This is a genomic window from Myxococcus sp. CA023, from assembly GCF_010998615.1.
Taxonomy (GTDB): domain Bacteria; phylum Myxococcota; class Myxococcia; order Myxococcales; family Myxococcaceae; genus Myxococcus.
In genome coordinates, this window is record NZ_JAAEAH010000006.1 from 113,758 (window position 1) to 168,497 (window position 54,740).

Sequence of the window (54,740 nt, forward strand, 5' to 3'; positions counted from 1 at the left end):
CAGCGCGCGTGCGGTGATGATGGGCCGGGACGCCGCGGCACAGCAGTCGGTGAAAACCCAGGCCAAGGCAGCGGAGCGCAAGTCCGAATACGACGAGTTCCTCCGCGCGGCGGAGCAGGGCGGGGCGCGGCTGGAGCAGCGGGAAGCCCAATCCACCGCTGTGGCTGGAGACGCGCTCACTGCCGCGGCCGTCTCGGCGACGGTTGCTTCTGCGCCGGCTCAGGCGCCAGCCAGCGACGCGAACGCTCCTGCATCGCAGGCGCAGGCCTCCGGTGGCGCGGAGCCCATCGCGGCGGAAGAGGCAGGGGCATCACCCGCCACCGACACCCAGGTAGGCAAGGCCCCCGAGGCCTGAGCCCGCACGAGCGGGGGCCTTCACGCTACTCGCCGGGCTTGGCCTCGCGGACGACGAGCACGTCGCACTTCGCCTCACGGATGAGATCCGTCGCGACGCTGCCGAGCAACGCGAACGCCACACCGGAGCGCGCCCGGGTGCCCAGCGCCAACAGGTCCGCGCCCTGGTCGTCCACGAACTCGAGGACGATGGAGCGTGAGCCGCCGTTCTCCATCACCAGGTGGTACGGGATGTCGACCGCATCGAGCTCCCGCTGCAACGCCTTGAGCTTGCGCTCCGCGGTCGCCTTGAACGTCTGCCGGTAGTGCTTGTACTCCTTCGCCGTCAGCCCGGGGAACACCGCGTACTCCAGCGGCACGTCATACGCGTGCACCAGCGTCAGCTCGGAGCCGGGCGTCATCAGCGTGGGAACGAAGCTCGCCGCGCGCTTGGACGCTTCGTCCGCGTCCACGGCCACGACGGGCCGTAGGTAGGGCCCAGGAGCCCGCCGGTTGGCGATGAGCACGGGCAGGTCTCCGCCGCGGATGACGTTCTCCGCCGTGGAGCCCAGGAACATGTTGCGCAGCGGCTTGTCGCCATGCCGGCCCAGGATGATGAGCTCCGCGCCAAAGGCCCGGGCCCGGCGCAGGAGGGCCTCGACGGGCTTGCCGCGAGCGATGTGCGTGTCGACGGTGGCGGAGCTGCCCTCGGCACGCAGCATCTTGCGCAGCCGGTCGGCGACCCGCTCCAACTCGCGCGCGGTGGCCTGGAGCGCTCGGGTGCCCACCTCCGCGGGCATGCGGCTGGGGAGGACGTGTGTCACCAGCACCTTCGCGCCGTCCGCGAGTGGCAGGTGTCCAGCCCTGCCCACCGCGTGGGTGCTCGCCTCCGAGAAATCAGTGGCGACGAGCACTCTGCGAAGTCGCCTCGGGAACGCCTGCTTTCGTGGTTTCACACACGAGAGTCTAGGAGGCCCAGACGCAGCAGGCACGGCAAACCCGCCTGAATGTCATCAGGCGGATGTGCCGTGCCCGGATGAATCAGGCGCTCGCGGCGCCGGCCACGGCCGGAGTCTCACCCTCTGGCGGCACGTGGTTCTCCGCGGCGTCCGCGGCGGCGATGCGCTCATCCAGATCCGCCGTCAGCCGTGCGAAGGCCTCCTTGCCAATGGTGGCGGACTGGTAGGCCTTGAGCAGCGCCGCCTTCTCCACGATGAGCACGCGGCGGACCGCTTCCTGGTGCTCCTCCTCGTGGAAGCGCATCGACTGCTGCTTCAGCGCCGTCAGCTCCTTCTCCGCGACGACTTCCTTCTCCTGGTAGTCCTTCTCCAACTGCGTCACCACATCCCCCGGAATCTCCCGGGCGCGGCGCATGCCCTCCAGCGCGGCCTGCGCCGCGTGGATGGCGCCCAGGCGGCCGCGGGCCAGCTCGTACTGCTCCTGGAACGCGTCCTTGAGGCCGGTGATGCGCAGCTTGCGCAGCAGCGGCGCCATGGTGAGGCCCTGGAAGATGATGGAGAGGACCACCACGCCGAACGTCATGTTCACCAGCAGCTCGCGGTGCGGGAAGTCCGTGGGAAGACCGAGCACCAGCACCATGGAGATGGCGCCACGCAGGCCGCTCCAGGTGAGCACCGCGCTCCAGGTCCACGGCATCTTCTCCTTGGTGAAGCGGAGCAGCGCGGACACGCCGTAGACGACCACGGCGCGGGCCACCATCACCGCCACATAGGCGGCGAGGATGGGCTTCCACGAGGCCAGCAGCGAGGAGAGCTGCACCTCCAGGCCGATGAGGAGGAACACCACGGAATTGAGCGCGAACGCCAGGTACTCCCAGAAGCTCTCCACTGCGATGCGGGTGGCGGGGCTCATGCCCTCGTGCGTGGCCCAGTTGCCGCACAGCATGCCGGCCACCACCGACGCGATGACGCCCGAGTAGTGGAAGTGCTCGGCGAGCACGAACGAGCCGTACGCCGCGATGACCGTGAGGGTGATTTCCACCATGGCGTCGTCCACGCGCTTGATGACCTGCGCGACGGCGAAGCCCACCGCGCTGCCCATCAGCACGCCCATGCCGAAGACCTTGATGAAGTCGAACATGGCGCCGCCCACCGTGAACTGGCCACCCGTGGCGACCGCGACGATGAGCGTGAAGAGCACGACGGCGGAACCGTCGTTCAGCAGGCTCTCTCCCTCCACCAGGATGAGCAGCCGCTTGGGCGCGCCCAACGACTTGAAGAGCGCCACCACGGCGATGGGGTCCGTGGACACGATGACGGACGCGAACACCAGCGCGGACAGCATCCCGAAGCCATGGACGAAGTCCAACCCATCCACCACGCGCGTGAGGATGAAGGCTGTGAGCCCCGCGGAGGCCAGGAGCCCTGGAATGGCCAGGGCGTGGATGGCCATCTTGTTCTTCCAGAACTTGCGGAACTCGACGTGGAAGGCCGCTTCGAAGAGCAGACCTGGAAGGATGATGGCGAAGAGCAGCTCCTTCGTGAGGTGCGGCGGCTCGAACGCCTTGAACGTACCCAACAGCAGGCCCGCGACGACCAGGGCAACCGTATAGGGGATTTTGAAGTACCGCGCGGCGATGGCCACAGCGGTCGCGATGGCGAAAATCAGTACGAAGGCCAACTCGAAATGCATTCGTCCTTACCTGTTTTGGCTCAAAGCGCGGGACCATAGCGCAGTTGAGTTGGACAGAGACGCACTCGATGTTGCTCTCGCTTGTACGGAGGGCATCGCAAATTGCCAGGGCAAGGCGGAATGCAAGGTGTCATCTCTCGCCTGGCTGCTCTTGCCTTCCCGGGTGAGGCTTCCCAGCTTTGAGCCATGTCCAAGCACCCTCGCTCCAAGGGAGGACGGCTGAGCGCGGGCCTCAAGCTCATCGGACCGCTCTGCATCTCCGTCGGTTTGCTCGTGGGGCTGCGGCTGCTGGGGCCGCAATACCTGGATCAGCAGACGCTGTCAGGCTGGCTGCGGCCCCTGGGCGCGCTGGCGCCCTTGGCCTTCATCCTGCTCCTCGCGGTGCGCCCGGTGACGCTGCTGCCCGGGCAGCTCTTCACGGCGGTGGGCGGCATCCTCTTCGGCATGGCCGCGGGCACGGCCTACGCGCTCGTCGGGACGCTGCTGGCCGCGGGCCTCATCCACTTCCTGGCGCGCAGGCTGGGCCGCAAGCCCATGCGGCGGCTGGCCGGGGACAAGCACCCGGTGTTCGAGCGCGCGGCGCGCGAGCATGGCTTCCAGCTCGGCTTCCTGGCCTGCATCAATTCAGTGATTCCGGCGGATGTGATGCTGGCGACGGCGTCCGCGTCAGGCGCCCGCTACGTCCCGCTGGCGCTGGGCGCCGTGGTGGGCACCCTCCCCGGGACGCTGCTGACGGCGCTCTTCGGCAGCTCGCTGGGGCAGGGGAAGACGTGGATGACAGCCGTGTCCGCCACCGGCATGGCGGTGAGCCTGCTGCTGGGGCTCGTCCTGGGACGCAAGCTGATGCGGGAGTTGCTCGCGAAGGAGGCGGCCGTTGAGAGCGGCGGGCCTGGACGCGTGCGCCCAGGCCCCGGGGACGTGCGGCCTACGGGTAGCAGGCGGCCTGGCGCAGCGCCGTGTCTTCCGGCAGCCCCAGTGCGACGTTGAAGTTCTGCACCGCCTGGCCGGCCATGCCCTTCACCAGGTTGTCGAGCGCCGCCATGACGGCCACCGAGCGGCCCTTGGTGGCCACAGCGATGTCGCAGAAGTTGCTGCCGGCCACCGCGGCGATGCGCGGCGTGCCCTCGACGATGCGCACGAACTTCGAGCCCTCGTAGTAGCGGCGGTACCGCTCCATCAGCGACGCCGTCACCACTGCGCCGCCGTGCTCCGGCCACTCGAACTGCACGGTGGCGAAGATGCCGCGCACCATGGGCGCCGAGTGCGGGACGAAGGCCAGCCGGTGCCGCTGCGCGCCGTGGGCCACCAGCATGACCTCCACCTCGGCCTCGTGCTGGTGCTCCAGCGGCTTGTACGCGCGGAAGTCCTGCGCGCGCGTCGGGTGGTGCGTGCCCTCACCGGGCAGCGAGCCGGAGCCGGACGAGCCCGTGACGCCGGACACCGCGAGCAGCCCCAAGCCCGGCGTGGAGGCGATGGGCAGGAGCGCCAGCTGCACCGCCGTGGCGAAGCAGCCCGGGTTGGCGATGCGCTTCGCCGTCTTCACCGCGTCGCGCTTCCACTCGGTGAGGCCGTAGGTGAAGGTGCCCAGCAGCTCCGGGGACGGGTGGGGCCGGCCGTACGCGCCCGCGTAGCGGCCCGGGTGGTCCAGCCGGAAGTCGGAGGACAGGTCCACCAGCAGCAGGCGCTCGGCGATGCCGACCTCCGCCCACTGCTTCTCCAGGCCCGCGAACTGCTTGGCCAGGTCGCCGTGGCCCAACGCGCTGAAGACGACGGGCTGCTGGCAGTCCGCCAGCCACTTCCAGTCGGGCTCGCCCTCGAAGCGGCCTTCCACCAGTCCGCGCAGGTGCGGGTGCACCTTGTGGATGGGCTCGCCGGCGTGGTGCCGCGACACCGCGCGGATGCTGCCCACCGCGGGGTGGCCGGAGAGGATGCGCAAGAGTTCGCCGCCGCCGAAGCCGGAGGCACCCAGGATGTAGATGTTGACCTGCGTCATGACTTCCTCCCCGCGCCCAGCTTGGGGGCGAGCTTTTCCAGGATGAGTCCGCCCAGCGCCGCCGCGTCCGCGCGGGCGTTGCGAGCGGGGATGCCCACCACCTGCTCCACGAAGCGCACGCCCACGGCGTTGTCCGTGGCCGGTCCGGCCACCACGTCCACTTCGATGCCGTACGCCTCGCGCAGGTGGCGCACGCCGCCGGACGCGCCCACCGGGTCATTGGCGCACAGCACCCACGCCCCCGCCAGGCTCTTGAGCTCCGGGTCCGCGAGGATGCCCTGCACGCCGTACTCGCCCATGATGCCGTCGCCCGTCTCCGCGACGATGACGTCCACGTTCTCCGCCGCCAGCTCGGAGAAGAGCACCCGCGCCACGCGCGCGCCCGTGCGAGGCCCCGTGCAGACGATGCCCGCGTCCGTGAAGTCCATCACCACGTCCGCGCCGGAGTCCTGCATGCTCAGCGTGTCGCGCATCAGCGACACACCCGTCAGCTTGGCGCCGCCCACGCGGAAGCCCGCCTGCGCCAGCTTGCGCACCATGGCCGCCGCGGCGAACGTCTTGCCCGCGTTCATGCAGGTGCCCACCACGTAGACGACGGGGCACTTCACCGGCGACGACGTGCCCTTCAGCGCGCCGGAGGACACGTGCGCCGGCTGCCCGGTGCGCGACATCAGCTCCGGGAACTCCAGCACCTGGCCCAGCACCTCCGCTTCGAAGGGCAGGCCCACGCCGTGGTTGTGCGACGTGCACTTGCCGATGACGCCGCCCATGTTGAGCACGTGCAGCCGCTCGCCCACGGTGACGGACGCCGGCACTACTCCCTCATAGCCGTGCAGCGCGTTGCGGTGACCCAGCGCGCCCACGACGATGTCACCGGCGTGCAGCGTCACCAGTCGCCCGTGCACGTCCTCGAGCTGGTTGTACGTGCTCTTCTCTCCGTGGATGCGCACGGCCACCACCGCGCCCTCCTCGGCCTTCACCTCGGACGCGAGGTGGACGGTACGGCCCAGGCCGAGGTTGCGGGTGACACTGCCTACCTTGTCGACGAAAACCTTCATGGCACCCTCACTTCGCGCGATGCGAGAGCATCTGCGCGACGCCGTACAGCTTGGCGAAGCCCGCGGCTTCCGAGCCGTTCCACAACACGTTGGCCTCTCCGTACGTCGCCACCTTCGCGTCCATCAGCGAGTGCGGCGAACGCACGCCTTCCACCACCTGCGTGCGCGGGTGCAGCACCAGCCGCACGTCACCCGTCACGCGCTCCTGCGACGAGGTGAGGAACGCCTCCAGGTCCTTCACCAGCGGGTCGAAGAAGTGCCCCTCGTGCAGCAGCGAGCCGTAGAGGTTGCCCATCGACTCCTTCCAGAAGAGCTGCTTGCCGGAGAGCACCAGCTTCTCCAGCTCGCGGTGCGCGGTGACGAGCAGGTGCGCCGCCGGCGCCTCGAAGCCCACGCGGCCCTTGATGCCCAGAATCGTGTCACCCAGGTGCACGCCCCGGCCGATGCCGTAGGTGCGCCCCAGCGCGTTGAGCGCCTCCACCAGCTTCACGGGGCCCAGCTTCTCGCCGTCCAGCGCCACCGGGACGCCCTTCTCGAAGGACACCGTGAGGGGACGGGGCTTGAGGTCCTGCGACAGCTCGCCGCCGGGGAAGGCCGCCTCGGGCAGCGCCTTCCAGGAGTCCAGCGTCTCGGCCCCGCCCACGGAGGTGCCCCACATGCCCTCGTTGACGGAGTAGGAGCCCAGCTTCGGCGGCATGTGCACGCCGCGCTCGGCCAGGTAGGACAGCTCCTGCTGCCGGCTCAGGGACAGCGTGCGGATGGGCGTGAGCAGCTCCAGCTCCGGCGCCAGCGAGCGGAAGGCCACGTCGAAGCGCACCTGGTCATTGCCCGCGCCCGTGCTGCCGTGCGCCAGCGCCTGGGTGCCCTTCTCGCGCGCCACGCGGACGACCTCTGCCGCCTGGCAGGCCCGCTCCGCGGACACGCTCAGGGGGTAGACCTGGCCGCGCAGCACGTTGCCGGCGATGAGGTAGCGCAGGTAGCCCTGGAAGAGCGTCTCGCGCGCGTCCACCGTCACGTGCTCCACCGCGCCCAACTGCTTGGACAACGCGGCGATGCGCTCCAACTGCTCGGGCGGGAAGCCGCCGGTGTCCACCGTGACGGTGGTGACGTCGTAGCCCTGCTCGCGCAGGTAGACGGCGCAGAAAGCGGTATCGAGTCCGCCGGAGAAGGCCAGCACCACGTTCTTCTTGTTGCTCATGATTCGCTCCTCGCGGGGATGCGGTTCAAACCGTCCAGACGCGCCCGGCGGCATCGGCCACCAGGCGGTGCGTCTCATCGAGCCAGGCGCGCGAAGCGGCCAGCTCTTCCCGGGCCTGGGGCAGGCCCAGGTTGCCGGCGCCACCCAGGTGGGTGGCCGTCAGGGCGCCGCGGTCTGGACGGAACGTTCCGTCCACCAGCTCGCGGCCCACCTGCTTGTAGGCGTCACGGAAGGCCTGTCCCTGGGCCACCAGCGCATAGGCGTGGTGCGCCGCGTACAGCGTGTCGTCGCTGGCACGCGCCGCCGCGTCCGCCTTCACCTGGAGCGCGGGCACCAGCCGGGTGAGCACGTCCAGCAGCTCCCGCGTGGAGCCCAGCGCCGTCAGGGTGGGGGACTTCAGCAACTGGAAGTCGCGGTGGTAGCTGGAGGGCAGTCCGCCCGCGATGGCCTCCACCTGATGCGCCAGCCCGCGCAGCTCGCGGCAGCGGCCCCGGGCCAGCTCCACGACGTCCGGGTTCTTCTTCTGCGGCATGATGGACGAGCCCGTGGTGTACGCGTCCGGCAGCCCGAGGAAGCCGAACTCGTCCATGCTGTAGAGCTGCACGTCCCACAGCCACTTCTCCAGCGTGCCCGCCACCGAGCAGGCCCAGCCCAGCACCGCGGACTCGTGACGGCCGCGTCCGTTCTGCACGTCAATGGGGCTGCGCTGCACGCGCGAGAAACCCAGCAGCGCCGCCACGTACTCCCGGTCGATGGGCAGCGGCACGCCGAAGCCCGCCGCCGCGCCCAGCGGGCAGCGGTCCAGCCGAGCCCACACGCCGCGCAGCGCCTCGAGCTCCTCCAGCAGCCCTTCCGCGAACGCCATGCCCCATAGACCGAAGGTGGAAGGCATGGCCCGGCGCAGGTGCGTGTAGCCCGGCAGCGCCACGTCCTTGTTCGCCTGCGCGAAGTCCAGGAAGGCCCCCGCCAGCTCCGCCGCCCGCGCGCCTAGCGTGAGCACTTCTTCACGCAGCAGCAGGCGCAGGGCCAGCTGCACCTGGTCGTTGCGAGAACGCCCCAGGTGGATGCGCTTGCCCGGCTCGCCCACGCGCTCCACCAGCGCCGCCTCCAGGGCGGTGTGGCCGTCCTCCTGCTCAGGACGGATGACGAACGTACCCGCGCGGGCCTCGTCGTGCAGCGCCTTGAGCGCCGTCACCAGGGCCTTGGCCTCCGAGTCCTTCAGCAGGCCCACGCGCGCCAGCATCCTCGCGTGCGCGGCCGAGCCGAGCGCGTCATGCGGCGCCAGCGCCAAGTCTACCACCGGGTCGTTGCCCACCGTGAAGCGGTGGATGGCCGCGTCCAGGGGAAGGCCCTTGCCCCACAGCGTGTCAGCCACGAGCCACCTCCTCGAAGTAACCCCGAACCAGTTGCGTGTAGAAGGCGGCGCCGGCTTCCAGCTCCGCCCGGGTGATGAATTCGTCCGCCAGGTGGCTGCGCAGCGTGTCGCCCGGGCCCACCTTCACCGCGGGGATGTCCCCCAGGAAGGCCCAGTCCGACGCCGTGCTGGAGCCCACCGGCTGCGCGCCCGACGCGGCCACCGCCGCACGGACGATGGGCTGATCCGCCGACGTCGCCTTCGGCAGGTAGCGCTCCGAATGGACCTTCACTTCGCTCTTCAACGCGCCCGCCACCTGCCGGGCCACCATCGCGTGCTCCATGCCCGGCGTGGTGCGCAGGTCCACGAAGAACTCGCACCGGTCCGGCACCTGGTTGCGCGCCAGGCCACCCGACACCTGCGTCACCTGCGCCCGGGCCTCGCCCAGGAGCGGGTGGGACGGAAAGCGCAGCTCGGCCAGCACCGCGATGTCCGTCGCGGCCAGGTGGATGGCGTTGACGGCCTCCGTGGCGTGCGCGTGCGCGACGTGCGCGCTCTTGCCGTGCGCGGTGCAGCGAAGCAGCAGCATGCCGCGCTGGGCGGTGCAGGGCTTGAGGCTGGTGGGCTCGCCGACGATGGCGGCGTCCAGCGAGCCCAGCGCTGGCAACAGCGTTCCCAGCCCCTGGCCTCCCGTCTCTTCCTCCGCGGTGAACGCGAACACGACTTCAGCGCCCGTGGGCGCGCCTTCGGCCAGCAGGGTCCGCGCGGCGAGCAGCATGCCCGCCACGCACCCCTTGGCGTCATTGCTGCCCAGGCCGTACAGGCGGTCCTCGCGCCACACGGGCGCGTGGGGCTCGTACGTCCACCCGGCGCACGGCTTCACCGTGTCCAGGTGCGAGTTGACGAGCAGCCGGCGCGGCCCGCTCCCCACGGAGAACCACACGTTGTGGCCCTGCCGTTGGACGCGCGCGCCCCAGCCTTCCGCCCACCCGGACACGGTGTCCGCGATGCGGCCCTCGTCACCTGACACGCTGGGGATGGCCACCAGCGCCTGGAGCAGCTCCGCCGCCGTCATCCCACCGCCCCCGCGGGCTTCTGCGCGTTCTCCCGCACGACCATGGTCCCGCTGCCCTCGTTGGTGAAGACCTCCTCCAGGAGCGCGTTGGGCTGCACGCCGCTGACCAGGTGCACGCTGCCCACGCCGCCCACGAGCGCGTGGCGGATGGCGTGCGCCTTGGGCTTCATGCCGCCCGCGATGGCGCCGGTGCTCTCCATGGTGGCCAGGTCCGTGAGGTTGGCCAGCGTGACGAGCGACGACGGGTCGCTCACGTTCTTCAGCAGGCCCGGAACCTGGACCAGGAAGAAGAGCTTCTCGGCGGACAGCGCCACCGCCAGCGCCGCGGCCACGGTGTCCGCGTTGGTGTTGTACACGGCGCCGTCCGTGCCACCCGACAGGGGGGCGATGACGGGCACGTAGTCGGCCGAGCGCAGGTGCTCCACCACGCGGGTGTCCACCTGCTCGATGTCGCCCACCAGGCCGTAGTCCACCAGCTTGCCCTCGGTGGCACCGGCTTCCGTCACCATGACGGGCGGGCGCTTGCGCGCCTTGATGAGGCCGGCGTCCACGCCGCTCAGGCCCACCGCGGGCACGCCCGCCGCCTGGAGGTCCGCCAGCAGGTCCGTGTGCAGCTTGCCCGCGAGCACCATCTTCGCGGCGTCCAGCACGGGCGCGGAGGTGACGCGGCGGCCGGCCACCTTCTCCACCGGCAGGTGGAGGGCGTCACACAGCGTGTCCAGCTCCGGGCCGCCGCCGTGTACCACGACGGGGCGGATGGAGAAGGTCCACAGCAGGGCAATCTGCTCGCAGGCGGCGCGGCGCAGACGCGGGTCGCTCAGCATGGCGCCGCCGAGCTTCACGACGAACGTCTTGCGGCGGAACTGCTGCACGTACTTCGCCGCGTGGCGAAGCGCGGAGTAGGGGTCGGGCGAAAGGGGCACGTGAGACCTCGAAGTCAGGAAAGGAAGAATGCGGAGGGGCCGCTCAGCGCGAACGCATCCAGTGCAGCAGCGCCCGCTGGACGTGGTAGCGATTGCCGGCCTCGTCTACGACGCGGCTGCTCGGGTGGTCCAGAACCTCATCGGCCACCTCCACGTTGCGGCGCACGGGCAGGCAGTGGAGGAAGGCCGCGTCCTTCTGCGCGCGCGACATCGTCAGGCGGGTGGGCATCCAACCGGAATAGGACGCGAGCAGCGCGGAGACGTCATTGGGCGAAAACGCCGCAGCGGCCGTGGGGCCCCACGACTTGGCGTAGACGGCGCGGCTGCCGGCCAGGGCCTCGTCCTGGTCATGCGTATAGGTGACGCTGCCGCCCGTGGCCTTGGCGTACGCCTCCGCCTCGGCGCGGACGGCTGGGTGCAGGTCGAACCCGGGAGGGTGGGCCACGCGAATCTCGCAGCCCGCCGCCGCCGCGCTCAGCAGGAAGGAGTTGGGCACGGCCTTGGGCAGCGGCTTGATGTGCGGCGCCCACGTCAGCGTCACCGGCAGCTTCTTCGTGCTGCCGAACGTCTCGCGCAGCGTCAGCATGTCCGCCAGACCCTGGCAGGGGTGCTCGCGCGCGGACTCCATGCTCACCACCGGCACGGTGGACCACTTGCGGAACGCGTTGATGACGGGGTCGAGTTCGTCCTCCTCGTCACCGCCGCCCTGCGAGAAGGTGCGCACGCCGAGCATGTCCACGAAGCGCGACAGGACGGGCGCGGCCTCCTTGAGGTGCTCGGCCCGGTCCGCGTTCATCACCGCGCCCTCGCGGTGCTCCAGCTTCCAGACGCCAGCGCCCACGTCCAGGATGATGGCGTTGCCACCGCCGCGCAGCATGACGGCCTCGAACGAGGTGCGCGTGCGCAGCGACGGGTTGAAGAACACCATCCCCAGCAGCGTGTTGGCGAAGAGCGCGTGCTCCGGGCCCTTCTGCTTCCACGCGGCCGCCTGCGCGAGCACCGCCTCCACGCCCTCGGGTCCCAGATCCTTGATGTGCGTGACGTGCTTCATGGGCCTGTCCTCCCCGGCAGCGGCTGGCTGCATATTCGTGATGAATATGCGTGAAAATGCGTGCATTGCCGCGAAAAGGCGGCGGATATTATGCAGAAAGACGCGTCGCGCAAGCGGATTATTCGCAACGAACGCATGCATGTTCTTGCATGAATATTCACGGGGATGCATGTTGGTGGGAATGAACCTGGACGAGGCCATCCTGCGGCTCATCGCAGAGCGGGAGATCGGCGATCAGACCGTGCTGCAGCAGATCCTGGAGGCGGAAGGCCAGGCGCCGAGCCAGTCGACGCTGTCGCGGCGCCTGAAGAAGCTGGGCATCGTGAAGGTGGGTGGGCGCTATCAGCGTGCGCCGGCCACGCCCGCGGTGATGCCGGAGCGGCCCCGCGTCACCATCCTGGAAGCGCCGCCGAACCTGCTGGTGATTCGAACGGCGCCGGGGTTCGCGCCGGTGCTCGCGCTGGCGTTGGACAAGGAGCGGGAGCTGCCGGGGCTCGCGGGGACGGTGGCGGGGGATGACACCATCTTCGTCGCGGTGACGGACCCGGCGCTGCTGCGCGACGTGCGCGCGGCGGTGGAGCGGCTCCTGTCGCTGGGGGCGTGAGAGGCGCCCCCAGTCAGGGGACTCTCGTCATGGGGTTGCGTCCCTGGCGTACGCAATGGTGACGCTTGGCGCGCAATCCTGTTCTTGATGGTCGTGGCCTTGTCCTTGCGAAGCGCGGCGGCTCACTGGATGGCGAAGACGTAGTTCTGCCCGTGGCGCGAGTCCCACTGCTGGCAGCCCTTGCGGTCCTGGGTGGAGAACCACAGTTCCAGCGTCGCGGGGCCGGGCGGCAGCGGAATGAAGGCGGGGATCTGCCTCCAGAACTGGGCGTCCCACTCGCCCCAGCTCGCCGTCAGGCTGAGCATCGTTACCGGGCCGCCGTTGATGCGGTAGTACGCCGTGGTGCCCCAGGCCTTGTAATTCAGGTACATCGCCCGGCACTGCGCGATGCGGCCGATGTCGTAGTCCACCATCAGCGTGGTGCCGCCCTGGAGCGTGCCGTGGACCGTGTACGTCCAGGCCGGGGCGGGGTGGAACGAAATCATCGGGTGCTGCACCACCCAGGTGTGGAAGTTGTACTGGAGGTTGGAGTCCCAGGTGGAGCAACCGGAGGAGTCGGTGCCCTGGAACCACAGCTCCAGCGTGCCTCCCTGCGCCAGGGCCAGTTGCGTCTGCGCGATGGCGCCCACCGTGGTGGCATCCGCCACGGGGAAGCTCTGCACCGGGCCCCGGTTCGACATGGCGAAGCCGGTGATGGTCCACCCGGTGCCCCGGCACAGCGGTAGGCGCGAGGTGTCATAGACGATGTCCAGCGCGCCTCCCGCCTCCGGCTGGCCGCTGAGGGTGACGCTCCAGTCCGCGGCGAAGGTCAGCGTGGGCGGTCCGGACAGGAAGGCCAGGTCGGACTGCACGGCGACGGGCGCTTGTGGCGCGGCGGAGGCGACGGAGGCAAGACACAGCAACGGCAGCAGGGCGGACAGCAGCGGCTTCATGGCGACTCCCGGGCACGGAGGGTGGTTGCGCCCGGACGGAGGGTGTGGCCCGCCGGACGCGAGCGGCTCGCTAGCACGACCCAGGGAAATACCGGAATACCATGCTTCCGCCGTGCCTGCGGGCGCGCCTCGGCCTGACGTCAGGGGGGAACGCCTCCCGCTGTAGGACACTGTCGTTTCCCAGCCCCTCCGGTCAGGGAAATCGTTGCACAGTGGAGGGGAACCGCCCCAGTTTTCCAAGATTTCTCGTTGAGGGCGTAGTTTCTGTGGGGACAGCGAACCCGTCTGGCCTGGAGGTGAATGTGGGCATGTCGGAGCTGACAGAGCTACTGGACCACGCGCGCAAGGGCGAGCAGGGCGCGCGGGATGCATTGATGGCGGCGGCCTACCAGGAGCTGCGGGACATGGCGCAGCGGGCCATGGCCGATGCGGCGACAACGCCGTCGCTGCAACCCGCGGTGTTGGTGAAGGAGGCCTGGCTGCGTCTGTTCAGCGCGGGGGCCCCGGTGGAGGCGCGGCGTCACTTCTTCAGCGCTGCGGCGCAGGCCATGCGGCGGGTGATGGTGGACCGGGCGCGGCTGCGCAGGGCGCAGGTCCGCGAGGCCCGGCTGGAGCGGGTGAGCCTGGGGGACGTGGAAGCGGATGTCCCGGCGGGTTTGAGCATGGAGGTGCTGGAGCTGGACCGAGCGCTCTCGGAGCTGGACACGTTCCAGCCGCGGCTCGCGCGCATGCTGGAGCTGCGCTACTTCGTGGGCCTGGACCTGCTGGACACCGCCGCCGTGCTGGGCGTGTCGCCCGTCACCGTGAAGCGCGACTGGGCCTACGTCCGGGAGTGGCTGCTGACGCGGCTGGGCAACTGACGGCCCGTGCGTCCACGCGGGCCGGGTTGGAATGAATCAGGGGCGTCGGGCTCAGCGCTTGACGGCCGCCGCTACCGCGTCCGCGAGCGGCGTCGTGGGCCGCCCGATGAGCCGACGCAAGTCGCCTGAGCTGTCGTTCATCTCACCGCGCGCCACGCCCGCATCGGAGTCCGCCAGCACCTCGGCGAAGGGGGCGGGGACGCCCACGCCAATGAGCGCGCCGGCATGGTCGGCCTGTGACAGGTCCTTGTAGACGACCGTCGTGCCCGCCTGGCGGGACACCTCGGCGGCCAACTCGGCGGCGGTGAAGGCGGTGTCGCCGGCCAGTTCGTAGATCTTGTTCTCATGGCCCGTGCCGGTGAGCACGGCCACCGCGGCGGCGGCGTAGTCCGCCCGGGTGGCGGCGGCTGAACGGCCCTGACCTGAGCTGCCGATGAGTGCGCCGTGTGCCAGCGCGGGGGCCAGGTTCTCCGTGTAGTTCTCCGTGTACCAGCCGTTGCGCAGGAAGACGAAGGGGATGCCGGACGCGCGAATCGCCTCCTCGGTCGCCTTGTGCTCGCCCGCGAGCACAAGGCCCGAGCTATCCGCGTGCAGGATGCTGGTGTACGCAAGCAGCTGGACGCCTGCCTTCTTCGCGGCGTCCACCACGGCCCGGTGCTGCACCGTGCGCTGGCCGACCTCGCTGGACGAAATCAGGAGCACCTTGTCCGCTCCGGCCAACGCGGGTCCGAGCGTCTCCGGCTTGCTGTAGTCCGCCTGACGGACCTGGACACCCTTGGCCGCCAGGTCGGAGGCCTTGCTCGGGTCGCGCACGGCGATGGCGATGTCCTTGGCAGGGACCTTTTCGAGCAGGCCCGCGACGACCAGACGGCCCAGCTTACCCGTTGCTGCAGTCACAAGAATCATGGGGTTCACATCTCCTGTCGTGGAGGGTTTTCCAGACGCGAGAGGAACCTAACGGCGTAACTAACTTCTAGTAAGTACCCACTTTTTGGTAAGCTACTAACATGAGCGCGAACAAGCGTCCGGGGCCGCTGGCGCGGAAGATGGCGAAGCTGGCGGTGGAGCGGGGCAACCTGTACGTGCCCTCATGTCCTTCCCGAGGCGTGCTGGACCACGTGACGAGCCGTTGGGGCGTCCTGGTCTTGATTGCGCTGCTGGAAGGCACGCGTCGCTTCAGCGAGCTGCGCCGGAGGGTGGCGGGCGTGAGCGAGAAGATGCTGTCGCAGACGCTCCAGGCCCTGGAGCAGGACGGCTTCGTGCTCCGTGAAGTCCACCCGGTGATTCCGCCGCACGTGGACTACAGCCTCACGCCGCTGGGGGAGGAAGTCGCCACGCGCGTAGAGGCGCTCGCGGATTGGATTGAGGACAGCATGCCCCGCATCGCCGCGGCGCGGGCCGTGTACATCCCGAAGAAGGGATAGGGCCTTCTTGGCCTGACGCCCTCTCATGGATGGAGAGGACGTCAGGGCATCGCGGGGTCAGCGCTTGCGGCGGGCTCGGCCCAACAGTGCCAGCGCCGCCAGCCCCAGTGCCTGGACGCCCGCGCCGCCGCCGCTGCAACCACAGCCGCTGGGCGCGTCGCCCTTGTCGTCAATCGGAGGAGGCGTGGGCGCGATCTGCAGCGACACGCTCCGCGCCGCCGTCTGGTTCGCCGAATCCGTCACCCGCACCGTCAGCGGGAAGGTGCCACTGGCGGTCGGAATCCCGCTCAGCACGTAAGCACCGTCGCGCTGCTGAATCGTCAATCCTCCGGGCACGGTGCCGCCGTCCAGGCTCCACGTATACGGCGCCCGGCCGCCCTGGACGGTGAAGCGCGCCTCGTACGCGGTGCCCTGGGTCGCGGACGCAATCGCGCCGCTGGAGATGCTCAGGGTGCCCACCACGTCCACGCTGTATGTGCGCGCCGCCACACCGCCGCGCGCGTCGCGAACCCGGACGGTGACGGCGGTGCTACCGGACTGCGCGGGCGTGCCGGTGAAGGTACCCGTCGTGGGGGCGAACGTCAGGCCCGAGGGCAGCGTGCCCTCCAGCTCGAACGTCAGGGTGCCCGAGCCGCGCGTGCTCAGTTCCACGTTGGCGGCCGTGCCCAGCCGGAACGGGGGCAGCGTCTCTGTGAGGAGCTCCGGCAGCGGCCAGGGGCGGCGCGCGGCCACCAGCAGACGCCGCTGGCTCACCGCGACCACGGAGGTGTCGCCCGTGGCGAAGGCCATGGACGCATAGTTGCCGCCCGCGCCCGTCGGGTGCGCCGTCCATTCCTTGCCATCCGCCGACACCTGCAGCTCGAACGAGGGCAGCACTTCCACGGCTTGCGGGTCGACGGCCGTCCAGCTGACGACGAAGCTCTGGTCCACGAACGTCATGAGCGGGGTGGATAGCGGAGCGTCGGCGGGAAGCCGGAGGCTCTCCACGCGCGTCCAGGTGCCGCCGAGGTCCTCGGAGAGGAAGAATCCGCTCGTCGGTTCCACCGCCTGGGGCGCCAGAGGGGGCAGTTGGTTGGGCCGGGCGAAGGCGAGGAAGCGACCATTTCCGGCGGTGAGCCGGGCGATGGTGAGCCCGGACAGCGTGGCGGGCTGGAACACCTCCCAGGCGGCGCCAGCGCCCTGGGGCCGCACGAGGACAGGATGCTGGGAGGGCGCGCCCGCCATCGGGTTGGCCACGGCGAGGAAGCTGCTCTGACCGGGCACCAGCGTCACGACGTCATAGGCGCCGTTGATGCTCTCATCGGTCCAGCGCTGGCCATCCGTGGAGCTGGCGATGAGGCCCGCGGTGCCCACCGCGACCATCCGGTTTCCGCTGAGCGCGAGCTCCAGGAAGCGCCGGCCCCCGGGCGCCGGGTCCTGGAAGGCGAGGGCCCAGGTATGCGCGTTGTCGGACGAGACGACGATGCGCCCGTTCGACAGGCCGAACCACTTGCGCTGGGAGTAGACCAGCCGCTCCAGCGGGAGGGGCGACGTGGTCCCCTCCGACACCGGAACGAAGCCCGTCCACTGGCGCCCGTCCGAGGAGCGCAGCAGCTCCGTGTTGCCCGTGGCCGCCGCAAGGAACGTCCCGTTGCCATGCCAGGCGCGCGTCACGGACGGCGTCACCAAGATGCCGGTGGCGACGCCCGCTTGCCAGTCGTCGAAGGTGGTCGCGGGGGCCACGTTGACGTGGAGCAGGCGCTCCAGGCGTCCCGAGAAGTCCGTGGGCTGGTAGGCCGGAGCCTGCCCCCCTCCGACCGGAGGCGTCACCTCGCGGAACCCGCTCTGGTACCGCACCCGGTAGGCCCCCTGGGCCACCGCGGGCACGGGGAGCGTGAGCTGCGCGGTCGATTGGACCTCCTGGTTCGTCGTGGTCACGTTTTCCGACACCAGGCAGTGCCAGGTGGAGCCGTCGACTGGCCAGGCGGACTGGGCCTCGACGGAGAGCTCCGAGGCGCCCGGCTGCGCGGCGGTGGCCGCCGAGCCGGCATGAGTGTAGCTGCCGCCCGGCGCTTGCCAGCCCACGGGCAGGGCGATGCAGGCCACCAGCTGACCGGTGCGCGTGGAGGTCTGGCCGGGCCCGGAGGAGACCTGGAGGCTCAGCGGGACGGAGGTGCCACTGCGGACCGTGCCTTCGTGACTGACGATGGCCTCGGACTGGAAGCCAGAGGCGACCCACCACAGCGAAGCCCCCAGCAGGGCTCGCAGGGAATGATTGCGATTGAGCAAGGGGGACAATCCTGTCGCGATGCGAGAGGAGCCCTGTCTACGGTTTCGCATTCCCCCGAGTCAAATCAGCGTGAAGGCGCTGCGCACTTCCCGGCCATCACGGCTTGTCGAACAGCTCCAGGGCGGCGGTGGTCAGCGTGGTGACGCCCGTGCGCAGCGTGCGCTCGCGGTCCGGCGCGAAGAGGGGCGAGTGCATCGAGGGCAACGCTGTCCCCGCGGCCTTCGCCTGGGCGTATTGCCGCGGCTCGGTGGAGCCGAGCCAGAGCATCACGGCGGGAACGCCCGCTCGTCCGTACTCGGAGAAATCCTCGCCGCCCATGACGGGAGGCGCCTCCTGGAGGTTCTTCTCGCCCAGGACGCGGGACACCGCGCCCACCAGCCGCCGGGTGAGTGCGGGGTCGTTGAAGGTGGAGGGCGTGCCCTCGGTGATGGCGATGTCGGGTGGACGGGGCGCGCCGGAGGCCATGGCCTCCGCCTTGGCGATGCGCTCGATGCCGTCCAGCAGGGCCTTGCGGACCTCGGGCTTGTACGAGCGCACGGTGAGGTGGAGCTTCACGTCATCGGGGATGATGTTGTGCTTGGTGCCGCCATGAATGGAGCCGACCGTCACCACCGCGGGCTCCAGCGGGTTCTTCTCGCGGCTGACGAGCGTCTGGAGCGACAGCACGACGCGCGCCGCCATCACCACCGGGTCCACGGTGGTGTGGGGGTAGGCGCCATGTCCCCCCTTGCCATGCAGGGTGATTTCAACGCCGTCCACGCTCGCCATCGCATAGCCGGGGGTGAACTCCACCGTGCCCGCCGCGGCGGTGTTGACGTGGAGCGCCACCGCGAAGTCCGGCTTGGGGAAGCGCTTGAAGAGGCCGTCCTGGAGCATCTGCCGGGCGCCCGCGCCCACCTCTTCCGCCGGCTGGCCCACCAGCAGCAGTGTGCCTCGCCACCGGTCCTTCGAACGGGCCAGCAGCGTGGCCGTCCCCAACAACGACGTCATGTGCACGTCATGGCCACACGCGTGCATGACCGAGGTGCTCGCACCTGCGGCGTCCTTCGCCTTCTGCTTGCTCGCATAGGGCAGGCCCGTCTTCTCCTCCACGGGCAGCGCGTCCATGTCCGCGCGCAGCATCACCGTGGGGCCCTGGCCGTTGCGGAGCAGGGCCACGACGCCGTGCCCGCCCACCTTGGACGTCACCTCGAAGCCGAGCTTGCGCAGCCGGTCGGCCAGCTTCGCCGCCGTCTTGGCTTCCTGGTTGGACAGCTCCGGCGTCTGGTGCAGGTCGCGGTAGAGCGCGTCGAGCTCGGGGTAGAGCGCATCGAGCCCACCCAGGACGGGTGGCGTCTCCCCGGCGAGCGCGAGGCCGCCGGGCGCGGCCAGGGAGATGAGCAGCAGGGAAAGCAGGGGGGAAATCTTCACGGGGCGGACTCCTGTCCGTCGGGGAGCGGGGTGCCACTACAGCACACCCGCCGTGCCAGGAGGGGCAAGCCCGTATGTCCAGCCACCCTCGAAGGTGCGGGATTGACCGCCAGGAGGCAGAACGCATCTGCTTCACGCATGTCCAAATCTGGTTCTCCCGTGGCGGACGACCTGCCCGTGGCGCGTCCGGTGGATGCCTCCGAGCGAGTCGTCTTGCTGGACGCCCTCCGCGGCTTCGCGCTCTGGGGCGTCTTCGTGTCCAACAGCCTCATGTGGCTGAGTGGACGGGCCTTCATGCCCCGTGAGGCTGCGTCCTCGCTGGAGGCCTCCCTGCTGGAGCAGGTGATCGGCTCCATCTATCAGCTCTTCGTGACGCAGAAGTTCATCTCCATCTTCTCGTTCCTCTTCGGCCTGGGCTTCGCCCTCCAGTTCTCGCGGGCCGAGGCACGTGGCGTCTCCGCCGTGCCGCTCTACCGCCGGCGGCTGCTGATGCTCTTCGGCATCGGCCTGGCGCACGCCCTGCTGTTGTGGACGGGCGATATCCTCCACACCTACGCGATGGTGGGTTTCCTGCTGATGGCCTTCCGGGCCCGCTCCAACCGCACGGTGCTGTTCTGGGCGCTGGGGCTCGTCACCGTGATGCCGTTCCTCGTGCCCGCCGCCATTCGCTACACGCCCATCCTGCTGCACGGCGCGGAGGCCGCGGCCGAGGCCGCGAAGGCCAGTCAGGCCAGGGATATGGCCTTGAAAGCCGACACCCTGGTGGCGTTGTCGAGCGAGTCGTTCTGGACGGCGCAGGTGGGCAACGCACGCTTCTTCCTGGAGAACCTCGGCGGCGGCTTCCGGCGCGTGCTCTGGATGAGCCTCATCCTGGGGCGCTTCCTGCTGGGGTTGCTGGCGGGGCGTCTGCTCCTGTTGCAGGACGTGGAGCGTCACCGGGCGTTGCTGCGCCGGATTCTCGGCTGGGGGCTGAGCATGGGCCTCGTCCTCAATGGCGGTGGGTTGCTGCTGTCCCGCTTGCGCAAAGCCGGCGTGCTGGAGTGGGACCCGAAGGGGCCCTGGATGATGATAGTCAACGGCTTGCAGGAGCCCGGCTACATCGCCATGGGCGCGGCATATGTGGCGGCCTTCGCGCTGCTCTTCCAGCGGGAGCGCTGGAGCCGCTGGCTGGGCGTGCTGACGCCCGTGGGTCGCATGGCCCTGACGAACTACCTGATGCAGTCCGCGGTGAGCATCTGGATTTATTGCGGTTGGGGCCTGGGCTTCATCGGCAAGTTGCCGCCGTCGCGCATCGTCGTCATCTGCTGCGTCATCTTCGCGGCGCAGGTGGTGCTCAGCCGTCTGTGGTTGGCGCGCTTCCGCTTCGGTCCCGCGGAGTGGCTGTGGCGCTCGCTCACGTATGGAAGGGTCCAGCCCATGCGACGGCTCGCTGGCGACGGAGGTGTCCCCGGCGTCAGCGCTTCTTGAGTGAGGGAGGGCTCAGAGTGAGTTGAGGAACGCGAGCAGCGCCTGCCGATCCACGAGCGGCAGGCGCGTGTAGCGCTCCTGGGCCGGCGCGGCCTCGCCGCCATGCCACAGCACGGCCTCTTCCAGGTCGCGAGCCCGCCCGTCATGCAGGAAGCGGGTGTGGCCGTTCACCGCTTTCACGAGGCCCACGCCCCACAGCGGCGGGGTGCGCCACTCGGTGCCGGTGGCGAGCCCGTCCGGGCGGTCATCCGCGAGCCCTTCGCCCATGTCGTGGAGCAGCAGGTCCGTGTAGGGGCGGATGCGCTGGCCGGACAGTTCGGGGAAGCCGGGCACGCCTTCCGTCTCGAAGACTGTGGCCACGTGGCACCCCGCGCAGCCGATGGCGCCGAACACCGCCTTGCCGCGCAGGACGTCGGCGGCTTCCCAGTCCCGGCGCTTGGGCACGGCGACCAATCGCGCGTAGATGAGCAGCGCGTCCAGTTCCTGGGGGCTGACCTCGGGTGGGGCGGCATCGCCGGCCTCGCGTCCCTGCTCGCGGGGATACAACTCCGTCGTCAGTCCCATGTCGGTGACGAGCGCGTGTGCCACTTGCTGGTGCAGCGTGGGTTGATTGGCCTTCCAGCCGAAGCGCCCCAGCCGCGTCTGTCCCGTCGCCGCGTCCCGTACACGGTTGGCCCGGCCGGAGATGCCATTCTGGTCACGGTCCTCCGAATCCTCGTGGGCCAGTACCGCCGCCTCGGGGATGGCCTCGAGCAGGCCGAGGCCGAAGTTCGCGGGCGCGACACGAGGGGAGAAGCGGGTCTCCTCTCCGAGGGGCCCCTTCGACAGTTGGGTGAATCGGTAGCGGGGCCGGTGGAGGACGTAGGTCTCGCCCGAGGCGAACCGGCCGGTGACTTCTTCGTAGGTCACCTCGACGTTGCCTTCCGCGCCGGTTCCGTCGACGTGGCGAACGTCGAGCTGCGCGCCATACACCGGATGAGGCCCACGGCCGTCCGGTCCGCTCAGCTGGAACGCGAGGGAGACGGGCGTCTCGCTCGGGGAGGCGGGGGGCTGGCCGCGTCCATCCTTCACGTGGCAGGTCATGCACGAGGGGGCGTTGAACAACGGCCCCACTTGGATGGGGCCGTCCACGTCCGTCCAGTCGCGGCCGAAGACGCGCTTGCCCGCGTGGAAGTCCTCCCAGCGCGTCCGCGGCATGTTCATGGGGGCGCGGCCGAAGGCGTTGCGTCCCGGGTCCGGCACGGAGCCTGGTCCGCCAGACAGCTCCTCTCCAGGCTCCGTCGTGGCGGGCAGTGCGCCCAGCTCGAGTGGTCGGGGCAGCCGGTGCGTGCTCGCCCAGACAGCGGCGAAAGCGATGGCTCCGACGGGAATGCCTAGAAGGTACAGCCGCCTGCGCATCAGAACGTCTCCCGAGGGAAAGCCTACTCGTTTCCCGTGACGCGCTTCGAGGCGAAGCGCCATCCACGGCCGCGCGGTGTGCACCCATCGCGCCACGAGGCGCGCAGCCATGCTGATACTGGGAGAAACGGCGTTCGCGAGGACGATGCGCGTGGCCGTGTAGCGCGTTCCGCTACAGGGCGGAGGCGTGTGTGTCGTTCATTGCTACAGACGCGGTGTTTCACGCTCCGCCGCTTCTGCCTCAGCGAGCCGCTGGTGCGCCTGCGCAGTCAGCTCGAAGGAGCGCAGCCGCGCGGCGTGGTCGTAGACCATTCCCGTCACCATCAGCTCATCGACTCCCGTGAGTCGAATGAACGCCGCCAGGCCCTGCTGAACGGTGTCGGGCGCGCCGATGATGGAGTACTTCAACGCGTGGTCGGCGCTCGCGCGGTCCACGGGCGAAGCCACGGAGTCGATGTCATCAACCGGAGGCGGGAGCTGACCGGGCGTGCCACGGCGCAGGCGGATGAACTGCTGCTGCACGGAAGTGAAGAGGCGCTGTGCCTCCGCATCCGTATCCGCCGCGAAGACATTCACACAGGCCATGGCATAGGGCCGCTCGAGCGACTCGGATGGCTTGAAGCGCTCCCGGTAGATGTCCAGGGCCTGCAACAGGGCATCCGGCGCGAAGTGGGAGGCGAAGGCGAACGGCATGCCCAGCATCGCCGCGAGCTGCGCGCTGAACAGGCTGGAGCCGAGCAGCCAGATGGGGACCTTCAAACCCGCGCCCGGCACCGCCTGGATGAGCTGTCCCGGCTCGGTGGGCTCGAAGTACGACTTCAGCTCCACGACGTCCTGGGGAAAGGTGTCCGCGCTCGCCGCCAGGTCTCGCCGCAGGGCGCGCGCCGTTAGCATGTCCGTGCCCGGCGCCCGGCCGAGCCCCAGGTCGATGCGCCCCGGGTAGAGCGTCTCCAGCGTGCCGAACTGCTCCGCGATGATCAGCGGCGCGTGATTCGGCAGCATGACGCCGCCCGAACCCACCCGGATGCGCTTCGTCCCCCCGGCCACGTAGCCGATGACCACGGACGTCGCCGCGCTGGCGATACCCGTCATGTTGTGGTGCTCGGCCAGCCAGAAGCGCTTGAAGCCCCAGTCCTCCGCGTGCCGTGCCAGGTCCAGCGTGTTCCGGAGCGCGTCGGCCGCGGTGGAGCCCTGCGTGACGGGCGAGAGGTCGAGGACGGAGAAAGGAATCATGGGGCCCCTACTAACGCCGTCCCTGGGGCCTCCGCTTGCCCATGAACAGGGTATGCCGCGTCCCCTTGGTGCCATGCGCCGCCGGGTGGAGCACCTGGACGGTGAAGCCCGCTTGCTCCATGCGGCGTTCGAAGGCGGGGGAGGGCCCGGCGCTCCACACGCCGAGTACGCCTCCTGGCCGCAGCGCCTGGACCGCGTGTGCCAGCCCCACGCGCCCATAGAGGCCGTGGTTGTCGGGGTGGGTGAGGGCGGTGGGGCCGTTGTCCACGTCGAGCAGGATGGCGTCATAGGTGCCGGACTGACGGGCCATGTGCTTGCCCACGTCGGCCTCCACCACGATGACGCGCGGGTCCTCCAGGGGTGCCCCGGCCAGCGGCGCGAGCAGCCCCCGGTTCCACGTCACCACCACCGGGAGCAGCTCCGCCACCGTGACGCGCGCATCGGGCCCCAGCCGGTCCAGCACCGCGCGGGTGGTGTAGCCAAAGCCCAGTCCGCCCACGAGCACCCGGACGTCGCTTCGGCCCGCCAGCCCTTCACAGCCGGCGTCCGCCAGCGCTTCCTCGGAGCCGTGCTGCCGGCTGGACATCAGCGTCTGGCTCCGCACGCGGAAGACGTACTCGTCCCCACGCCGGGCCAGGGTGACTTCCCCCACGTCCGGGACTTCTGCGCGCTCCAGCGTCTCCCAGGGCTTCATGGCCGGGCTCTTCGCGCGGAGGCGGCCCGGCGTCAAGCCATGACGCCGGGCCGAGGCACATCCGTGGACGCCCGGGCTAGGCCGAGCGCTTCACGTTCTTCGAGGTGTCCACCAGCACCTTGGCGAAGGTGAGCCCGTCAGGGCCCGCATCCGCCTGGATGTGGTCGCCCGGGACGAACTCGCCGCCCAGGACCTTGAGGGCCAGCGGGTCCAGCAGGTTCTTCTGCACCGCGCGCTTCAGGGGCCGCGCGCCGTACGTCGGGTCGTAGCCGCGCTCGGCGAGCAGCTCGCGCGCCTTCTCCGTCAGCTCCAGCGTCAGCCGCTTGTCGGCCAGCAGCTTGGACAGCCGCGCCAGTTGCAGGTCCACGATGCGGTAGATGTCCTTCTTCCGCAGCGGCTCGAAGATGACGACCTCGTCCACGCGGTTGAGGAACTCCGGCCGGAAGTGCGCGCGCAGCGCGTCCATCACCTCGTTGCGCGTGGGCTCGTCCAACTCCTCCTTGCCCGCCATGCCGGCCTGGATGTCCTGCGAGCCGATGTTGGACGTCAGGATGAGCACCGTGTTCTTGAAGTCCACCGTGCGGCCCTGGCTGTCCGTCAGCCGGCCCTCGTCGAGAATCTGGAGCAGCACGTTGAAGACGTCGTGGTGCGCCTTCTCGATTTCGTCGAAGAGGACCACCGTGTACGGCCGCCGGCGCACCGCCTCGGTGAGCTGGCCGCCTTCCTCGTAGCCGACATACCCCGGAGGCGCGCCGACCAGCCGGGCCACGGAGTGCTTCTCCATGTACTCGGACATGTCGATGCGGACCATGGCCGAGTCGTCATCGAAGAGGAACTCCGCCAGCGCCTTGGCCGTCTCCGTCTTGCCCACGCCCGTGGGGCCCAGGAAGATGAACGAACCGATGGGGCGGTTGGGGTCCTGCAGTCCGCTGCGCGCGCGGCGCACGGCGTTGGACACCGCTTCGATGGCGCTACGCTGGCCAATCACCCGGTTCGCCAACCGGTCCTCCATGTGGACCAGCTTCTGGACCTCGCCCTCCATCAGCCGCGAGACGGGGATGCCCGTCCACTTGGCCACCACCTGGGCGATGTCCTCCGCGTCGACTTCCTCCTTGAGGAACTTCTGGTTCTTCTGCAGCTCGGCCAGCTTCTCGTTCTGCGCCTTCAGCTCCTTGTCGAGCGAGGGGATGACGCCGAACTTCAGCTCCGCCGCGCGGTTCAGGTCGCCCTGACGCTCGGCCGCGGCCTGGTCGTTCTTCGCCTTCTCCTGCTTCTCCTTCAGGCCGCGGATGGCGCCAATGGCCGTTTTCTCCGCATCCCAGTGCACCTTGAGCGCGTTGAACTTCTCGCTCAGGTTGGCCAGCTCCTTCTCAATCTGGCCCAGGCGCTCCTGCGAGTGCAGGTCCGTCTCCTTGCGCAAGCCCTCCCGCTCAATCTGGAGCTGCGTCATCTTCCGGCGCACGTCGTCCAGCTCCGTGGGCATGGAGTCGATTTCGATGCGCAGGCGGCTGGAGGCCTCGTCGACGAGGTCGATGGCCTTGTCCGGCAGGAACCGGTCCGCGATGTAGCGGTGGCTCAGCGTGGCGGCGGCCACCAGGGCGTTGTCCTGGATGCGCACGCCGTGGTGCACCTCGTAGCGCTCCTTCAGGCCGCGGAGGATGCTGATGGTGTCGTGCACGCTCGGCTCGCCCACCAGGACGGGCTGGAAGCGCCGCTCCAGCGCGGCGTCCTTCTCGATGTGCTTGCGGTACTCGTCCAGCGTGGTCGCGCCGATGCAGTGCAGCTCGCCGCGCGCCAGCGCCGGCTTGAGCATGTTGCCTGCGTCCATGGCCCCTTCGGCCTTGCCCGCGCCCACCAGCGTGTGGAGCTCGTCGATGAAGAGGATGACCTCGCCCGCGGCGTCGGCAATCTCCTTGAGGACGGCCTTGAGGCGCTCCTCGAACTCGCCGCGGTACTTCGCGCCGGCCACCATGGCGCCCAAATCCAGGGACACCAGGCGCTTGTTCTTCAGGCCCTCCGGCACGTCGCCATCGACGATGCGCCGCGCCAGTCCTTCCGCGATGGCCGTCTTGCCCACGCCGGGCTCGCCGATGAGCACCGGGTTGTTCTTGGTGCGCCGGCTCAGCACCTGGATGCACCGGCGGATCTCCTCGTCACGGCCGATGACGGGGTCGAGCTTGCCGGAGCGCGCCGCCTCCGTGAGGTCGCGGCCGTACTTCTCCAGCGCCTGGTAGGTCGCCTCGGCGTCCTGGCTCGTCACGCGCCCGGAGCCCCGGACGTCCTTGAGTCCGGACAGCACGCGCTCCCTCGTGACGCCCGAGGACTTCATCACCTCGCCCACCGCGCCCTTGTCGTGCGTGAGCGCGAGCAGCAGGTGCTCCGAGGAGATGAACTCGTCCTTGAGGGACTTGGCCTCGTCCTCGGCTTTGTCGAAAGTCTTGAGCAGCCGCTGGCCGAGCATCGCGCTCTCGCCTCCCTGCATGCGGGGCAGCTTCTGGAGCGCTTCGCCGAGCCGCGCGGCGAACAGCTTCACGTCTGCCCCGATCTTCCGGAGCAGGGGGTCGACGATGCCGTCCTTCTGGCCGAGCAACGCAGCGGCCAGGTGCTCGGGCTCGTACTGCGGATTGTCCGCCCGACGGGCCAGGGTCTGACCCTCGTGGATCGCCTCCTGCGCCTTCACTGTGTACTTGTCGAGTCGCATGCCTCCAACGTAAGAGTCGGCCACCCCTTGGCAAGCAGCGCACGTGGCGCGACGTTTCCGTTTACCTGGAATTGTTTGGACTCCTGGTAACCGCCTGCTTTTCAAGGTGCCGGAGTTGCCAGCGGGTATGATGCCGGGTATAGGCGGCGCCCAATCCCCTGGGGGGCTGAATCTGAAAGCGCACGGCGGATATCTCCTACGACTCGAAAGCTTCGGCGGCCTGGAGCTGCTCCGGTTGGCGCGTGAAGCGCTGGCGCTGGACGGTGCGATGGGCGCGACGGGGCTGAAGGTGTCCGTCAACCGGCGCCGCAAGGTGGTCCGTCTGGCGTACGTGGCTCCCTTCACGGAGGGACGGCAGGGCGCACACTGGTATGCGGCCCACCATGCACTCCCCCGACTTCTCTCCCGGGCGACGAACGCCGCCGTCCAGGCCTACGTCTATGATCCAGACGAAGGCGAGCAGGTCATCGCGTACGGCAACGGCCGGCGCGTGGGCGGCGAGCGGGTCGTCTACGAGGACGTGGAGCTCCCGGTGCCGCTGGACCAGATGGACGACGCGGCCTTCAAGCACATGCAGGAGCGCTGGCCGGTGGGCCACCTGGCGTACGTGTTCGGCCTGACGCGCAAGGAGCTGCTGCGGCTGCCGCGCGTGGCTCCGGGCCACGAGCTGGCGCTGGAGGACCGTGACGCAGAGGGGGCCGCCGTCCTGGAGGCCCTCCTGCCGACCTGCCAGGTGTCGCTGCCGGAGTCCGACGCCCTCTGAGAAGGGCTACTCCGCCTGCGGCCCGTCTTGCACGGCCATGGCCTCGCGGACGCTCTGGCTGCGGAAGTACTGCCCCAGAATCGCGAAGGTGCCCGCCACCACCACGGTGCCGAAGATGGCGCTCCCCACGCCCATCGCGCTCAGGATTTCGCGAGAGGTCTCGATGGTGATGTCCGGTGGGAACTCGGGCATCTTGCTCATCGGCTCCGCCAGCGCCGCGAAGAGGCGCTGCTTGGCCACGGACATCTGCGCGCCGTCGATGGTGCGCAGCCCGGCGGCGATGATGGCCGCGCGGCTCAGGACCCGGCGCAGGGCGTCGCGGGGCAGGTTCTCCGGACTCAGCATGCGCGCCGCGGACACGCTGACAAAGGCGCAGGCAACGGCCAGCAAGCCCAACAGCACCGCGCGCAACTCCCGCATGGGCTCCAGCGCCGCGTAGTAGACCTCGAAAATCTTCGGGTCGAGTGCCGGGGCGCCGGGAATCCGAGGCAGCTCCTGCTCCATCCGGAGCGAGCGCGCTTCGTAGAAGTTCGCCATCTCGACGGCTTCCATCAGCGCTGCCCAGCCCGTGAGGATGGAGAGCACCAGGCCCACGATGGCGGCGAAGCGGATGCCACCGGGCAGGCCCTTCCTACTGGAGTGCTTCACCGCTTGGTCGCCTCCACGTAGCGCAGGCGGAGGTCCGCGAGCAGCCCGTCGAACAGCTTCTCTTCCTCGGCCGTGAGGTTGCCCCGCGTCTTCGCGCGCAGCATGGACAAGAGGTCCAGGTTCTGCCGGGCCAGCGGCAGGTCCTTCTCCGTCTGACCCGTTTCAGGATTGGGCGCACCTCCCAGGTGGATGAGCACCGCGGTGCCCAGCCCCACGATGAAGGTGCTGAAGGAAATCGACTCCTCGGACGCGGAGCGCGCTTCCCCCCGCATCACGAAGGTCTCGCCGCGCTTCTCGTCCCCGGAGCTCATGCGGAGACCGGCCCCTCATCGTCGGAGGTCTCGTTCGAAGCGGTGGCGGCCTCGTCGTCGCTCTCGGCCTCGTCGGCTTCGTCGGCCTCGTCGTCGTCGCCATCCGTCGACTCGGCGGCGGTGGAGGTCTCGGCCTCGTCGCTGTCGTCGGACGTATCGTCGTCCTCGTCCTCGAAGTCATCCTCTTCGTCGTCGAAGTCGTCGGCGTCGTCGAGCATGAGCGTCTCAACGGGGACGGACTTCTCCGCCACGTCGGGCAGGCCCTGGAGGTGGCGCTCGTACTCCGTCTCGTCGAGCTGGCCTGAGCGCACGTACCGCTCCACGGTGCGCTTATCGAGGTACTTCGGGTCCGCCGAATCCGCCATGGTTCAAATCCTCAGAATTGCTTGGAAAACAGCGCGGCACCTTATAGCAGGGTGGCCATCTGTCAACGCCGCCGTCCTGCCTTCCAGAGCCGATGAACGCACCGTCCCGCCCGCACCTTCCCCGCGGTCCTTACTTGCTGTGCGACGACTCCGTCCTGCCGGAGATTTCACTGGTGGACAAGGCGGCTCGCCTGGTGGCCGGCGGGGCCCGGGTGGTGCAACTGCGCATGAAGCGAACCTCGGTCCGTGAGGCGCTGGCCGCCACGCGGCAGGTGGTGGCGCTGTGCCGCCGGGAAGGCGCGCTGTGCCTGGTGAACGACCGGGTGGACCTGGCGCTGCTGGCGGACGCGGACGGTGTGCACGTGGGTGACGAGGACGTGCCCGCCGAGGATGCGCGCGCGCTGCTGGGGCCTGGCCGTCTGGTGGGCGTCACGGTGCGAGACGTGGTGGGCGCGCGGGCGGCACAAGCGGCTGGGGCGGACTATGTGGGGCTGGGGCCTGTCTTCCCCACGTCGACGAAGCAGGTGCCCGCGCCAGTGCTGGGTCTGGATGCCTTCGCGTCCGTGGTGCGTGACAGCCCGCTGCCCGTGGTGGGCATTGGTGGGGTGGGGCTGGTGAACATCGCGAGCGTGGCGGCGGCCGGGGCGCACTGCGCGGCGGTGGTATCCGACGCGCTGCTCGCCGTGGATATCACCGAGCGTGTGAGGCGGTTGGTGGCCGCGTTTGAACAGGGGCGCTCCGGGGCATAGCCTCGAAGCCAGGAGCTTCCATGAACAACCATTCGCGACACCACGGGCCGGCGCCGCGCCGCCCCAACATCGGCATCACCCCGGACTGGAGTCCGGCCGGAGAACAGCCCTTTGCCCGCTATGAGCTGAAGGTTCCGTACGCGGACGCCGTCCTCCGCGCGGGCGGGCTGCCCTTCGTGTTGCCGTATTCGGACGAGCCGGCCTGCGTGGAGTCCTATCTGGACCGCATCTCCGGGGTGCTCGTCACGGGCGGCGCGTTCGACATTCCTCCGTCGGCCTACGGCGAGGATGCGCGCGAGGGCTTGGGGGCGCTGAAGGAAGGGCGTACCGCTTTCGAGGCGGCGCTCATGCGCGGCGCGCTCAAGCGCAACATGCCGGTGCTGGGCATCTGTGGCGGCATGCAACTGCTCAACGTCATCCTGGGTGGCACGCTGTACCAGGACATCGGCCGTGAGGTGGAGGGCGCTCGCGAGCACGAGCAGAAGCACGACCGCACGCACCCGCAGCACCCGGTGGACGTGAAGAGCGGCACGTTGCTGGCGGAGGCAGTGGGGTATGGCCAGTTGATGGTCAACTCCACCCACCACCAGTCGGTGCGCGGCGTGGGCAAGGACGTGACGATTACCGCGGTGGCGCCGGATGGCGTGGTGGAGGCCATCGAGTCCTCCGTGCACACCTTCGCCGTGGGCGTGCAGTGGCACCCCGAATACATGTCCACGACCATTCCGGTGCACGTGGGGCTCTACAAGGCGTTCGTGCAGAAGGCGCGCGAGCACCGCCGGTGAGCCCCCGCGTCCTCCTGCTGGCGGGGTTGGAGCCCACGGGACGGGCGGGGCTCTTGGCGGATGTCGCCGCGGTGCGCGCGCTGCGGGGCCAGCCGGTGGCGGTGCCCACCGCGCAGACGGCGCAGGGTGTCCGCACCTTCACCTGGACGGCCTCGCCGCCGCGCGTGCTGTCAGCGCAGGTGGTCGCCGCGCGCGAGCTGGGGCCGGTGCACGCGGTGAAGTGCGGCATGGTGCCCGCTCGCGCGCAGCTCGAGGCCGCGCAGCGGGCCCTGGAGGACACGGGCGCGTGGTGGGTGGTGGACCCGGTGGTGCGCACCTCCCGGGGCGAGCCGCTGACGCGCCTGTCCGCACGGGCCTACCTGGCCCTGGCCGGGCCGCGTGTGGTGCTCACGCCGAACCTGGATGAAGCGGGCTGGCTGCTGGGACGACCCGTCGCGCGCACGGTGGAAGAGGCTGTCGAGGCCGCGGAGGCACTGGCACAGCACGGCTTTGGCGCGGTGCTGGTGAAGGGCGGGCACTTGCCGGACACGCAGGGGCTGGCGGACGTCCTGGCCACACCGGGCCGCGTGCGAGTGCTGGAGGGCAAGCGGCTGGCGCGTGCCCCCGGACGTCGGGGCACCGGGTGCCGGCTGGCCTCCGCGCTGGCCACGGAGCTGGGGAGGGGCCGTACGCTGGAGACGGCGGTGCGCTCGGCCCGCGCGCTGGTGGTGCGCTACCTGCGGACCGGCGCGGAGTAGGGTGGGGCCGCGCTACTCGCTTCGAGATCGGCTCTCGAAGCGGGTGAACTCGGCCAGGAACACCAGGTCGATGGAGCCGATGGGGCCGTTGCGCTGCTTGGCGACGATGAGCTCCACGGGGATGACCGTGTTCGACTGCTGCGCCGGCTGCCCGTCGGGGCCCTCGTCAGTCGTCTCACGGTGGATGAACATCACCACGTCGGCGTCCTGCTCGATGGAGCCGGACTCACGCAGGTCCGACAGCAGGGGTTTGCCGTCCTTTCGGTCCTCCACCTTTCGGCTGAGCTGACTGAGCGCGATGATGGGCACCTCCAGCTCCTTGGCGAGCTGCTTCAGTGCGCGGGAGATTTCGGCGACCTCGAGCTGGCGGCTCTCCACCTTGCCCTTCTGATGCATGAGCTGGAGGTAGTCGATGACGATGAGCGACAGGCGCGGGTCGCGCTGCTTCACGCGGCGGGCCTTGGCGCGCAGGTCGAACGGGGACAGGCCGCCCGAGTCGTCGATGTAGATAGGCGCGTTGTAGAGCGCGCCCGCCATCTCCTGGAACTTCTCCTCGTCGTGCGGTGACAGCCGGCCGCCGCGCAGCTTCTTCATGTCCACGCGCGCGGTGGAGGCCAGCAGACGCATCAGCAACTGGTCGGCGGGCATTTCGAGGCTGAAGATGCCGACGGCCTTGTTCTCCTTCAGCGCCGCGTGCACCGCGATGTTCATCGCGAAGGACGTCTTGCCGATGCCGGGACGCGCCGCGAGGATGATGAGCTCGCCGGCATGCAGGCCGGTGAGCTGGTTGTCCAGGTCGATGTAGCCGGTGGACAGGCCCGTGATGCCCGTGGCCGCCGCCTTCATCTTGTCGAGCAGGTCGAGCGTATGCTCCATCAGCTCGCTGACCGGGCGCAGGTCGCCCTCGCGCTTCTTCTCCGCGAGGAGGAACACCTTGCGCTCGGCCTCGTCGAGCAGCACCTCCAGCTCGCCCGTCTCCTGGCTGGCGAGGTCCTGAATCTCCCTGCCCGCCTGGGCCAGGCGGCGGCGGAGGGCCTGGTCCTTGACGATCTGCGCGTACTGGACCGCGTTGGACGCGATGGGCACCACCTGGTCCAGACGCATCAGGTAGGCCGGACCGCCCACCGACACCAGGTGGCCCAACACCTTCAGCTCCTCAGCCAGCGTCAGGTGGTCCACCTGTCTCGACTGGCCGTCGAGCTTCAGCATCGCCTCGAAAATCTGGGCGTGTGCGGGGCTGGAGAAATCCTCTGGGTGGACGACCTCGCCTACCGCGGCGATGAGCGTGTTGTCCGCCAGCACAGCGCCCAGCACGGCGCGCTCCGCGGCGAGGTCCTCGTGGACCTTCCGACCCTCTCTGAACTCGTGGACGTTCTCCATGGCAGCCCGCCCACTCTACAGGCAGGGCTGACACAACCAAATTTGCTGCCACAGCCCTGTAGCAGTACCGCTTACCCCTCCAGTCCCCACTTCTGGAGGAACGCTTCACGCCAGGTGCGGCTGAGCACGACGGAGCTCCCGTCCTTGAGGACGAGGATTCCATCCCCGTGGCTCCACGGCTCCAGGCGGGCCACCGCGTCCAGATTGACGATGTCGCCCCGGTGCACCCGGACGAAGCGTGAGGGGTCCAGCCGCTCCTCCAAGGCCCGGAGTGTCTGTCGCACCAGGTGTTCCCCCTGGCCCGTGTAGAGCCGCACGTACTTGTCCTCGGCCGACAGGCGCCAGACGTCCGTCAGCGGCAGGGGTACCCAGGCCTCGCCCGCCTTCACCACCAGCCGCTCCAGCGGACGGCCCGCGGGGGCCCGCCCCAACTCCGCCAGCAGGGCCTGGAGCCGCGCGGTGTCCGGCATCCCGCCGCGCAGCACCGCGTGGGCCTTGTCGAGCGCCCGGCCGAAGCGCTCCGCGTCGTAGGGCTTCAGCAGGTAATCCACGGCCTGCGCCTCGAAGGCCGCCAGCGCGAAGGCGTCGTACGCGGTGGAGAAGATGACGGCCGGGCAATGCTCCGGGCCCAGGGCCTCCAGCACCTCGAAGCCGGTGAGGCCGGGCATCTGCACGTCGAGCACCAGCAGGTCCGGACGCAGGGCGCCCACCTGGCGCAACGTCTGGGTCCCATCCGCCGCCTCGCCCGCGAGCGCGAAGCGCGTGTCCTCCGCCAGCAGGCGCTTCACCTTCGCCCGCGCGGGGGCTTCGTCGTCGGCCACCAGCACCTGGAAGCGCGTCATGCCGCGGCCTCTCGGGGCAGCCACAGCGACACGCGCGCGCCGCCTTCGGGGCCATGGCTTCGTTCCAGCCGCGCACGGCCCGCGTGCAGCAGTGCCAGGATGCGCTCCAGGTGGGCCAGCCCCACGCCGGGGCCAGCCGCGGGCGAGGGCGTGCCGAAGCCGCGCCCCGTGTCCTCCACTTCCAGCCGCCACCCGGCGCCGTCTTCCCAGGCCCGGATGCGCACCTCCAGGGGCTCGGTCCTGTCCTGGTTGTGCTTCACCGCGTTCTCCACCAGCGCTTGCAGCGCGAAGCAGGGCACCTGGGCGCCGTCCAGGCCGGGAGCCACCTCCCAGCGCACCGTCACCTGTTCGCCGAAGCGCGCGGCCAGCAGGGCCACGAAGCGCGCGGCCTGGGTGCGCTCCTCGGCCAGCGTCCACGTGGCCTCGCGCCGCTCCAGGCTGGCGCGCAGCAGCCCGCCCAGGTCGCTGAGCAGCCGGTCCGTGCGCGCGAGGTCCTCGTACATCACCGAGCTGACGGTGTTCAGGGCGTTGAAGAGGAAGTGCGGATGGAGCTGCCCGGTGAGGGCCTGGAGCTGGGCCGCGCGCAGCTCACCTTCCAGCGCCGCCTCTCGCAGCGCCCGCGCCTGACGCTCCTTCCAGTCTTGGAGGAAGCTCCACAGCGTGGCGGAGACGGTGTACGAGATGAGGTCCTTCTGCGCCTCCATTGGGATGCGGAAGGCGAGCTCGCCATAGTCGTAGGTGCCCCAGCCGAGCAGCGCGTACAGCAGCTGCCGCGTCCCCATCATCAGCGCGGTGTGCAGGCCGGTGAAGAGCACGAAGGCCACGGCATGGATGCCCAGGAAGCGCCCCCAGCCCACGCGGGGGCTCGGGGCGTTGAGCACCGCCGTGTAGAGGATGGGCAGGACGGCCCAGATGCCGATCGCCCCGGTGATTTCCCAGAGGAAGGCCCGGGCCGCAGGGATGGTGCCTCCGTCCCCGAGGATGGTGAGCCACAGCGTGAGCCCCAGCCACAGGCCGAGGAACAGGCAGAAGGCGAACAACGCCAGCGCCGGCCGCGCGCGGATGCGGGGCCACTTCCAGTCGGAGCGGGCCTGGGGCGGGGAGGGCGTCATGGGCGTCGTCAGGCAGTATGCAGCGGGGCGGTGGGGATGGGCGCGGCCCGTTTCGAGCGGGCCGTCATCCCGAAGCACGCCCGCAGCCAGGGCACCCGGGCCACCCCTTCACACAGGCCCCACGTGAGACCGAACGTCAGCGTGAGCACCGCCAGGAAGAGGCCCCAGGGGCCCACGGGTCCGTCGACGACGGCGAAGCCGACGACGACGATGACAGTCTGGTGGAGGATGTAGAACGGGTAGGCCCGCTCGCGCGCGTACCGGAGCCAGGGGCGGCGGACGTGGATGCAGGCCCGCGCCCACGCCAGGGCCGTGAGGATGAAGAGCCACTGCAGCGCCGTGCGGCCCAGCGTCTCCAGCGGGAAGGCGTACTCGTTCGGCGGCACCATGACGGCGAAGAGCAGGCCGCAGGCGCCCAGCAGCGCCTTGCGCCGGGCCACCAGGTGCTCCATGACGCGAGGACACCGGCCCAGCAGGTGTCCGCTGAGGAAGAAGAGGCCGAAGTGGATGAAGGCTCGCGGGTCGTCGAGCAGCGCGTGCGTCTGGGGGAAGCGGCGCAGCAGCACCTCGTTGAGCGCGAGCGGCAGGAACAGCCACGCCACGTTCCAGCCCCGGCTCAGCCACGCCTCGGCGCGCTGGAGCCAGGCCTGGCCCCTCGTCGTGCGCAGCGCCGCGAAGAGGGGCAGCCCGAGCAGGCAGTAGACGAAGAGGTACATGACGAACCACAGGTGGTGCCAGCTGAAGCTGCCGGTGGGGTAGGGCACGAAGCCGAACACGGACGGGTAGAAGTCCGCGTAGCTGCCCTGGAACGTCCCTCGCTGGAGCCGCTCCACGTAGATTTGCGGCGGCACCACGACGAACATGCCGAACAGCACCGGGCCCAGGAGCCGCTTCGCGCGGTCCCCAGCGAAGGTGCCCAGCGAGCGCCGCCGCAGCGCGAACGCCGTGCCCAGGCCGGAGATGCACATCAGCAGCGGCATGCGGAGGTGGTGCAGCACCTCCATGGGCGGCTCCAGCCACGGCAGGGCCTGGACGCTCTTCACGTGCCAGTCCCAGGTGTTGAACATCATCCCGGTGTGGAACAGGTGCAGCAGGAGGATGGCCACCACGCGGAGCCAGTCCAGGTCCGGGCGGTGTTCATCGGTGGGGTGCGCGGTGACGGTGGTGCTCATGGGCGAGCCTCCTTCCGCTCCGGGATACGCACCGCTCCCGGGGCGCTCCACGCGCTTGTCGCCAGCCGGTTTCACAGGGGCGCGAACCGGACGGGTGGAGTGGGGCGCAAAGGAAAAGGCCGCCCGGGTTGCCCCGGACGGCCCTTTCTCACTTCAGTGAAGCCCGCGGAGGATTACTCCGGCAGGACCTCGAGCTTGATCTTCGCGATGACGTCGCGGTGCAGGCGCAGCTCCACCTCGTAGTTGCCCAGGGCCTTGATGGGCTCGGGCAGGTGGATGTGGCGGCGGTCGATGCTCTGACCCTCGGCGGCAACCGCCTCCGCGATGTCCAGCGCCGTGACGGAGCCGAACAGCTTGTCCTGATCGCCCACGCGGCGCTTGATGCTGACCTTGATGGCGCCGATCTTCTTCGCCTGCTCCTCGGCCGCGCCCTTCAGCTTGGCGTTCCGAGCGGCGATGACCGACTTCTCGTGCTCCAGCTGGCGCAGGTTCTGCTCGCTGGCGAGAACCGCCTTCTTGCGGGGCAGGAGGAAGTTACGGCCGAAGCCGTCCTTCACGGTGACGAGTTCCCCGGACTTGCCCAGGTTCTCGATGTCCTCACGCAGAATGACCTTCATGTTCAGTCTCCTGTGCGGACCGGCGGACTAGCCGACCACCGCGTTGTAGGGGAGGAGCGCGATGCCACGGGCGCGCTTGATGGCCACCGCCACCTCGCGCTGGTGCTTGGCGCAGTTGCCGGAGATGCGGCGGGGGATGATCTTGCCGCGCTCGGTCACGAAGTACTTCAGCGTCGCCTGGTCCTTGAAGTCCACCGACGCGTTCTTCTCCGCGCAGAAGCGGCAGACCTTCTTGCGGCCGAAGCCGCGGCCACCACCGCGCTTGTCGTCGTCGCCGCCAAGCCCGCCGCCGCGGTCGCCGCGATCACCACCACGGTCACCCCGGTCACCCCGGTCACCACCGCGCGAACCACCACCGCCGAAGCCACCACCGCTGCGGGCGGCGGGGGCAGAGGCCGTCTTGCTATCCGTTCCGTTGCTCATGAGCGTTCTCGTATCCTGGAATGGTCTCTAGCGAATTGACCCAGAAGGCCCTCAGGCCTCCTCGGACGACTCCTCCTCGGAGTCGCCGCCCTGCTCCTCGGCACCCTCGGAGCGGAAGCCACCCTCGCGCTCCGCGGGAGCGCCCGGACGGGTCTCCTCCACGTCGCCGGCCAGCTTCACGTCCTCGAGCACCGGACGCGTCTCGGGGTCCACCTCGTCCGCGAGCTTCACGGAGATGTAACGGGTGACCTCGTCCAGGTTGCGGAGGTTGCGCTCGATTTCCGCCACCAGCTTCGCGCCACCCAGGAAGTGGGTGTGCACGTAGATGGCGCGGGGCTGCTTCGCCACGGGGAACAGGGTCTTCTTCTTGCCCCACACCGTGAAGCGGATGACCTTGCCACCCTCACGGGCAACGATGCCGCGGACGCGCTCCTTGAGCTTGTCCACGTTGTCGTCCGTCAGGTCCGGCTTGACCAGGAAGATGGTCTCGTACTCACGAAGCCGCGTCGCGGCCTGCGTCTCAGCCATTGTTTTCTCTCCCCTTGGGGTCGAGTGCCCTCCGGTGAATCCAGAGAGCGGGGAAACGGCCAGCAGACCTGAGAGGCCCACCGCCGGGGACGGGAAACCACGCGCCCGTCACCTTCGCGCTACGTCCCGTGTACCAACACGGGAAGCTGAAAAAGAACATCCCACCGGGTCATCCCCGATGAGGGAACGGGCCTTCTATGGGGGGGCCCCCGCCAAGTCAAGCGGCCGGGCGCCCTGTCCGCCTGCCCGTGGGGGGGCCTGGGGGCCCGCCTCAGGCCTTCCGGTTGAACCGGTTCATGGCCACCGACAGCCCTTCGCGAATCCAGATCTCCGTCATGTCCATGGCCCGGTCGATGAGCGTCTCCATCTCCCGGCGCTCGCCGTCGTCGAAGTTGGACAGGACGTAGCCGGACACGCGCTCGCGGGCGTTGGGGCCCTCCGGCTTGCCAATGCCGAAGCGCAGGCGGATGAAGCCCTCGTCGCCCAGGCTGGAGACGATGCTCTTGAGGCCGTTGTGGCCGCCGCTGCCGCCGCCGGCCTTGAGCTGCAGCCGGCCCAGGGGCAGGTCCAACTCGTCATGGATGACGAGCACGTCCGCGACCGGCACCTTGAAGAAGCGCGCCGCCTCCGCGACGGAGCGGCCCGACAGGTTCATGAACGTCTGGGGCTCCACGAAGAGGACGCGCTCGCCCGCCAGGGTGCCCTGACCGACCTTGGCCGCGAACTTCTCCTGGTTCAGCTCCGCGCGCGCCCGCGACAGCAGCGCCTCCACCACCATGAACCCGATGTTGTGCCGGTGCCGCTCGTACTCGCGCCCCGGATTGCCCAGCCCGACGATGAGCTTCATGACGTGGCTCCCGAAACGAGAAACGGGGCCAGCCCCTTACCGGGCCGGCCCCGCTCCAGAAGGACCGCTGAAGGCGACAGCCTACTTCTTCGCCGGGGCCTTCGCGTCCTTGGCCGGAGCCGCCTTCGCATCCTTGGCCGGAGCCGCCGCCGCGGCAGCCGCCGCCGCCGGACCCGCCTCCACAGCCTCCGGCGCGCTGATGACGGCCAGGGTGTAGTTGACGTTCGTCTTCACCGACACGCCCTCGGGCAGCTTCAGATCGTTGATGTGGAGCACCTCCGTGATCTTCATCGGCGTCACGTCCACTTCGATCTTCTCGGGGATGGCGCCCGGAAGCGACCAGACCTCGATCTCACGGCGGGCCTGGGTCAGCAGACCGCCGTCCGCCACACCCTGCGCGCGGCCGGAGAGCACCAGCGGCACGTTGACCTTCACCTTGTCGGTGGGGCGCACGTCCAGGAAGTCGGCGTGCAGGATGGCGCGGGTGACAGGCTCCATCTGGTAGTCCTTCAGGAGCACCTGACGGTCACCGCCCTCCACCTTGATCTGGATCAGGGTGTTGAACTTGTGCGGGGTGTTGATGGCCTGGCGGACCGCCTTGGGGTCCACGGAGATGTGCATCGGCTTCTCCAGGTGCTTTCCGTAGACGACGGCGGGAATCAGACCCTGGGCGCGCAGGCGGCGGGCAACGCCCTTGCCGGAACCCTCACGCGGCTTGGCCTCGAGGGTGCTCGTATTGACGGACATGGAATCCTCACGGATGGGACTGCGGGTGCCACCGGCGGCCCTGGCGCCCTCGGCATCCCGCCCCAGTGGCGGGCCCCGAAGACGGCGCCTGTGAATGCCTCCGATGGAGGGTCGTGCACATGCCAGCCGGAGGGCCTGGAGTCAAGCCGCCCGGCGGACAGGCGCACGCAGGCTCAGACGAACAGCGAGCTGAGCGAGTCGGCGCGGTGGATGCGGGCAATGGCTTCGCCGAAGAGGCGCTCGGTGGTGAGCAGGCGGATCTTCGAGCAGGCCTGCGCCGCCGGAGACAGCGGCACGGTGTCCGTGAAGACGACCTCTTCCAGCACCGAGTCCTGGATGCGCTGGATGGCCGGGCCGGAGAGGATGGGGTGGACCGCGTACGCCACCACGCGCCGTGCGCCCTTGGCCTTCAGCGCCGCGGCCGCCTGGGCGAGCGTGCCGGCGGTGTCCACCATGTCGTCCACCAGCACCGCGTCCTTGCCGCTCACGTCGCCGATGAGGTTCATCACCTCCGACGCGTTGGGGCGGGGACGGCGCTTGTCGATGATGGCCAGGCCCGTGTTCAGCCGCTTGGAGTACGCGCGGGCGCGCTCCACGCCGCCGGCGTCCGGCGAGACGATGACCAGCTCCTGCGACTCCGGGAAGCGCTTGCGCAGGTCCTCCAGGAACACCGGCGAGCCGTAGAGGTGGTCCGAGGGGATGTTGAAGAAGCCCTGGATCTGCCCCGCGTGCATGTCCATGGACACCACGCGCCCGGCGCCCGCGGACTCCAGCAGGTCCGCGATGAGCTTCGCGGTGATGGGCGTACGCGGCGCCACCTTCCGGTCCTGACGGGCGTACCCGTAGTACGGAATGACGGCGGTGATGGAGCCAGCGCTCGCCCGCTTGAGCGCGTCACACATGATGAGCAACTCCATCAGGTGATCGTTCGCTGGCGGGCAGGTCGACTGGAGGATGAAGACGTCGTGGCCGCGGACGTTCTCGCCGATCTCGACGTGAATCTCCCCGTCCGAGAACCGACCGACCTCCGCCTTGCCCAGAGGGCGCTTGAGGTACTCGCAGATGCGATGCGCCAGGCCGGGATTCGAGTTCCCGGCGAACACCTTGAAGTCACGCGGCTGCATGGTGGGGCCGGTGACTAACCTGGACGCGGACGGAAGGAAAGAAGTCGTTAGTCCAGGTCCGCTGGCGCTGCGACGAGCATCCCGGCTTGCGCCTGATGGAGGTGTCGCTCGTACTCCATCAGGATGACGCGTTCCATTTGACTCCGCGTATCCGCGTTGAGCGGGTGGGCAATGTCCTTGTACGTCCCATCCTTCCGCTTCTTGGCTGGCATCGCGATGAAGAGCCCGGTCGAGCCGTGAATGACCTTCAAATCGCGAATGACGAAGCAGTGGTCCAAGGTGATGGTGACGTACGCCTTGAGCTTGTCCTCTTCGACCGGAAACACCCGGACGTCGGTGATGTTCATGGTCCCCCCCCGAACCCGAAAGGTCGGAGCTGAAGGGAAGCCTGGGACATACCGGGTGTCAAATGCAAGCGCGGGCGCGAGAGAGATTTGCGCCACTGTTCAATGCCCCCACAGTCGGCCGCTGCGAGTGGAGGCTAGGTCAGCATTTGCGGCCAGTGCATGACCAGGTGGGTCAGGAACGCGAGGTGGTAGACCACGATGACGGCATACACGGCCGCGCCCAGCCGGATGGCGATGCGGCTGGCCTTGAGGTGCCGGTGGATGCACAGCAGCCACAGACCCGCGTTCACGATGACCAGCTTGGCGAACATGAAGAAGAGCGGGGACTGCTCATAGGCCTCCCGCATGATGGGGTTGAGCTCTTCGGCCACGCCCAACTGGAGGAAGAAGAGGGTGAACAGCCCGTCCAGCAGGTTCAGCATCAACAACGCCACGGACGCCGGTGACAGGTAGAAAGAAGCCCTGTTGCCCCACGCCCCACCCCGCATCTGTCCGATCGTCGCCGCCACGCCCATCCCCCTTCGCCAGTCCGTAGCCAAGACTCTTCAAGAGCCTTGCCAACGCCCGCGGGGCCCGGTGACGGGCAGGCGAGGAAGCGGGCGACATCCGCGGGCGATTCGGCTATGGGACGGGCGTGGCGGGAAATTGACTCCCCTGGGGGCGTGGCAGACTATCCGCGCCCTTTCCGCCCCCGGCCCGTGAGCGTTCCTTGCACCAATTCCCCAAAGATATCGGGTGGATAGAGGTCATCTGCGGTTCGATGTTCTCCGGCAAGACGGAGGAGCTGATCCGCCGCGTCCAGCGCGCCGTCTACGGCAAGCAGCGGGTGCAGGTCTTCAAGCCGCGCATCGACAACCGCTACGACGAATCCGCGGTGGTGAGCCACTCGCAGCTCAAGGTGATGTCCACCGCCATCGAGCGGGCTGAAGAGATTTTTTACAGGCTCGCGCCCGACACCCAGGTGGTGGGCATCGACGAGGTGCAGTTCTTCGGTTCAGAAGTCGTCGCCGTGGTGGAGGCGCTGGCCAACAAGGGCCTGCGCGTCATCTGCGCGGGACTGGACCAGGACTACCAGGGGCGGCCCTTCGAACCGATGCCCCATTTGATGGCGGTGTCGGAGTACGTGACGAAGGAGCTGGCCATCTGCGTGGTGTGCGGGAATCCGGCCAACCGCTCCCAGCGCATCGTGTCCAGTGGTGAGCGGGTGGTGGTGGGCGCGGCGGGCGCGTACGAGCCGCGCTGCCGCAAGTGTCACGTGGCGGAACCGGCGGCGGGCACGCCGCCGCAGACGTTGGAACTGTTCGACTGAGCGGGAGCTGAACGGATGCGCGACACCCTGTACTCCAACGTTCCCTTCAAGCTGAACGAGATGCCCCACCACTATGGGCCTCACGTCCACCTGGTGGGAAATCCCTTTCTCCTGACCCAACTGGCGACGCTGTGTTCGAAGGGCGTCATCCAGCCGCAGATCAACCGCCTGGTGGAGACGCTGTACGTCGACCTGGTGAAGACGGTGCTCAACGCGGAGTTCCCGCGGAAGAACGTGAGCCTGCCCACGCGGATGATCGACTCGACCCCACAGGGGCTCTACCAGGGCGAGGTCATCGACCCGCAGGTGCGGGTGGTGACGGTGAACATCGCCCGGGCGGGCACGCTGCCGTCGCAGGTGACGTACGACCTGATGAACGCCACGCTGGACCCGACGGTGGTGCGCCAGGACCACATCATCATGAGCCGCATGATTGACGCCGCGGAGGCGGTGGTGGGCTCGGAGATTGGCGGCGCGAAGATTGGCGGCGACGTGGACGACGCCTTCGTCCTGTTCCCCGACCCCATGGGGGCCACGGGGGGCAGCCTGTCCACGGCGATTTCGCTCTACAAGAACAAGGTGCCCGGGACGCCCCGGCGCATCATCACCCTGAACCTCATCGTCACGCCGGAGTATCTGCGGAAGATGACCACGGACCATCCGGACGTCATCATCTACGCGCTCCGGTTGGACCGGGGCCTGTCCCCGCCGGAGGTGTTCGGCACCGAGCCGGGCGCGCTCTGGGAGAAGGAGCGGGGCCTGGATGACCGGCAGTACATCGTCCCCGGAGGCGGCGGCTTCGGGGAGATCATGAACAACGCGTACGTGTAGCGGAGGAATCCTTGGCGTTCTACGAGCAGGAAGTCGGTGTCCTGATTTCCGAGGACAAGTTGCAGGCGCGCGTGCGCGAGCTCGCGGCGGAGATTACGCGCGACTACGCGGGCAAGGACCTGACGCTCATCTGCGTGCTGAAGGGCTCGGCGTTCTTCACCATCGACCTGGCGAAGTACATCGACCTGCCGGTGAAGTTGGAGTTCCTGGGCGTGTCCAGCTACCAGGGCGGCACGGAGTCCACGGGCGAGGTGCGCATCACCACCGATGTCAGCAAGCCGATGGCTGGCAAGCACCTGCTCATCATCGAGGACATCATCGACACCGGGCTCACCATGCAGTTCCTGCTGGAGAACCTGCGCGCTCGGCACCCCGCGTCGCTGAAGGTGTGCACGCTGCTGGAGAAGCCCTCGCGCGCCCGGACGAAGGTGGACATCGACTACAAGGGCTTCGTCATCGATGACCTCTTCGTCGTGGGCTACGGGCTCGACTTCGGCGAGGTGTACCGGAACATCCCCTTCATCGGGGTGATGAAGAACAAGTAGTCCCGGCCGGGTGCTGGCGCCGCCCTCGTGCGTGGCGCCGCACCGGTCTTCAGGTGATGCTCGGAACGGGCAGCGGCGCTCCACGCCGTCGCACTGGATGGAGCACGTCGTCACCGCGAGAAGCAGCGTTGCAGCCTTCGACAAGTCCTTTCCAGGTGGGGACGGCCTATCCAGGCTGTCTTTCCTATGCCTGAAAGTCAAAGAGGGCATGTCTGTGTATGTCAGGGGAGACAGAGGGCCATGGGCCGCTCACGGGGGCTGCTCAGCGGCCGTGACGCGGTGCTTCGCGTTGTCGTCTTCCGGTCCATGCACAGCGTGCCTGAGAAGAATTCGCTGAAGCGCGGCGTCTGACCGCGCGAATCGAGGCTGACCATGGATGCATCCAGGGACAGGGCCGCGCTGGCTCGGGCGGGCAACCACCGCAACAACGACGCCGTCCGGAAGTACGTTGCGGAGTTCATCGGGACGTTCGTCCTGGTGTTGGGAGGCGTCGGGGCGGCCGTGCTGGCGGGCGACCACATCGGCTTCCAAGGTGTCGCGCTCGCCTTTGGCCTGTCGCTGCTGGCCATGGTGTACGTGATTGGCCCCATCTCGGGTTGCCATGTGAATCCGGCGGTGACGCTGGGCCTCCTGCTGTCTGGGAAGATGGAGGGCAAGGATGCGGTCGGCTACGTGGTGGCGCAGTGCGTGGGGGCCATCCTCGGCGCGGGCGTGGTGCTGCTGATTGCCAAGGGCATGCCCGGAGGGTACTCGGCGGTGACCGAGGGACTCGCGACCAACGGGTACGGCGCCGCTTCACCTGACGGCTTCAGCATGGGAGCGGCCTTCCTCACGGAGGTGGCGCTCACCTTCCTGCTCGTGCTCACGGTGCTGGGCTCGACGGATGCGCGCGCCCCAGTGGGCTTCGCGGGGCTGGCCATCGGCCTGGTGCTGGCGCTCATCCACCTGGTGGGGATTCCGGTGACGAACACGTCGGTGAATCCGGCGCGCAGCCTGGGACCGGCGGTGTTCGCCGGGAGCGTGCCCATGGGGCAGCTGTGGCTGTTCATCGTGGCGCCGCTCTTGGGAGGCGCCACCGCGGCGGCGGTGTATCGCACGGTGTTCCGTCCTGCCGTGCCCATCAGCGCGGAGGAGGCCGAGCGGGCCCTGCGGCGCGAGCGTGAGGCGCGAATCGCGGACGAACGGGCCGGCACGCGCGCGCCCGTCTGATGCCGCGGGTCGCTTTGCTCGGCGGGCTCCGGCGGGTACGGTGACCGGCAATTGGGGCCAGTCGTGCCCCCACTGGAGCCGCCATGTTCTTCGACCCGACGCGCCTCACGGCCTACTTCCTGGCGGTGCTCGCGCTCATCCTGACGCCCGGGCCGGACACGATGTTCGTGCTGGCCCGGAGCATGGGGCAGGGGCGCAAGGCGGGCATCGTCTCCGCGCTGGGCATCTTCGTCGGATGCCTGTTCCACATCGCCGCGGCGGCGTTCGGGCTGTCGACGTTGCTGGCGACGTCGGCGCTGGCCTTCTCCGTGGTGAAGTGGGGTGGGGCGGCCTACCTCGTGTGGATGGGCGTGCAGATGCTGCGCAGCAAGGACACCGCGGCCGAGGCGGTGCAGGCGCTGCCACCCGCTGGCCTGTGGCGCATCTTCCGCGACGGCGTCGTCACCAACGTGCTGAACCCGAAGGTGGCCGTGTTCTTCCTGGCCTTCCTGCCGCAGTTCGTGGATGCGTCCGCGGGCTCGACGGGGCTCCAGTTCCTGGGGCTCGGGTTGATGTTCTCCGTCACGGGGACGTCGTGGCTGGTGCTGCTGGCTGCGTTCGCGGGTGCCTTTGGGGGGTGGATGCGGCGCAATCCGCGCGTGGCCGCGTGGCAGAAGCGCGTCACCGGTGGCGTGTTCGTCGCGCTGGGGGCTCGGCTGGCGTTGCAGCGCCAGGCGTAGGCGTCAGACGAGCGCCTTGATGACCACGTAGAGCACGTAGAGGACCCACGGCACGGCGGCCAGGAGTCCGAGGATTCCGAGCAGGCCGGCCCAGACGGGGTAGCCCTTGCGCCACGGCAGGAGGAGGAAGGTGCCTCCGGCGAGCGCGGGCAGGGGCAGGAGGTTGAGGGCGGCCAGCTTCGCGCTCATCAGGCCCCAGGCGCGCAGCAGGTCGCCGTCCCGGAGGAGCGCGAGGAAGCGCTCCACGCGGCTGGGGAGCAGGGAGGGCTCGAAGGGGACGGCGAAGCCGCTTGCGAACTGGCGCAGGGCCTCCGTGGGCCCCAGGCAGGCCATGGCGATGGCGACCTGCACGGCCCAGGGCAGGAGGATGACGGCGGCGTGGAGGGGTGGGGAGAGCTGGAGGAGGCGGCTCTTGGCGGGGGCGCCCTCGACGGGCTCGTCAAAGCTCACCGCGCTGCCGAGCGCCAGGGGGCGGAAGGCCCACAGGATGCTCCCCAGGCGGGCGGAGAGTAGGGTGGGGCCGTAGCCGAGGACGACGGACACGGGCCGTGCTCCCAGGGTGCTGGCCACGGCGGCCTGCGCCAGCGCCCAGAGGGCGTTGACGGCGAAGAAGAGCATCCAGAGCCAGAGGAGTTGGGACAGGCGGTCCATGCGGTGCGTCCCTGTCTACCATGACCCGGGGTGGTATCCGTGAGCGGGCGGGGCACCAATCACCCGGGAGCGTGGCGCCGCGTCTCTGGTAGGCATCCGGGTTGAGGAGCTCATGGCTTACGGCATCGCGAATCACCTCTGGATTCATGGGAGCCCGGACCGGTCCAGGGTCCGTCAGTGGATGGACGCCGCACTGGGGACGTCGTTCGGGGATCAGCCACAGAGCGACATCGTCGTCGCGGACGTCTTCAAGTTCGGGTCGGCGCTGACGCTCATCAACACCAGCGGGTGATGGTGGCAAGGTACTGCTGTCGGACTCTGCATCCAGGTGAAGGGATGCATTGATTGCGCATACTCGCTCCATGCCTTGAAGCGATGCCTCCAACGCCGGAGGTACTTGATTGCTGTTGAGGGAACTGCTGGGCTGCAACAGTAGGCCGCCGTTGTGTGCCGCAGGTGTACTTGCGGCATCATCGTAGCCAGCTGGGGGGAATCATGGACGTTTCGGCAACCAAAGCGGATGGGCAGCCGGTGGGGCAGACATTGCTCAAGCCCATTGGGCGCACGAACTTGGGTTGGCTTCTCGACACGGAGGCGGGAAGGCACTTTGGGGGAGATGTGCTTATCGACAAGGGCGGCCTGCGGCTACCTGTCCTGGTCAATCTGAAGCACGCACGCGGTCCCACGCCAATGCGTGATGCATTGCTGGATGAGGCTGCGGCTGATTCGCCTGTCGGACCCGTGGAGTTCCAGGCGGATGGCCCTCAGCAGCCTGTAGCGCAGCGGGCGGACGGTGCTGAGCGGTATCGATGTGAAGGTCCTCTCCTCATTCGCCACCCGGTGCAAGGACAGCTCGGGGCAGGTCAGCTGACGTGATGCCCACGCTGAGGATAGACGTCATCGAGGAGCACTTTTCCGAGGCGGCCTTCCTGTACTCGCAATGGGAGCGAGCACTGCGGGGAACGAACTACAATCTGGAAGAGACAGCGCAGTTGGAGGAGCGGCTGCTGGCACATCTGGACGGACTGGTGCTCGGGGGGGAGCCCGTCGCCGAGGCTCTGCTCAGTCCCGCCCTGGACGGTGGGGAACCTGGGGAGGTGTTTTGCTCAGTGTTCGCCTCCATCGCCGAATCCCCACCTGCTGCGCTGGAAGTGGTACTCGCGCTGGCGCCGGTCGCGCCTCCAGAGGTACTGGCTTCGCTGCGGCGCGCGCTGGAACTCAGCGGGCGCACCGGGTTGGATGCGTCGCTGGTTCCGTTGCTGAAGGCACCCGAGGCATCCGTCCAGGCGCTGGCATTGGAGGTGCTTTCGTTCCGCGGAGCCGTACCACGCGGAGTTGCTCTGGAACTGCTCGACCAGGAGGATGGCCGGGTGGTGGCGGCGGCACTGCGAGGCCTTGGCACGCTGGAAAGAGATATCGGGCACCGGGAGTTGCGGCGACTGTTGGACGACAATCGACCGCAAGTGCGACTGGCGGCCATCGAGTCTGGCCTGCTGTCTGGAGTACGCGCGGCATGGGACGCATGCCGGCAGGAGGCGCAAGGCTGCGGCGAGGGCGCACCTCCGGCCCGAGTGCTCCAGGCGATATGCGGGGATGACGAGGACGTCGAGCGCCTGGTGGCGCTCATGGCCAATGACGTCGTCCGCGCGGACATCGTATGGGCACTGGGCTTCACAGGGCGGGTTGCTGCCGTGGAGGCTTGTCTGGAGTTGATGGGGCATGTGCCATCGGTGGCACGGCTGGCTGGCGAGGCCTTTAGCGCCATCACCGGGCTGGTGCTGAAGGACACTTACGCCGTGGAGTTAGAGGAGGGGGATTCGCTCCCGCCACTGGAGGAAGATGACCTCGAAGCCGACCTTTCTTCCAAGGAAGAGGACAATCTGCCGGTGCCGGCCTGTGCAGCAGTCGCTGACTGGTGGCAGCGAGCGCGTCAGGATTACTCTCGGAGTGGACGCTACCTGGGCGGCAAGCCGTTCAGTGGCGCGGCGCTGTTGGACGCGCTGGCGAGGGGGCCCATGCGTCGACGTCACGTCCACGCACGAGAACTGGCGCTGAGGACGCAGGGCATGCACGACGTTCAAACACGTGCGTTCACGGCCCGACAGGGCGCGGAACTGGCCGGAGCACAGCGCGTGCGCGAGCACTTATCGACACGTCCATTGAAGCGTGCTTTTGGGGGGTGAAGTTCCATGTGGGCACTGAAGAATCGCACTGCGTACGCTGCGGAGCGAAACTGGACGCGTGACAAGGAGGGGGTTCACTGGTGGCTCGTCGCGGTCAAAGCGACTTTTGACATCGCGCCCGGGGGGAGACTCCAACTGGCGGACGAACAGCGTCCTCCTGTGCTGATGCCGGAGTACTTCGGAGCGCCCGGTCAGTCGAGCTTGCGCTATGAATCGGACCTGCTGGCGGTGAAACCGGGCGCGGAGGTGCTGCTCGATGGTTGCGCGCATGCGCCTCGCGGCAAGCCCGCCGAGACGGTGCCGGTCTCGCTGCGGCTCGGACCGCTCCACAAGGTACTGCTCGTGCACGGGGCACGCACCTACTCTCGGGGGTTGCTTGGGATGGCGGTGAGCCGGCCCCGGCCGTTCACCACGAGCCCCATTCGCTATGAAGCCGCGTTCGGGGGCTATGACATGACGGACTCCGACCCCAGCAAGCATCGGCTCGACGAGCGAAATCCCCTCGGGCGTGGCTTCGCGACGCGTCAGGCCCAACTTGCGGGCAAGCCCGCCCATACAATCGAGTATCCCAGTGGCGACCCGGCGACCCGAGGCCCCGCGGGGTTCGGGCCCATCGACGCCGCCTGGATGCCGCGACGCAAGCTCGCGGGGACGTACGACGCCCGGTGGGAGCGTACGAAGAAGCCTCTGCTTCCCGATGACTACGACCCCACATTCGCGTTGAGCGCCCCCGGGGACCAGCGACTCGACGGGCCGCTCACCGGCGGCGAGCGGGTCGAATTGATGAACATGACGCCCGAAGGGGTCCTTCGCTTCGAATTGCCCCGCATCTCGCTTGGTTTCACCACGCACGTGGGCCGGCGGAGCGAGGAGCACGGCGCACGCCTGACCACGGTTCTCGTCGAGCCTGAAGCCAGGCGCCTCTCGCTGGTGTGGCAGGGAGCGCTGTGTGTGCCCGCGCCGGATGCGGACTACCTCGACGAGACGGAGATTGCAGAATTGAAGGAGGCGGAATGAGCACCTCCCTGGAGGTCGTTGCGGTCGGCGCGCGAACCCCCGTCGGGTATACGGCGGAGAGCAGCGCGGCGGCCGTGCGTGCTGGCATCTCTCGCTACGCCGAGTTTCCCTTCGCCGACGCCCGGGGGGAGCCTGTGGTGATTGCATCGGACGGGATCCTTGACCCATCGCTGGAGGGGCGGAATCGGCTCTTGCCGCTGCTCGAGAGTGCGTTGGGGGAGGTCGAGGCCAAACTGTGTCCAGAAGCGCTGCTGCGGAGCCGGCTCAGCGTGCTGCTGTCGTGCCCGGAAGCCCGCCCCGGGTTCTTGGAGGAGGACGCGGGCTGGCTGGTCGACGCCGTGGAGGCGCGCTATCGAGGGAGAAGCGCAGGCACGCGCGTCGTGCTTGCGGGGCGCGGCCACGCGGGAGCGCTCCGGGCGGTGGAGCAGGCCCTGCGGGAGTGTGCCGATGGCGGGGACCACCTGTTCCTGGTGGCGGGCGCGGACAGCTACCACCACACGGAGACGTTCCTCTGGCTGGAGCAGGCTCGTCGCTTCGCGCAGCCGGGGATTCGCGGTGGCTTCACGCCTGGCGAGGGCGCCGCCTGTCTGGCGCTGATGAGCGCCGGGACGCGGCGCCGCCTGGGGCTGTCAGGGCTGGCTGTCGTGCGGGGAGCGCACACCGCACGAGAGCGCCAGCTTCGCGACAGCAGTAGGGGCTCTCTCGGCGTTGGGATGACCCAGGCAGTCGAGGGCGTCGTCACGGGACTCAAGTTGCCCCATGAAGGGGTCGACGACCTGTATACGGACATCAATGGTGAGCGCTATCGAAGCGAGGAGTGGGGTTTCGTCGTGCTGCGGACGCCATCCGTCTGGAAGTCCACCAGCTACAGGGTCCCAAGCACCTGCTGGGGCGATGTCGGTGCTGCCTCCGGAGCGCTCGGGTGCGTCCTTGCGGTCCGGGCATTCGCCCGGGGGTATGCGCGAGGCCCACGGGCCCTGGTGATGGCCGGTTCGGATGGGGGGCTGCGGGGGGCGATGCTCCTGCATGCGCCCCAAGTCTCGTAAGGAGAGGATGCCCATGCCCAAGGTCTCAGTGAATGCGCCCAAGACCCCGGTAACTGAAGGAAGCAGTGGGGTTGCCGCAGCGACCCTGCCGAACGTGTGCAAGATGCCAGGGCCGCCGGCCCCGTTCGTACCAACACCGCTACCCAATATCGGCAAAAGCGGGACGGAGCCAAAGAACTACTCGAAAAGCGTCACGATTGAAGGGAAGAAGGTTGCGATTCGGGGCGCAACGTTTGGCTCCATGGGGGATGTGGCCAGCAAAGGAACCGGCGGCGGAGTGGTTTCCTCCAATGTGGAAGGTCCGACTAGTTTCGTCGGGCCCGGGTCCATGGACACGAAGATCGAGGGTAAAAACGTCCAACTGCTCGGCGACCCCATGCTCAACAATTGCGGATCGAGCGGGAGCCCAGCCAATGCGGCGACGATGATGGGCTTGCTTCAGGTGAGCGGCACGGTCACTGCTGTCAACGGGAATGACAGATGCCCACTTTGCAGGAAGCGCCATGGCCCCGAAAGCACGCTCGAAGAGAATCCTACGACGAAGGTCAACGCGGGGCGGCTGGCTCAGAGGGTTGCGAGGAAAGTGCGTGGCGGCGAACTCCCCAGTCCTTTTTCAACAATGCTGGGCGTGGTCCAGTGCCTGTGCGGCAAGAAGAAGATCTATGCGGATCACTCAGGGCCAACGCTCAAAGGCGTCTGTGACAGCATCTCGGACCTCAAGTGGGTCGGTCCGGAGAGTGGACTGCCGATTGACGCCACAAAACAAAAGGTCAAATCCTTCATTAGGGGACGATTTGGTAGTCGAAAAACAGATTTTGACAAGACATGGGAGAGGCTTGAGTCCCGCGCAAGGAAGAGCAAGCGTGGCGAGACCTCGTCCGCAGCATATCCGCCCGGCTCCTGTGCTGGGCCCAAGGCACTTGTATACTGCCTGGAGGACAATGCATATCCAAGAGGCATCACCGAGCGCTGGCACCACAGCGAAAAGCAGCCAGTTGATGCGAAAATCAAGTTTCTCGATGCGGAGAGTGGCGAGGAAGTCGAAGGTCACTTCGGTCATGGCAAGACCGTTCCGCCATGTCTGACATGCAACTTTCTCCTCCCCGCGATGCTCTGTCATGAAGACAAGGTACTGGAATGTCAGCACACGAACTAGCAGCCGAGATGGAAGATCTACTCCTGAGGATCGTTCCAGGACTCTCAGAGCAGTGGCAGGGTGCCAGCCCGGAGACGATTGCACATATCGAGCGACTGGCAGGTCGGCCTCTGCCTCCGTTCTATCTGTGGTTCCTGCGTCGCATGGGACGTTGCATGGGGGCTCTGACCTATCCGAGCCTGGATTTCTCAGCAGAGCGCATTCTCCGCAGCTATGCAGAGAAGACGATCCATCCAGATCCGCGGTTTCTGCTCATTGGATATGAGTCTGATGAGATGATGCCACTGCATCTCTTCTACGATTTTGACGCACCGGCACGGGACGATGCGCTGGTGACGGAGCGGTACGCCAATGGCGGCGAGCTTCATGACAGGTTCGAAACTCTGAGTGAAATGTTGGCTTGGGGGGCGCTCCTGAAGTTCAGGGTCAACACGATGCCTCAGCGATGTGAAGGAATGCTCTCTTGTGACGATCCAGACCTCCTCTCTCAACTCGACCCAGTGATGTTCAGTCTGGGTTTCACCAAGCCGATTACAACCGGTCCTCGCTGTGGACTGTATGAACGGAACGATGCGGTCTTGATATGCGAGCGCACGCCCCGAGAAGAACTCCTGGGGAACCAGGCCTTCACTCTGGGCGGCCGTGATGCCGGAGTACTTAGAAGGCTCCTGGGAAGGCTCACCACCGAGTCCTCGTTGGAGGTCGAAGTCGACGAATGGACCCCTGCGCTTGGATGACTCGCATGGAACTCTTGCTCGACGAGCGCTTCACCACGCTTGCGCCGCGCTGGTCGAGTTCATTGAGGTCTACTACGACGTCCTCCGGACGATTACGGAAGTCCAGCAGACGCCATGTCAACACACGAGGAAGTAGAGCTCGAGATGGAGCACCTGCTGTTGCGGACTGTCCCTGGGTTCGCGGAGCAGTGGCGGGGCGCAGCGCCTGCCACGATTGAGAAGCTCGAGCGGATTGCCGGTCGTCCCCTGCCGCCGTTCTATTGCTGGTTCCTGCGTCGCATGGGCCAGAGCATGGGGCCCCTGGCCTACCCCACCCTGGATTTCTCGGCCGAGCGCGTGCTGGCGTGCTACGCCCAGAAGTTGGTCAAGCCCGAACCTCGATTTCTGCTCATCGCCTATGAGTCCGATGAGATGATGCCGCTGCACCTCTTCTACGACTTCAATGCGCCCTCGCGAAACGATGCCATGGTCACTTCCCGCGAAGCGCGCGGCAAGGAACTGACCGACGCCTTCGAGACGTTGAGGGAGATGCTGGCGTGGGGAGCGCTCTCCCTCTTCCGCATTGACAGGGCGCCGCATTCCAGCAGCGGCAGTCTCAAGGGTGACACCCCTGACTTCCTGATGGACCTCGACCCAGTGATGAGCAGCCTTGGATTCATCCAGCCCATTCCCACTGGCCCGTTCTGCAGATTGTATGAGCGACCGGACGCAGTCATGGTGTGCACGGGCACGCCAAGAGCGGGAACCGGGAATCGGAGGGCTTTTGACCTCGGCGGCAATAGTGTCGGAAGCCTGCGGAGAATTCTGGGAGAGATCTCGTCCGCGCGCGTCGCGGAACTCCAGGTGAAGAAGTAGGCTGCACACCCGGTGAGTTCAGGGCAGGAGGATACCGGCGGCGTGCAGGGGGCGCGCGGGCTGGCGCGGAGGCGCTCTCGCCGGGCTCGTCAAAACTCACCGCGCTGCCGAGCATGACCGGACGGAAGGCCCATAGGATGCTCTCCAGGCGGGCGGAGAGTAGGGGGCCGTCGCCGAGGCCGAGGGACACGGGCCGTGCCCCAAAGGCGCTGGCCACTGCGGTCTGCGCCAGCGCCCAACGGGCGTGGACGGCGAAGAAGCGCCCCCAGAACCAGAAGTGCTGGGACAGGCGGTCCGGCTCATGCGGTGCGTCCCTGTCTACCATGGCCCGGGGTGGTATCCGTGAGCGGCGGGGCACCAATCACCCTGGAGCCTGGCGCCGCGTCTCTGGTAGGCATCCGGGTTGAGGAGCTCATGGCTTACGGCATCGCGAATCACCTCTGGATTCATGGGAGCCCGGACCGGTCCAGGGTTCGTCAGTGGATGGACGCCGCACTGGGGACGTCGTTCGGGGAGCAGCCTCGGAGCGACATCGTCGTCGCGGACGTCTTCCAGTTCGGGCCGGCGCTGACGCTCATCGACGTGCAGGTGCTCGGTGCGCCGCGCGTCGAAGGCGAGGCGGAGGCGGCGGAGCAGGACGGCTTCCTGACGCGCGTGGCCAGCCTGGCGCAGGAAGCGGGCTTCAAGAGCACGCGGGTGTGGATGGGCGACGTGGGCACCATGGCGTGGGAGCTGGAGTCCCAGGGCGAAGAGGGCGTGCCCGTGGGGGCGAAGCGGGAGGACGAGGCACTGCGCACGCTGGGGCCGGACGGGTGGACCGTGGACCCGCTGGCGCCCGTAGTGGCGCGCGAGGTGATTCGGAGCATCGTCAAGCTGCCGCTGGAGGAGGTCCACCACTACATCGACTGGGCGGTGAGTTGCCGCAGCGCGATGGCGGCGGGGACGCCGGTGGAGGGCTTCAACCTGACGCGCGCGTCGAGGCTGATGGCCACGCACTACCTGGTGTGGAAGGGGAAGGTGCTGCCCAAGCCGACGCCGGTGAGCGAGATGGCGCCGAAGCTCGGCAGGGCCCGGAGGATGCGCAGGGCGGCGACGCTGGTGCCCGCGGCGCGCGTCTGGGGGCTGGTGCTGGTGGTGGCCTTGGTCGTGCCCGCGGTGCTGTACCACTTCATCTTTGCTCCGCCGGTTGAGAGCCCGGTGAAGGGCTTCGTGCTCAGCGGTGTGATGACGCTGGTCTGGGCCCTGTTCGCCCTGGTGCGCTTCGATGACTTCCAGGGGCGGCCGGTGCGCCTACCGTGGCGGCTGGCGCTGTTCGTCGGTGGCCAGCTCGCGGTGGGGGCGTTGATGTGGTGGCTTCATGGGATGCCGCGTTAATGCTCGATGCATTCGCTGAGGTCTTCCGTGCTGCGGCGAACTCTATCGTTCGAGGTGTACTTGAGTCTTGATACTACGCCAATGTCGATACCGGCTTTCGACTGTCCTCATGAACTCTCTCCTTTCGCCAAAGAGCGTCGAAAGCGACTGGTTTGCAAAGAGTCGTCGCTGTTTCACTGGCAGGCAGTGCTGGTCGGCACGTCGGAAGTCAGACTTGTGTGGTAAGTATGTATTTAGAGGTTGAGGGAGTCAATAATCACATTCTTGGTTCGTTGTGCCGAATAGCGAACCTGCATGCGGGCGATAGGCAACGCCGCAAGGCCCAGTCGTGGATGCCGGTATGTGTTGGCCATAGTAAATGCAAGGAAATGAGAAACCGAATTTCGGCGCACATGGTCAAGAAGAATGACTGTACCGGAGCTCAGCTCAAGAAAGTGATGAGAGCAGTAGGAGATGGCGACTCATTCAGGGCGCGGAAGAGTCCTGCAGGGCCTGGGTGTTACCCAGATATGGCTGGGCTGACACTGAGCGAGCAGGCACGAGCGGAGCTGGAGGAGACTTTTCGCTCGACAGAGGACCGGCGCCTGGCGGAGCGCTGCCAGGCGGTGCTGATGGCTGCGCGCGGCCGCAATCCGCAGGACAGCGCCGTCGATGTCGTGGCGGGTGTGCGCACCGTCTTCTGGTGGCTGAAGCTGTACCGGGAGAGAGGGCTGGCGGCGCTGCGAATTCATTGGGGACCCGGTAGGAGGTCCCTCATCCCCGAGGCGCACGCCGAGCTACTCAAGCAGTGGGTGAGGACGGGGCCGCTGGAGTGCGGAGTCCCTCGCGCCAACTGGACGTACGCGACGCTCGCTCAGCACTACACGCGCCAGCAGTACGTGGAGGTGAGCGAAACCTGCATGCGCGACTTCTGCCACCGCCATGGCATCCGTCCCTACCGGCCCACCTACCGCTTCCTCAATGCAGACCCGGCGCGCCAAGC

At 68.4% G+C, this 54,740-nt stretch carries 57 protein-coding genes (2 of these 57 only partly in view); 24 read left to right on the forward strand and 33 right to left on the reverse strand.

What is annotated here, in order from left to right; translation table 11 throughout:
- On the forward strand, window positions 1-355 hold the 3' end of the coding sequence (locus F8M74_RS03780) for a hypothetical protein (RefSeq protein WP_141253571.1). 404 nt of this gene lie to the left of the window's left edge; only the last 355 of its 759 coding nucleotides appear in the window; its start codon lies off the left edge, out of view; its stop codon occupies window positions 353-355.
- A 25-nt stretch (window positions 356-380) separates the two neighbouring features.
- Here the strand turns inward: F8M74_RS03780 and F8M74_RS03785 are convergent, their stop codons facing one another.
- Entirely contained in the window at window positions 381-1,247 is an 867-nt protein-coding gene (locus F8M74_RS03785; protein WP_228559714.1) for a universal stress protein, read from the reverse strand.
- A gap of 127 nt (window positions 1,248-1,374) precedes the next feature.
- On the reverse strand, window positions 1,375-2,985 hold the full coding sequence (locus tag F8M74_RS03790; RefSeq protein WP_141253569.1) for a Na+/H+ antiporter: 1,611 nt from the start codon (window positions 2,983-2,985) through the stop codon (window positions 1,375-1,377).
- 186 nt (window positions 2,986-3,171) lie between these two features.
- Between F8M74_RS03790 and F8M74_RS03795 the strand changes: the two genes are divergently transcribed.
- Window positions 3,172-3,972, forward strand: a complete 801-nt coding sequence (locus F8M74_RS03795) for a TVP38/TMEM64 family protein (protein ID WP_141253568.1) — start codon at window positions 3,172-3,174, stop codon at window positions 3,970-3,972.
- Here F8M74_RS03795 and argC read toward each other — a convergent pair.
- From argC to F8M74_RS03830, 7 genes are read right to left on the reverse strand one after another with little or no spacing between them, the layout of a single operon-like run.
- On the reverse strand, window positions 3,911-4,978 hold the full coding sequence (gene argC / locus F8M74_RS03800; RefSeq protein ID WP_140794247.1) for an N-acetyl-gamma-glutamyl-phosphate reductase: 1,068 nt from the start codon (window positions 4,976-4,978) through the stop codon (window positions 3,911-3,913). The genes F8M74_RS03795 and argC overlap by 62 nt on opposite strands.
- Window positions 4,975-6,036, reverse strand: coding sequence for a DUF1611 domain-containing protein (locus F8M74_RS03805; protein ID WP_141253567.1), 1,062 nt, complete (start codon window positions 6,034-6,036; stop codon window positions 4,975-4,977). The genes argC and F8M74_RS03805 overlap by 4 nt, the downstream gene beginning before the upstream one ends.
- Before the next feature lie 7 nt (window positions 6,037-6,043).
- The gene (gene argG / locus F8M74_RS03810; protein ID WP_090491576.1) at window positions 6,044-7,234 is read right to left on the reverse strand and encodes an argininosuccinate synthase; all 1,191 of its coding nucleotides are present in this window, start codon (window positions 7,232-7,234) and stop codon (window positions 6,044-6,046) included.
- A 25-nt stretch (window positions 7,235-7,259) separates the two neighbouring features.
- Window positions 7,260-8,609, reverse strand: coding sequence for an argininosuccinate lyase (gene argH / locus F8M74_RS03815; RefSeq protein WP_141253566.1), 1,350 nt, complete (start codon window positions 8,607-8,609; stop codon window positions 7,260-7,262).
- A complete protein-coding gene (locus F8M74_RS03820) occupies window positions 8,602-9,663 on the reverse strand; it encodes a M20/M25/M40 family metallo-hydrolase (RefSeq protein ID WP_141253565.1) in 1,062 nt (353 codons plus the stop codon). Before F8M74_RS03820 ends, argH begins: the two co-directional genes overlap by 8 nt.
- On the reverse strand, window positions 9,660-10,586 hold the full coding sequence (gene argB / locus F8M74_RS03825; protein WP_011555079.1) for an acetylglutamate kinase: 927 nt from the start codon (window positions 10,584-10,586) through the stop codon (window positions 9,660-9,662). The genes F8M74_RS03820 and argB overlap by 4 nt, the downstream gene beginning before the upstream one ends.
- A gap of 43 nt (window positions 10,587-10,629) precedes the next feature.
- Entirely contained in the window at window positions 10,630-11,637 is a 1,008-nt protein-coding gene (locus F8M74_RS03830; RefSeq protein WP_141253564.1) for an N-acetylornithine carbamoyltransferase, read from the reverse strand.
- Window positions 11,638-11,806: 169 nt separating this feature from the next.
- On the opposite strand from F8M74_RS03830, the gene F8M74_RS03835 reads away from it, so the two are divergent.
- The gene (locus tag F8M74_RS03835; protein WP_141253563.1) at window positions 11,807-12,241 is read left to right on the forward strand and encodes an arginine repressor; all 435 of its coding nucleotides are present in this window, start codon (window positions 11,807-11,809) and stop codon (window positions 12,239-12,241) included.
- A 122-nt stretch (window positions 12,242-12,363) separates the two neighbouring features.
- Here F8M74_RS03835 and F8M74_RS03840 read toward each other — a convergent pair whose 3' ends face one another.
- On the reverse strand, window positions 12,364-13,173 hold the full coding sequence (locus F8M74_RS03840) for a DUF6209 family protein (protein ID WP_141253562.1): 810 nt from the start codon (window positions 13,171-13,173) through the stop codon (window positions 12,364-12,366).
- Window positions 13,174-13,481: 308 nt separating this feature from the next.
- Here F8M74_RS03840 and F8M74_RS03845 point away from each other — a divergent pair, with 308 nt between their 5' ends.
- A complete protein-coding gene (locus F8M74_RS03845; RefSeq protein ID WP_141253561.1) occupies window positions 13,482-14,033 on the forward strand; it encodes a sigma-70 family RNA polymerase sigma factor in 552 nt (183 codons plus the stop codon).
- Between the two features lie 51 nt (window positions 14,034-14,084).
- On the opposite strand, the gene F8M74_RS03850 is transcribed toward F8M74_RS03845, so the two are convergent.
- Window positions 14,085-14,939 carry an SDR family oxidoreductase gene (locus F8M74_RS03850; RefSeq protein ID WP_171410116.1) on the reverse strand — a complete coding sequence of 285 codons (855 nt, stop codon included), beginning with the start codon at window positions 14,937-14,939 and terminating at the stop codon, window positions 14,085-14,087.
- A gap of 101 nt (window positions 14,940-15,040) precedes the next feature.
- Between F8M74_RS03850 and F8M74_RS03855 the strand changes: the two genes are divergently transcribed.
- Window positions 15,041-15,457, forward strand: coding sequence for a helix-turn-helix domain-containing protein (locus F8M74_RS03855; protein ID WP_141253559.1), 417 nt, complete (start codon window positions 15,041-15,043; stop codon window positions 15,455-15,457).
- Window positions 15,458-15,514: 57 nt separating this feature from the next.
- Here the strand turns inward: F8M74_RS03855 and F8M74_RS03860 are convergent, their stop codons facing one another.
- Complete coding sequence (locus F8M74_RS03860) at window positions 15,515-17,725, reverse strand: Ig domain-containing protein (RefSeq protein ID WP_228559712.1); 2,211 nt, start codon at window positions 17,723-17,725, stop codon at window positions 15,515-15,517.
- A 97-nt stretch (window positions 17,726-17,822) separates the two neighbouring features.
- Window positions 17,823-19,136 (reverse strand): amidohydrolase, encoded by a 1,314-nt coding sequence (locus tag F8M74_RS03865; protein WP_141253557.1) that lies wholly within the window; start codon window positions 19,134-19,136, stop codon window positions 17,823-17,825.
- Between the two features lie 138 nt (window positions 19,137-19,274).
- Here F8M74_RS03865 and F8M74_RS03870 point away from each other — a divergent pair, with 138 nt between their 5' ends.
- Entirely contained in the window at window positions 19,275-20,603 is a 1,329-nt protein-coding gene (locus tag F8M74_RS03870) for a DUF418 domain-containing protein (protein WP_141253556.1), read from the forward strand.
- 12 nt (window positions 20,604-20,615) lie between these two features.
- Here the strand turns inward: F8M74_RS03870 and F8M74_RS03875 are convergent, their stop codons facing one another.
- The 4 genes from F8M74_RS03875 to clpB form a co-directional block, all read right to left on the reverse strand.
- Entirely contained in the window at window positions 20,616-22,001 is a 1,386-nt protein-coding gene (locus tag F8M74_RS03875; protein WP_141253555.1) for a di-heme oxidoredictase family protein, read from the reverse strand.
- Window positions 22,002-22,205: 204 nt separating this feature from the next.
- Window positions 22,206-23,234, reverse strand: coding sequence for an LLM class flavin-dependent oxidoreductase (locus F8M74_RS03880; RefSeq protein WP_141253554.1), 1,029 nt, complete (start codon window positions 23,232-23,234; stop codon window positions 22,206-22,208).
- A 10-nt stretch (window positions 23,235-23,244) separates the two neighbouring features.
- Window positions 23,245-23,928 carry a spermidine synthase gene (locus F8M74_RS03885; RefSeq protein ID WP_141253553.1) on the reverse strand — a complete coding sequence of 228 codons (684 nt, stop codon included), beginning with the start codon at window positions 23,926-23,928 and terminating at the stop codon, window positions 23,245-23,247.
- Between the two features lie 76 nt (window positions 23,929-24,004).
- On the reverse strand, window positions 24,005-26,629 hold the full coding sequence (clpB, locus tag F8M74_RS03890) for an ATP-dependent chaperone ClpB (protein WP_141253552.1): 2,625 nt from the start codon (window positions 26,627-26,629) through the stop codon (window positions 24,005-24,007).
- A 127-nt stretch (window positions 26,630-26,756) separates the two neighbouring features.
- Between clpB and F8M74_RS03895 the strand changes: the two genes are divergently transcribed.
- A complete protein-coding gene (locus tag F8M74_RS03895; RefSeq protein WP_228559710.1) occupies window positions 26,757-27,392 on the forward strand; it encodes a hypothetical protein in 636 nt (211 codons plus the stop codon).
- 6 nt (window positions 27,393-27,398) lie between these two features.
- Here the strand turns inward: F8M74_RS03895 and F8M74_RS03900 are convergent, their stop codons facing one another.
- The 3 genes from F8M74_RS03900 to F8M74_RS03910 are packed head-to-tail and all read right to left on the reverse strand — an operon-like array spanning window position 27,399 to window position 28,716.
- On the reverse strand, window positions 27,399-28,040 hold the full coding sequence (locus tag F8M74_RS03900; protein WP_141253551.1) for a hypothetical protein: 642 nt from the start codon (window positions 28,038-28,040) through the stop codon (window positions 27,399-27,401).
- Entirely contained in the window at window positions 28,037-28,351 is a 315-nt protein-coding gene (locus F8M74_RS03905; RefSeq protein ID WP_011555063.1) for a DUF1844 domain-containing protein, read from the reverse strand. The genes F8M74_RS03900 and F8M74_RS03905 overlap by 4 nt, the downstream gene beginning before the upstream one ends.
- Complete coding sequence (locus F8M74_RS03910; RefSeq protein ID WP_141253550.1) at window positions 28,348-28,716, reverse strand: RNA polymerase subunit sigma; 369 nt, start codon at window positions 28,714-28,716, stop codon at window positions 28,348-28,350. Before F8M74_RS03910 ends, F8M74_RS03905 begins: the two co-directional genes overlap by 4 nt.
- Before the next feature lie 92 nt (window positions 28,717-28,808).
- Between F8M74_RS03910 and thiE the strand changes: the two genes are divergently transcribed.
- Genes thiE through F8M74_RS03925 form a run of 3 tightly spaced genes read left to right on the forward strand, consistent with a single transcriptional unit; the run spans window position 28,809 to window position 30,987 of the window.
- Window positions 28,809-29,465 carry a thiamine phosphate synthase gene (thiE, locus tag F8M74_RS03915; RefSeq protein ID WP_141253549.1) on the forward strand — a complete coding sequence of 219 codons (657 nt, stop codon included), beginning with the start codon at window positions 28,809-28,811 and terminating at the stop codon, window positions 29,463-29,465.
- A gap of 20 nt (window positions 29,466-29,485) precedes the next feature.
- On the forward strand, window positions 29,486-30,250 hold the full coding sequence (locus F8M74_RS03920; RefSeq protein WP_090491558.1) for a gamma-glutamyl-gamma-aminobutyrate hydrolase family protein: 765 nt from the start codon (window positions 29,486-29,488) through the stop codon (window positions 30,248-30,250).
- Window positions 30,247-30,987 carry a bifunctional hydroxymethylpyrimidine kinase/phosphomethylpyrimidine kinase gene (locus F8M74_RS03925; RefSeq protein WP_141253548.1) on the forward strand — a complete coding sequence of 247 codons (741 nt, stop codon included), beginning with the start codon at window positions 30,247-30,249 and terminating at the stop codon, window positions 30,985-30,987. The genes F8M74_RS03920 and F8M74_RS03925 overlap by 4 nt, the downstream gene beginning before the upstream one ends.
- A 12-nt stretch (window positions 30,988-30,999) precedes the next feature.
- Here the strand turns inward: F8M74_RS03925 and dnaB are convergent, their stop codons facing one another.
- The 12 genes from dnaB to F8M74_RS03985 all read right to left on the reverse strand — a co-directional run bounded on the left by dnaB (window position 31,000) and on the right by F8M74_RS03985 (window position 40,641).
- On the reverse strand, window positions 31,000-32,367 hold the full coding sequence (gene dnaB / locus F8M74_RS03930) for a replicative DNA helicase (protein WP_141253547.1): 1,368 nt from the start codon (window positions 32,365-32,367) through the stop codon (window positions 31,000-31,002).
- Between the two features lie 71 nt (window positions 32,368-32,438).
- Window positions 32,439-33,209, reverse strand: a complete 771-nt coding sequence (locus tag F8M74_RS03935; protein ID WP_141253546.1) for a LytTR family DNA-binding domain-containing protein — start codon at window positions 33,207-33,209, stop codon at window positions 32,439-32,441.
- Entirely contained in the window at window positions 33,206-34,321 is a 1,116-nt protein-coding gene (locus F8M74_RS03940; protein WP_141253545.1) for a sensor histidine kinase, read from the reverse strand. The genes F8M74_RS03935 and F8M74_RS03940 overlap by 4 nt, the downstream gene beginning before the upstream one ends.
- Before the next feature lie 8 nt (window positions 34,322-34,329).
- Complete coding sequence (locus tag F8M74_RS03945; protein WP_141253544.1) at window positions 34,330-35,493, reverse strand: acyltransferase; 1,164 nt, start codon at window positions 35,491-35,493, stop codon at window positions 34,330-34,332.
- A gap of 173 nt (window positions 35,494-35,666) precedes the next feature.
- Window positions 35,667-36,110, reverse strand: a complete 444-nt coding sequence (rplI, locus tag F8M74_RS03950; protein WP_140794217.1) for a 50S ribosomal protein L9 — start codon at window positions 36,108-36,110, stop codon at window positions 35,667-35,669.
- 27 nt (window positions 36,111-36,137) lie between these two features.
- A complete protein-coding gene (gene rpsR / locus F8M74_RS03955) occupies window positions 36,138-36,533 on the reverse strand; it encodes a 30S ribosomal protein S18 (RefSeq protein ID WP_090491552.1) in 396 nt (131 codons plus the stop codon).
- A gap of 51 nt (window positions 36,534-36,584) precedes the next feature.
- Window positions 36,585-37,061 carry a 30S ribosomal protein S6 gene (rpsF, locus tag F8M74_RS03960; RefSeq protein WP_141253543.1) on the reverse strand — a complete coding sequence of 159 codons (477 nt, stop codon included), beginning with the start codon at window positions 37,059-37,061 and terminating at the stop codon, window positions 36,585-36,587.
- 271 nt (window positions 37,062-37,332) lie between these two features.
- Window positions 37,333-37,908, reverse strand: a complete 576-nt coding sequence (gene pth / locus F8M74_RS03965) for an aminoacyl-tRNA hydrolase (protein ID WP_141253542.1) — start codon at window positions 37,906-37,908, stop codon at window positions 37,333-37,335.
- Window positions 37,909-37,989: 81 nt separating this feature from the next.
- Window positions 37,990-38,655, reverse strand: coding sequence for a 50S ribosomal protein L25/general stress protein Ctc (locus F8M74_RS03970; protein ID WP_141253541.1), 666 nt, complete (start codon window positions 38,653-38,655; stop codon window positions 37,990-37,992).
- 173 nt (window positions 38,656-38,828) lie between these two features.
- A complete protein-coding gene (locus F8M74_RS03975; RefSeq protein ID WP_011555049.1) occupies window positions 38,829-39,779 on the reverse strand; it encodes a ribose-phosphate pyrophosphokinase in 951 nt (316 codons plus the stop codon).
- 47 nt (window positions 39,780-39,826) lie between these two features.
- Window positions 39,827-40,126, reverse strand: coding sequence for a septation regulator SpoVG (gene spoVG, locus F8M74_RS03980; protein WP_002634160.1), 300 nt, complete (start codon window positions 40,124-40,126; stop codon window positions 39,827-39,829).
- A 134-nt stretch (window positions 40,127-40,260) separates the two neighbouring features.
- A complete protein-coding gene (locus tag F8M74_RS03985; RefSeq protein WP_171410439.1) occupies window positions 40,261-40,641 on the reverse strand; it encodes a DUF5658 family protein in 381 nt (126 codons plus the stop codon).
- A gap of 194 nt (window positions 40,642-40,835) precedes the next feature.
- On the opposite strand from F8M74_RS03985, the gene F8M74_RS03990 reads away from it, so the two are divergent.
- The 5 genes from F8M74_RS03990 (at window position 40,836) to F8M74_RS04010 (ending at window position 44,739) form a co-directional block, all read left to right on the forward strand.
- On the forward strand, window positions 40,836-41,435 hold the full coding sequence (locus F8M74_RS03990; RefSeq protein ID WP_141253539.1) for a thymidine kinase: 600 nt from the start codon (window positions 40,836-40,838) through the stop codon (window positions 41,433-41,435).
- A gap of 15 nt (window positions 41,436-41,450) precedes the next feature.
- Window positions 41,451-42,266, forward strand: coding sequence for a uracil phosphoribosyltransferase (locus tag F8M74_RS03995; RefSeq protein WP_011555046.1), 816 nt, complete (start codon window positions 41,451-41,453; stop codon window positions 42,264-42,266).
- An 11-nt stretch (window positions 42,267-42,277) separates the two neighbouring features.
- Window positions 42,278-42,811, forward strand: a complete 534-nt coding sequence (gene hpt / locus F8M74_RS04000) for a hypoxanthine phosphoribosyltransferase (protein ID WP_140799417.1) — start codon at window positions 42,278-42,280, stop codon at window positions 42,809-42,811.
- A gap of 372 nt (window positions 42,812-43,183) precedes the next feature.
- Complete coding sequence (aqpZ, locus tag F8M74_RS04005; protein ID WP_141253538.1) at window positions 43,184-44,020, forward strand: aquaporin Z; 837 nt, start codon at window positions 43,184-43,186, stop codon at window positions 44,018-44,020.
- 83 nt (window positions 44,021-44,103) lie between these two features.
- Window positions 44,104-44,739 carry a LysE family translocator gene (locus F8M74_RS04010; RefSeq protein ID WP_141253537.1) on the forward strand — a complete coding sequence of 212 codons (636 nt, stop codon included), beginning with the start codon at window positions 44,104-44,106 and terminating at the stop codon, window positions 44,737-44,739.
- Between the two features lie 3 nt (window positions 44,740-44,742).
- On the opposite strand, the gene F8M74_RS04015 is transcribed toward F8M74_RS04010, so the two are convergent.
- Window positions 44,743-45,390, reverse strand: coding sequence for a hypothetical protein (locus tag F8M74_RS04015; protein ID WP_141279490.1), 648 nt, complete (start codon window positions 45,388-45,390; stop codon window positions 44,743-44,745).
- A 112-nt stretch (window positions 45,391-45,502) separates the two neighbouring features.
- On the opposite strand from F8M74_RS04015, the gene F8M74_RS04020 reads away from it, so the two are divergent.
- From F8M74_RS04020 to F8M74_RS04065, 9 genes are all read left to right on the forward strand, one after another.
- Complete coding sequence (locus tag F8M74_RS04020; RefSeq protein WP_141254992.1) at window positions 45,503-45,682, forward strand: hypothetical protein; 180 nt, start codon at window positions 45,503-45,505, stop codon at window positions 45,680-45,682.
- 583 nt (window positions 45,683-46,265) lie between these two features.
- Window positions 46,266-47,573 carry a TIGR02270 family protein gene (locus tag F8M74_RS04025; RefSeq protein WP_141255023.1) on the forward strand — a complete coding sequence of 436 codons (1,308 nt, stop codon included), beginning with the start codon at window positions 46,266-46,268 and terminating at the stop codon, window positions 47,571-47,573.
- A 6-nt stretch (window positions 47,574-47,579) separates the two neighbouring features.
- Entirely contained in the window at window positions 47,580-48,590 is a 1,011-nt protein-coding gene (locus F8M74_RS04030; protein ID WP_141254993.1) for a DUF2169 domain-containing protein, read from the forward strand.
- On the forward strand, window positions 48,587-49,636 hold the full coding sequence (locus F8M74_RS04035) for a hypothetical protein (protein ID WP_141254994.1): 1,050 nt from the start codon (window positions 48,587-48,589) through the stop codon (window positions 49,634-49,636). Before F8M74_RS04030 ends, F8M74_RS04035 begins: the two co-directional genes overlap by 4 nt.
- A 13-nt stretch (window positions 49,637-49,649) precedes the next feature.
- Window positions 49,650-50,792 carry a PAAR-like domain-containing protein gene (locus F8M74_RS04040; protein WP_141254995.1) on the forward strand — a complete coding sequence of 381 codons (1,143 nt, stop codon included), beginning with the start codon at window positions 49,650-49,652 and terminating at the stop codon, window positions 50,790-50,792.
- Window positions 50,793-50,800: 8 nt separating this feature from the next.
- A complete protein-coding gene (locus tag F8M74_RS37690; RefSeq protein WP_228565710.1) occupies window positions 50,801-51,529 on the forward strand; it encodes an SMI1/KNR4 family protein in 729 nt (242 codons plus the stop codon).
- A gap of 144 nt (window positions 51,530-51,673) precedes the next feature.
- The gene (locus F8M74_RS04050) at window positions 51,674-52,384 is read left to right on the forward strand and encodes an SMI1/KNR4 family protein (RefSeq protein ID WP_141254996.1); all 711 of its coding nucleotides are present in this window, start codon (window positions 51,674-51,676) and stop codon (window positions 52,382-52,384) included.
- A 414-nt stretch (window positions 52,385-52,798) separates the two neighbouring features.
- Window positions 52,799-53,758: a hypothetical protein gene (locus tag F8M74_RS04060; protein ID WP_228559706.1), complete on the forward strand. Its 960-nt coding sequence runs from the start codon at window positions 52,799-52,801 to the stop codon at window positions 53,756-53,758.
- A 509-nt stretch (window positions 53,759-54,267) separates the two neighbouring features.
- On the forward strand, window positions 54,268-54,740 hold the 5' portion of the coding sequence (locus tag F8M74_RS04065) for a helix-turn-helix domain-containing protein (RefSeq protein WP_162294988.1). It continues 64 nt past the right edge of the window; only the first 473 of its 537 coding nucleotides appear in the window; it begins with the start codon at window positions 54,268-54,270; its stop codon lies beyond the right edge, outside the window.

Coding starts and splice junctions, on each gene's coding strand:
- F8M74_RS03840 (WP_141253562.1), bottom strand. CDS start 13,173: ATGAAGCCGCTGCTGTCCGCCCTGCTGCCGTTGCTGTGTCTTGCCTCC.
- F8M74_RS03945 (WP_141253544.1), bottom strand. CDS start 35,493: ATGAGCACCACCGTCACCGCGCACCCCACCGATGAACACCGCCCGGAC.
- F8M74_RS03910 (WP_141253550.1), bottom strand. CDS start 28,716: ATGGCGGATTCGGCGGACCCGAAGTACCTCGATAAGCGCACCGTGGAG.
- thiE (WP_141253549.1), top strand. CDS start 28,809: ATGAACGCACCGTCCCGCCCGCACCTTCCCCGCGGTCCTTACTTGCTG.
- F8M74_RS03855 (WP_141253559.1), top strand. CDS start 15,041: ATGAGCGCGAACAAGCGTCCGGGGCCGCTGGCGCGGAAGATGGCGAAG.
- F8M74_RS03940 (WP_141253545.1), bottom strand. CDS start 34,321: ATGACGCCCTCCCCGCCCCAGGCCCGCTCCGACTGGAAGTGGCCCCGC.
- F8M74_RS03835 (WP_141253563.1), top strand. CDS start 11,807: ATGTTGGTGGGAATGAACCTGGACGAGGCCATCCTGCGGCTCATCGCA.
- F8M74_RS03845 (WP_141253561.1), top strand. CDS start 13,482: ATGTCGGAGCTGACAGAGCTACTGGACCACGCGCGCAAGGGCGAGCAG.
- argC (WP_140794247.1), bottom strand. CDS start 4,978: ATGACGCAGGTCAACATCTACATCCTGGGTGCCTCCGGCTTCGGCGGC.
- F8M74_RS04015 (WP_141279490.1), bottom strand. CDS start 45,390: ATGGACCGCCTGTCCCAACTCCTCTGGCTCTGGATGCTCTTCTTCGCC.
- F8M74_RS03970 (WP_141253541.1), bottom strand. CDS start 38,655: ATGTCCGTCAATACGAGCACCCTCGAGGCCAAGCCGCGTGAGGGTTCC.
- F8M74_RS04025 (WP_141255023.1), top strand. CDS start 46,266: ATGCCCACGCTGAGGATAGACGTCATCGAGGAGCACTTTTCCGAGGCG.
- F8M74_RS04010 (WP_141253537.1), top strand. CDS start 44,104: ATGTTCTTCGACCCGACGCGCCTCACGGCCTACTTCCTGGCGGTGCTC.
- F8M74_RS03795 (WP_141253568.1), top strand. CDS start 3,172: ATGTCCAAGCACCCTCGCTCCAAGGGAGGACGGCTGAGCGCGGGCCTC.
- clpB (WP_141253552.1), bottom strand. CDS start 26,629: ATGCGACTCGACAAGTACACAGTGAAGGCGCAGGAGGCGATCCACGAG.
- F8M74_RS03975 (WP_011555049.1), bottom strand. CDS start 39,779: ATGCAGCCGCGTGACTTCAAGGTGTTCGCCGGGAACTCGAATCCCGGC.
- F8M74_RS37690 (WP_228565710.1), top strand. CDS start 50,801: ATGGAAGATCTACTCCTGAGGATCGTTCCAGGACTCTCAGAGCAGTGG.
- pth (WP_141253542.1), bottom strand. CDS start 37,908: ATGAAGCTCATCGTCGGGCTGGGCAATCCGGGGCGCGAGTACGAGCGG.
- F8M74_RS03905 (WP_011555063.1), bottom strand. CDS start 28,351: ATGAGCTCCGGGGACGAGAAGCGCGGCGAGACCTTCGTGATGCGGGGG.
- F8M74_RS04030 (WP_141254993.1), top strand. CDS start 47,580: ATGTGGGCACTGAAGAATCGCACTGCGTACGCTGCGGAGCGAAACTGG.
- argG (WP_090491576.1), bottom strand. CDS start 7,234: ATGAGCAACAAGAAGAACGTGGTGCTGGCCTTCTCCGGCGGACTCGAT.
- F8M74_RS03870 (WP_141253556.1), top strand. CDS start 19,275: ATGTCCAAATCTGGTTCTCCCGTGGCGGACGACCTGCCCGTGGCGCGT.
- F8M74_RS03985 (WP_171410439.1), bottom strand. CDS start 40,641: ATGGGCGTGGCGGCGACGATCGGACAGATGCGGGGTGGGGCGTGGGGC.
- F8M74_RS03995 (WP_011555046.1), top strand. CDS start 41,451: ATGCGCGACACCCTGTACTCCAACGTTCCCTTCAAGCTGAACGAGATG.
- spoVG (WP_002634160.1), bottom strand. CDS start 40,126: ATGAACATCACCGACGTCCGGGTGTTTCCGGTCGAAGAGGACAAGCTC.
- aqpZ (WP_141253538.1), top strand. CDS start 43,184: ATGGATGCATCCAGGGACAGGGCCGCGCTGGCTCGGGCGGGCAACCAC.
- F8M74_RS03885 (WP_141253553.1), bottom strand. CDS start 23,928: ATGAAGCCCTGGGAGACGCTGGAGCGCGCAGAAGTCCCGGACGTGGGG.
- dnaB (WP_141253547.1), bottom strand. CDS start 32,367: ATGGAGAACGTCCACGAGTTCAGAGAGGGTCGGAAGGTCCACGAGGAC.
- F8M74_RS03895 (WP_228559710.1), top strand. CDS start 26,757: ATGATGCCGGGTATAGGCGGCGCCCAATCCCCTGGGGGGCTGAATCTG.
- F8M74_RS03790 (WP_141253569.1), bottom strand. CDS start 2,985: ATGCATTTCGAGTTGGCCTTCGTACTGATTTTCGCCATCGCGACCGCT.
- F8M74_RS04035 (WP_141254994.1), top strand. CDS start 48,587: ATGAGCACCTCCCTGGAGGTCGTTGCGGTCGGCGCGCGAACCCCCGTC.
- F8M74_RS03805 (WP_141253567.1), bottom strand. CDS start 6,036: ATGAAGGTTTTCGTCGACAAGGTAGGCAGTGTCACCCGCAACCTCGGC.
- F8M74_RS04060 (WP_228559706.1), top strand. CDS start 52,799: ATGGCTTACGGCATCGCGAATCACCTCTGGATTCATGGGAGCCCGGAC.
- F8M74_RS03880 (WP_141253554.1), bottom strand. CDS start 23,234: ATGATTCCTTTCTCCGTCCTCGACCTCTCGCCCGTCACGCAGGGCTCC.
- F8M74_RS03850 (WP_171410116.1), bottom strand. CDS start 14,939: ATGATTCTTGTGACTGCAGCAACGGGTAAGCTGGGCCGTCTGGTCGTC.
- F8M74_RS03830 (WP_141253564.1), bottom strand. CDS start 11,637: ATGAAGCACGTCACGCACATCAAGGATCTGGGACCCGAGGGCGTGGAG.
- rplI (WP_140794217.1), bottom strand. CDS start 36,110: ATGAAGGTCATTCTGCGTGAGGACATCGAGAACCTGGGCAAGTCCGGG.
- F8M74_RS04050 (WP_141254996.1), top strand. CDS start 51,674: ATGGAGCACCTGCTGTTGCGGACTGTCCCTGGGTTCGCGGAGCAGTGG.
- F8M74_RS04040 (WP_141254995.1), top strand. CDS start 49,650: ATGCCCAAGGTCTCAGTGAATGCGCCCAAGACCCCGGTAACTGAAGGA.
- F8M74_RS03920 (WP_090491558.1), top strand. CDS start 29,486: ATGAACAACCATTCGCGACACCACGGGCCGGCGCCGCGCCGCCCCAAC.
- F8M74_RS03935 (WP_141253546.1), bottom strand. CDS start 33,209: ATGACGCGCTTCCAGGTGCTGGTGGCCGACGACGAAGCCCCCGCGCGG.
- F8M74_RS03820 (WP_141253565.1), bottom strand. CDS start 9,663: ATGACGGCGGCGGAGCTGCTCCAGGCGCTGGTGGCCATCCCCAGCGTG.
- F8M74_RS03875 (WP_141253555.1), bottom strand. CDS start 22,001: ATGCGCAGGCGGCTGTACCTTCTAGGCATTCCCGTCGGAGCCATCGCT.
- F8M74_RS04020 (WP_141254992.1), top strand. CDS start 45,503: ATGGCTTACGGCATCGCGAATCACCTCTGGATTCATGGGAGCCCGGAC.
- rpsF (WP_141253543.1), bottom strand. CDS start 37,061: ATGGCTGAGACGCAGGCCGCGACGCGGCTTCGTGAGTACGAGACCATC.
- rpsR (WP_090491552.1), bottom strand. CDS start 36,533: ATGAGCAACGGAACGGATAGCAAGACGGCCTCTGCCCCCGCCGCCCGC.